This window comes from Pseudomonas sp. FP1742, assembly GCF_030687145.1.
Taxonomy (GTDB): domain Bacteria; phylum Pseudomonadota; class Gammaproteobacteria; order Pseudomonadales; family Pseudomonadaceae; genus Aquipseudomonas; species Aquipseudomonas frederiksbergensis_D.
In genome coordinates this window covers 2,413,604-2,471,274 of sequence record NZ_CP117460.1, presented here as the reverse complement: position 1 = coordinate 2,471,274, position 57,671 = coordinate 2,413,604, and the positions used below count along the sequence as shown (strand labels likewise).

At 59.7% G+C, this 57,671-nt stretch carries 43 protein-coding genes (2 of these 43 running past the window's edge); 19 read left to right on the top strand and 24 right to left on the bottom strand.

What is annotated here, in order from left to right:
* The 12 genes from PSH64_RS11000 to PSH64_RS10945 form a co-directional block, all read right to left on the bottom strand.
* Positions 1-151, bottom strand: partial view of a hypothetical protein gene (locus tag PSH64_RS11000; RefSeq protein ID WP_305480663.1) — the 5' portion only. It extends 44 nt beyond the left edge of the window; only the first 151 of its 195 coding nucleotides appear in the window; it begins with the start codon at positions 149-151; its stop codon lies off the left edge, out of view.
* A 153-nt stretch (positions 152-304) separates the two neighbouring features.
* A complete protein-coding gene (locus PSH64_RS10995) occupies positions 305-1,156 on the bottom strand; it encodes a PoNe immunity protein domain-containing protein (protein WP_305480662.1) in 852 nt (283 codons plus the stop codon).
* Positions 1,153-1,509 carry a hypothetical protein gene (locus tag PSH64_RS10990; RefSeq protein WP_305480661.1) on the bottom strand — a complete coding sequence of 119 codons (357 nt, stop codon included), beginning with the start codon at positions 1,507-1,509 and terminating at the stop codon, positions 1,153-1,155. The genes PSH64_RS10995 and PSH64_RS10990 overlap by 4 nt, the downstream gene beginning before the upstream one ends.
* Positions 1,510-1,642: 133 nt before the next feature.
* Entirely contained in the window at positions 1,643-1,963 is a 321-nt protein-coding gene (locus PSH64_RS10985) for a hypothetical protein (RefSeq protein WP_305480660.1), read from the bottom strand.
* Positions 1,960-2,325 (bottom strand): hypothetical protein, encoded by a 366-nt coding sequence (locus PSH64_RS10980; protein ID WP_305480659.1) that lies wholly within the window; start codon positions 2,323-2,325, stop codon positions 1,960-1,962. Before PSH64_RS10980 ends, PSH64_RS10985 begins: the two co-directional genes overlap by 4 nt.
* 9 nt (positions 2,326-2,334) lie before the next feature.
* A complete protein-coding gene (locus PSH64_RS10975; RefSeq protein WP_305480658.1) occupies positions 2,335-2,982 on the bottom strand; it encodes a transposase in 648 nt (215 codons plus the stop codon).
* A gap of 955 nt (positions 2,983-3,937) precedes the next feature.
* Positions 3,938-13,147, bottom strand: coding sequence for a filamentous hemagglutinin N-terminal domain-containing protein (locus PSH64_RS10970; RefSeq protein ID WP_305480657.1), 9,210 nt, complete (start codon positions 13,145-13,147; stop codon positions 3,938-3,940).
* Between the two features lie 25 nt (positions 13,148-13,172).
* Positions 13,173-14,879, bottom strand: coding sequence for a ShlB/FhaC/HecB family hemolysin secretion/activation protein (locus PSH64_RS10965; RefSeq protein WP_305480656.1), 1,707 nt, complete (start codon positions 14,877-14,879; stop codon positions 13,173-13,175).
* A gap of 335 nt (positions 14,880-15,214) precedes the next feature.
* The gene (locus PSH64_RS10960; RefSeq protein WP_008011722.1) at positions 15,215-15,763 is read right to left on the bottom strand and encodes a cupin domain-containing protein; all 549 of its coding nucleotides are present in this window, start codon (positions 15,761-15,763) and stop codon (positions 15,215-15,217) included.
* Positions 15,764-16,173: 410 nt separating this feature from the next.
* The gene (locus PSH64_RS10955; RefSeq protein WP_305480655.1) at positions 16,174-17,457 is read right to left on the bottom strand and encodes an FAD-binding oxidoreductase; all 1,284 of its coding nucleotides are present in this window, start codon (positions 17,455-17,457) and stop codon (positions 16,174-16,176) included.
* Between the two features lie 52 nt (positions 17,458-17,509).
* The gene (locus PSH64_RS10950) at positions 17,510-19,000 is read right to left on the bottom strand and encodes an aldehyde dehydrogenase (RefSeq protein WP_305480654.1); all 1,491 of its coding nucleotides are present in this window, start codon (positions 18,998-19,000) and stop codon (positions 17,510-17,512) included.
* Positions 19,001-19,207: 207 nt separating this feature from the next.
* On the bottom strand, positions 19,208-20,584 hold the full coding sequence (locus tag PSH64_RS10945) for a glutamine synthetase family protein (protein ID WP_105348557.1): 1,377 nt from the start codon (positions 20,582-20,584) through the stop codon (positions 19,208-19,210).
* A gap of 279 nt (positions 20,585-20,863) precedes the next feature.
* Here PSH64_RS10945 and PSH64_RS10940 point away from each other — a divergent pair, with 279 nt between their 5' ends.
* From PSH64_RS10940 to PSH64_RS10915, 5 genes are all read left to right on the top strand, one after another.
* Complete coding sequence (locus tag PSH64_RS10940; protein ID WP_305480653.1) at positions 20,864-21,625, top strand: gamma-glutamyl-gamma-aminobutyrate hydrolase family protein; 762 nt, start codon at positions 20,864-20,866, stop codon at positions 21,623-21,625.
* 369 nt (positions 21,626-21,994) lie between these two features.
* Positions 21,995-23,137 carry a polyamine ABC transporter ATP-binding protein gene (potA, locus tag PSH64_RS10930; protein WP_018930104.1) on the top strand — a complete coding sequence of 381 codons (1,143 nt, stop codon included), beginning with the start codon at positions 21,995-21,997 and terminating at the stop codon, positions 23,135-23,137.
* 29 nt (positions 23,138-23,166) lie between these two features.
* Positions 23,167-24,048, top strand: coding sequence for an ABC transporter permease subunit (locus tag PSH64_RS10925; protein ID WP_305481139.1), 882 nt, complete (start codon positions 23,167-23,169; stop codon positions 24,046-24,048).
* Entirely contained in the window at positions 24,045-24,929 is an 885-nt protein-coding gene (locus PSH64_RS10920) for an ABC transporter permease subunit (protein WP_105348564.1), read from the top strand. Before PSH64_RS10925 ends, PSH64_RS10920 begins: the two co-directional genes overlap by 4 nt.
* Positions 24,930-25,167: 238 nt before the next feature.
* Positions 25,168-26,265, top strand: a complete 1,098-nt coding sequence (locus PSH64_RS10915; RefSeq protein ID WP_305480652.1) for a polyamine ABC transporter substrate-binding protein — start codon at positions 25,168-25,170, stop codon at positions 26,263-26,265.
* 317 nt (positions 26,266-26,582) lie between these two features.
* On the opposite strand, the gene thpR is transcribed toward PSH64_RS10915, so the two are convergent.
* On the bottom strand, positions 26,583-27,122 hold the full coding sequence (thpR, locus tag PSH64_RS10910) for an RNA 2',3'-cyclic phosphodiesterase (RefSeq protein ID WP_305480651.1): 540 nt from the start codon (positions 27,120-27,122) through the stop codon (positions 26,583-26,585).
* A gap of 125 nt (positions 27,123-27,247) precedes the next feature.
* On the opposite strand from thpR, the gene PSH64_RS10905 reads away from it, so the two are divergent.
* Entirely contained in the window at positions 27,248-27,442 is a 195-nt protein-coding gene (locus PSH64_RS10905; protein ID WP_007938782.1) for a hypothetical protein, read from the top strand.
* Between the two features lie 13 nt (positions 27,443-27,455).
* Here the strand turns inward: PSH64_RS10905 and PSH64_RS10900 are convergent, their stop codons facing one another.
* Together PSH64_RS10900 and PSH64_RS10895 are read right to left on the bottom strand one after the other, a co-directional pair.
* The gene (locus PSH64_RS10900) at positions 27,456-27,809 is read right to left on the bottom strand and encodes a DUF1428 domain-containing protein (RefSeq protein ID WP_305480650.1); all 354 of its coding nucleotides are present in this window, start codon (positions 27,807-27,809) and stop codon (positions 27,456-27,458) included.
* Positions 27,810-27,825: 16 nt separating this feature from the next.
* A complete protein-coding gene (locus tag PSH64_RS10895; protein WP_305480649.1) occupies positions 27,826-28,914 on the bottom strand; it encodes a hypothetical protein in 1,089 nt (362 codons plus the stop codon).
* Positions 28,915-29,369: 455 nt separating this feature from the next.
* Here PSH64_RS10895 and PSH64_RS10890 point away from each other — a divergent pair, with 455 nt between their 5' ends.
* Positions 29,370-29,639 (top strand): hypothetical protein, encoded by a 270-nt coding sequence (locus PSH64_RS10890; RefSeq protein WP_305480648.1) that lies wholly within the window; start codon positions 29,370-29,372, stop codon positions 29,637-29,639.
* Positions 29,640-29,657: 18 nt separating this feature from the next.
* On the opposite strand, the gene PSH64_RS10885 is transcribed toward PSH64_RS10890, so the two are convergent.
* The 9 genes from PSH64_RS10885 to PSH64_RS10840 all read right to left on the bottom strand — a co-directional run bounded on the left by PSH64_RS10885 (position 29,658) and on the right by PSH64_RS10840 (position 43,038).
* Positions 29,658-29,873, bottom strand: coding sequence for a hypothetical protein (locus PSH64_RS10885; protein ID WP_305480647.1), 216 nt, complete (start codon positions 29,871-29,873; stop codon positions 29,658-29,660).
* Between the two features lie 255 nt (positions 29,874-30,128).
* Positions 30,129-33,329 (bottom strand): glycogen debranching N-terminal domain-containing protein, encoded by a 3,201-nt coding sequence (locus PSH64_RS30415; RefSeq protein ID WP_370694464.1) that lies wholly within the window; start codon positions 33,327-33,329, stop codon positions 30,129-30,131.
* 228 nt (positions 33,330-33,557) lie between these two features.
* On the bottom strand, positions 33,558-34,214 hold the full coding sequence (locus PSH64_RS10870; RefSeq protein ID WP_305480646.1) for a DUF2238 domain-containing protein: 657 nt from the start codon (positions 34,212-34,214) through the stop codon (positions 33,558-33,560).
* 90 nt (positions 34,215-34,304) lie between these two features.
* A complete protein-coding gene (locus PSH64_RS10865; RefSeq protein ID WP_305480645.1) occupies positions 34,305-34,937 on the bottom strand; it encodes a glutamine cyclotransferase in 633 nt (210 codons plus the stop codon).
* A gap of 50 nt (positions 34,938-34,987) precedes the next feature.
* Positions 34,988-36,208: a helix-turn-helix domain-containing protein gene (locus PSH64_RS10860; protein WP_305480644.1), complete on the bottom strand. Its 1,221-nt coding sequence runs from the start codon at positions 36,206-36,208 to the stop codon at positions 34,988-34,990.
* Between the two features lie 772 nt (positions 36,209-36,980).
* A complete protein-coding gene (locus tag PSH64_RS10855; RefSeq protein ID WP_305480643.1) occupies positions 36,981-38,054 on the bottom strand; it encodes a lipocalin-like domain-containing protein in 1,074 nt (357 codons plus the stop codon).
* Entirely contained in the window at positions 38,044-40,515 is a 2,472-nt protein-coding gene (locus tag PSH64_RS10850; protein ID WP_305480642.1) for an FtsX-like permease family protein, read from the bottom strand. Before PSH64_RS10850 ends, PSH64_RS10855 begins: the two co-directional genes overlap by 11 nt.
* Position 40,516: 1 nt before the next feature.
* Entirely contained in the window at positions 40,517-41,185 is a 669-nt protein-coding gene (locus tag PSH64_RS10845) for an ABC transporter ATP-binding protein (RefSeq protein ID WP_305480641.1), read from the bottom strand.
* Between the two features lie 155 nt (positions 41,186-41,340).
* Positions 41,341-43,038, bottom strand: coding sequence for a sulfatase-like hydrolase/transferase (locus tag PSH64_RS10840; protein WP_305481137.1), 1,698 nt, complete (start codon positions 43,036-43,038; stop codon positions 41,341-41,343).
* Positions 43,039-43,437: 399 nt separating this feature from the next.
* Here PSH64_RS10840 and PSH64_RS10835 point away from each other — a divergent pair, with 399 nt between their 5' ends.
* The 12 genes from PSH64_RS10835 to PSH64_RS10780 all read left to right on the top strand — a co-directional run.
* On the top strand, positions 43,438-44,790 hold the full coding sequence (locus tag PSH64_RS10835; RefSeq protein ID WP_105348609.1) for a UDP-glucose/GDP-mannose dehydrogenase family protein: 1,353 nt from the start codon (positions 43,438-43,440) through the stop codon (positions 44,788-44,790).
* Between the two features lie 70 nt (positions 44,791-44,860).
* On the top strand, positions 44,861-45,607 hold the full coding sequence (locus PSH64_RS10830) for a sugar transferase (RefSeq protein ID WP_105348611.1): 747 nt from the start codon (positions 44,861-44,863) through the stop codon (positions 45,605-45,607).
* Entirely contained in the window at positions 45,608-46,252 is a 645-nt protein-coding gene (locus PSH64_RS10825) for a CpsD/CapB family tyrosine-protein kinase (RefSeq protein ID WP_305480640.1), read from the top strand. It abuts the gene before it with no gap.
* A 23-nt stretch (positions 46,253-46,275) separates the two neighbouring features.
* Entirely contained in the window at positions 46,276-47,298 is a 1,023-nt protein-coding gene (locus tag PSH64_RS10820; RefSeq protein WP_105348616.1) for a polysaccharide biosynthesis/export family protein, read from the top strand.
* A gap of 17 nt (positions 47,299-47,315) precedes the next feature.
* Positions 47,316-48,911 carry a Wzz/FepE/Etk N-terminal domain-containing protein gene (locus PSH64_RS10815; RefSeq protein WP_305480639.1) on the top strand — a complete coding sequence of 532 codons (1,596 nt, stop codon included), beginning with the start codon at positions 47,316-47,318 and terminating at the stop codon, positions 48,909-48,911.
* Positions 48,896-49,999 carry a glycosyltransferase family 4 protein gene (locus PSH64_RS10810; protein WP_370694463.1) on the top strand — a complete coding sequence of 368 codons (1,104 nt, stop codon included), beginning with the start codon at positions 48,896-48,898 and terminating at the stop codon, positions 49,997-49,999. The genes PSH64_RS10815 and PSH64_RS10810 overlap by 16 nt, the downstream gene beginning before the upstream one ends.
* Positions 49,996-51,363: an O-antigen ligase gene (locus PSH64_RS10805; RefSeq protein WP_105348620.1), complete on the top strand. Its 1,368-nt coding sequence runs from the start codon at positions 49,996-49,998 to the stop codon at positions 51,361-51,363. Before PSH64_RS10810 ends, PSH64_RS10805 begins: the two co-directional genes overlap by 4 nt.
* Positions 51,360-52,328, top strand: a complete 969-nt coding sequence (locus tag PSH64_RS10800; protein ID WP_305480638.1) for a glycosyltransferase family 2 protein — start codon at positions 51,360-51,362, stop codon at positions 52,326-52,328. Before PSH64_RS10805 ends, PSH64_RS10800 begins: the two co-directional genes overlap by 4 nt.
* On the top strand, positions 52,321-53,457 hold the full coding sequence (locus tag PSH64_RS10795) for a glycosyltransferase (protein WP_305480637.1): 1,137 nt from the start codon (positions 52,321-52,323) through the stop codon (positions 53,455-53,457). Before PSH64_RS10800 ends, PSH64_RS10795 begins: the two co-directional genes overlap by 8 nt.
* A gap of 12 nt (positions 53,458-53,469) precedes the next feature.
* A complete protein-coding gene (locus tag PSH64_RS10790; RefSeq protein ID WP_305480636.1) occupies positions 53,470-54,471 on the top strand; it encodes a polysaccharide deacetylase family protein in 1,002 nt (333 codons plus the stop codon).
* Positions 54,468-55,772 carry an oligosaccharide flippase family protein gene (locus tag PSH64_RS10785; RefSeq protein ID WP_305480635.1) on the top strand — a complete coding sequence of 435 codons (1,305 nt, stop codon included), beginning with the start codon at positions 54,468-54,470 and terminating at the stop codon, positions 55,770-55,772. Before PSH64_RS10790 ends, PSH64_RS10785 begins: the two co-directional genes overlap by 4 nt.
* On the top strand, positions 55,769-57,671 hold the 5' portion of the coding sequence (locus PSH64_RS10780) for a hypothetical protein (RefSeq protein ID WP_305480634.1). 17 nt of this gene lie beyond the right edge of the window; 1,903 of the gene's 1,920 nt are visible here — the first part of the coding sequence; its start codon is at positions 55,769-55,771; its stop codon lies beyond the right edge, outside the window. The genes PSH64_RS10785 and PSH64_RS10780 overlap by 4 nt, the downstream gene beginning before the upstream one ends.

Genomic DNA, 57,671 nt, shown 5'->3' with positions numbered 1-57,671 from the left:
GTCCCCGCTTTCTTGCATCGCCGCGACTTGCTGCGAGGTAAGGCTGACTCCCAACGACAGATTGAGGGCCTCCTTGCTGGCGATGGCGTTGTTCATACAAACCATCGCCGAGGCGTTTGAAGTCGGGGTCGTAGCCGAGGTTGGCCAGCAATCCCGCTCGTTCACCAATAGCTGCAGCTGGACAAATACCAAAGGGATAGTAACCACTCCGCACCCGAGGTAGAAATCCCTCCTCCTGAGACGAAGGGTGAGACGAAGGGATCTGTCCTTTCCTTATCTCGAGTCATCTACACCTAGCTTACTTTTAAATACCAAAGAATCTAAGCCAACTCCGTGCCTTTGTTTCTTGCGAATGCAAATGTGTGCTCGGGCCGTTGGGGCGCAGTAAATCGCCTGGATAATGCGGATGTCCCAAGCATTGGCTGTCATCCAATCTAAAAGCCGCGACTGCCGCTACAGCTTCAATGCACCAACGTCCAAAATAGCTGCCCTTTTCTAGCGGGTGCTTTTCAGGATCACCATACTGGTACCACCACGGCTGCTGCTTGCCGCGTCGGTTGAGTTCTGGATACCAACCATTGATAAACTCTCGCAGCAATATCGCCTGTTGCTCCTTGGGTGCATCGATGGCCTTGAGCAACCGGGCATAAGGTTTGTCATGCAGCAGAACATCTCCAACAACGCGTGAAGGCTGGCGACTAACGATTACCCGATCCAGCAAAATGTCTTTACCTTCTTCACCAACGAGAGCCAATAGTCGGCCCCACTGACCGTCGGGAATTTGCAATACGAGAGCCAGTCCAACCAGCCAAAAACACCAGATATAGTGGTTGAGATCGGATAGATCGAATACCCAGTCGCGGCAGGTTTTCAGATGATTTTCCGCACAAATTCCATCCGCTAAGGAGTTCGACAACTCCCAAGTATCAAGCAGCTTTGGAAACAACTGCTTTATCTCGGGAACAGGATCGCCTTGGGAATACCGCCGAAGCATAAGACGCAAAATATCTCTTGAAAGATCAAATGAAAACTGAGGGTCATACACTGGATTTTGTGATGGTTCAGATAGAAGTTTTTCTGCTTTTTTAATCCAGACAACATCTTTAGCTACTCGCTCACGCCAGTAGCTTATGTTCGCCATCGAGTCCCGGATCATGGCTGTGCTCCTGAAAGATTTGTTTTTAAAGCTAATATTTTGGACGTATCAATGGGCTTTGGTTTGCCTAAAGAATCGAGCACTTGGATCTCGGTTGCCCCATCCACCCCCGTCCGCACAACCCATGTCTCAGTACGGTCTGTCTTGACGGCGGTAGCGATATCACGAGCTGAATCAACGCCCACGGCCTTTTCCAACCGCCCGGACCCCAGCGTCCAGCTTTCACTCCCCTGTTTACCATCGTTCGTGTTTATCAGGCTCGTGTTGCCACCTTTTTTGGGGTCCCCGACAAACTTGTATTCGATAACCACATACGAAAACGGGGACAGACCACGATTAAATTGAAGGAGCATTATCCAGCCCCTCGATAAATGTGGTCTGTCCCCGCTTTCGCGTCCCCTTTACGTTTCACTGGGACAGATCACATTTAAATCGAGCCTGCCAAAAAACGTGTTCTGCCCCGTTTATCCATCTACCATAAACGCATCAAAAATCCTCGTGCCTCAGCAAGCTAAATCCGCCTTCTACTTTTAACATACCCATTAATTCAAGAGAGCGATTTGTCGCATTTACATAGAACAGAATTGGGTATTCGGCAAACGCTTGTTCTACAGCTTCACCATCGAAAGGATCAATGTTATTTTTCAGAACAAAATGCTCAGAACCACTGTCACCCTGAAAATAATAAACACCGCCGTGATAAGTGCTATATCTTTCCTCAAGCAGGATTCCAGCAAGATCTTTTATCTGCGCCCTTGCCAAAGCCAGACTCAAATATTTCATTCCATACAAATCATAAGTTTTCATTTTGGTAGTACTACGCTCGGTGCTCGGCTCGTAGCTGCAGCCGAAGAGTCATAAATCATAAAGTTAACTTCACGACCTGCTTGTGAACTCAACTTGCTAGCGAGATCTTGCAATCCAAGAGCTTTTAGATCTCTTGCACTCAGTGGACCAGTGCGCGTTCCTCCGCTTCTAACCCCTATACCTAAAGCTTGAGCACGCTGCAACAGCTCTGGACTTGCCAACGCCACATCGAAATCACTGACTCTTCCAGCATCAAATGCTTGCCCCGTTTTAAAGCTTTGCCCGGTTACGGAGCTTCCTTGAAGAATGGGCTCAACATCCCCATAACCCGCATATAAACGGGGACAGACCACGTTTTCCATCTAAAAAATCTAGTGCTTTTTCGGTCTGCCCGGGCATCCCCGCCGAGCTCGTCGCCCAATCATAGCTTCAATTTCGGCTACAAATCGCGAACCACCAAGTACATAGTTGCCATTGGTGGCAGCCCGAATCTGGTCAACCAATCCTATCTCCAACTCGCTTCTAAAAAGCTCGCGATAGACTTCAGCAGTCGATACATCTGTGTCCCCAAGCGATAGGTACTGAGCATGCGGGGTAATGAGATGCGAAAACTCTGATTGTGCGTTAGCACGATAACTCGACCAACGATATTCCGCAGGATGCGTCACCATTTTGGCTCTGACAGGATTCATCTCAATGTAGCGATAACAGGCCAATACATAACTATCACTTTGAACAAGGCACGAACGGAAGCGTCCTTCCCATAAAGTCCCACTACGTCCATATGTACGATTTATGTATTGCACATATCGTTGCCCTATTCCTTTCATAAGCAAACTGGTACTGCTGTGCTCATGAGGGCTAATCAACAAATGGACATGATTAGTCATAAGACACCATGCGTGAATTTCACACGAATTTTTGTTGGCCTGTTCAGCAAGCAGCTCTAAATAAAAAAGGTAATCATCCTCTGAAAAAAAGCAAACTGATCTATTATTTCCTCGTTGAATCAGATGCAAGGGGACACCTGGCATCAAGAGACGTGCTCTGCGTGGCATATGGTGAATCCGCTCACAATTAATGATGCCAATAGCTTAGTCAATTCTATGAAAAACAATCTCCCTATCTATTTCACACTATTTCAGATCGCTAAAGTGCGACACAGAAAAACGTAGTCTGCCCCCCATTCTCTGCCATTCTCAGGATAAACGTGGTCTGTCCCCGTTTTTCCTGTCCAACACATCAATGTTTTCAGACGACGAGAATGGACAGATGGAAGTGCTTGGGCGAGCGCGCTGTGTAAGAATCGGATGGCCTGCATGGGTTCGTGATCTAGTTTTTGTGTGGTGCAATACAAGCTGCCGCCCCATGCAGGTCTCTACAATTCCCAACTTCTTGATTTCTCGTAGGAAAAAGCGGGGATTTCTCAGGGTCTGTCCCCGCTTTCGCCCGCTTTCGTTTTTAAAGCAGCTTGAGCATTAACACTTGCTGCCTCACTTGTTATGATGGTTCCTTTTGCACCAACTAAACTCTCACTTCAAGAAGCGAAATCTTACTATCATAAAATTGAACCACATCATCTGCAACTGATAGACATTCATTAGTCTCGATCACACTAAGCCCGCAGCCTCCAAAATCCAAATACACTCCAACGCAACCTTCATCGATATCACTAATCCTGTACTCATATACCGACAAAACTTTCAATCCTAGATACTTATCCAACCCGCTTAACGACTTAATCGGGTACGCAAACTCATCATTTATTTCAGACAACTCCAACAATTCCGGATCTGAATCTAACTTTAAAAACCTTGACGTACCCTCGCTAATGGTTAGTGACACCCACCCAGAGTTAGATAACTTAAAAAACAATACCAAAAACTCACAAACCAAATTTCCGTTCATAAAAAATGAGCGAAATCTGACATCGCGCAATACCTCATTGATCAGCACAGCTTTTCGCCCTCCACATTAAAATTTAGATGACTTCTCTGGAATCAACGTATCAAACTCGTATCTCCCATCTGGCAATACTCGCAGACTCACGGTGCTATTAGTCTTGGAGCTATACACATGAATGAGGTCATAATTTCCTCGCACAGTTGAGCTGGGGATCAATGGACTCACAGACGTAACGTTCTCTAAGGTTTCTTTAACCGTCGCTTTAGCCTGCTCTACACCGGCCCTGCTTGTTTCATAGGGTAGGCGACCCTCACCAATTTTTGTTCCCAGCTTTTTGTTGAGGTTAGCCGACTGTGATGCAAAGAAGTCATCTACCTCTCCAAAACCAGGAACCTTCTGAATACCTTTTGCACCAATCGCAGTCCAATCAAATACCTCTCCCACCTCTTTTACAAGGGTATTGCCTGTGTTCGAATTCACCACAGGAAGCTCGCCGATGCCCGAAGCATTCGGCAAACGCGTGCTCGGAACCTTGACGCTGGCTACGCCCAGAGCCCCCACCACTATGTTTCCAGCAGCGTTCCAGAGATCACCATTAAACGCCTGATTCGCACCATAAGCCGCCTGGAGGGCACCATTGGCCGCTGCCGCGATTCGTATGCCAGCCCCCAATGGACCAGTAAGGCCGTACAACGCCGGACTACCGAGGTTCGAAAGGCCCTGTTGCTCGTTGTTAATCTGCAAATAGCCTTGGGCGTCTTTATAGACCAGCTCGTTTTCACTTTTTGGTCTGGTCCAAGCCAACTGCTCGCCCCAGCCTCCCAACTGTGCTCGCAACGCGTCGGCGTAGGCGTTTTTTGCCTCGGTGGTCCCGGCATAGGGGTAAATGCCAACGGAATCAGGACCATTCTGGATCAAAGCATTCGCAAGGGTACGAGCTACATCTTCACCGTACTTGAGCGCCATATCGTATGTGTAAACCTGCACATACGCATTTAGCTCCGCGAGTTCCGCAGCTGAGAGCGAGCTTTTGTCCAGTCGATACTTCGCAAGAAGGTTGTCGCTTCGTTGATCAGCGCCCTCCAGTTCCACCAGTTGTCTGGCAGCGCCAATGCGATTTGTTTCCTTGAACTCTTCACGTGCTCGATCACGTTTGGCTTCGGCGTGATCGCCCAGGAAGTTGTATTGCGTTGCATTCGCCGCCACCGCAGCACCAACCCCGACATCCCCACCCGAAGCCGCCGCCCCTAGCACACCGACAATTTGCGATAACGCGAGAATGTTGGCCTGAGCCTGGTTGTACTCCGCAGAACCCGGAACGAGATTTGAAGGTAAAAGTTTGTCGCCCAGCAATCCGACCAATACTTCGTTGGCGCCACCTGCCAGTGCTCCGGTGCGGAAATCACCGCCCATCGCTTCAGCCAGCAAGCCACCCAAACCCGCATGCAGCAGGATTTTTGCCAAACCGCCCTCTGGCAGGGACAGATCGCCAATTTTCCCCGCGCCGATAGCGCCACCGATACTTGCGGCTACGCCGACAGCCGAACTGGCCAGATTGTCCTTGAAGCTTCCGCCGTAGACAGCCGTCTTGATCACCGCGTCGGCGGTCACCTTGATCGCCACAATCTTCAGGCTATTGGCATCGAAGCCAATCTTTCCCGGGTTGTAATTGAGCCCGTCCATTACGCCGGCCGTGGCAGCAGCCACAACGTAACCTTTGATACTGTCCTTCGAGGTAACGTCTTTGATGACCTTGCCAAGGTTGCCGCGGTTGTCGATGGTGCTGACAGTGGCCTTGGTCGCGGCACTCACCGCGACCGCCTGCATCATCGTGTTCATGCCGGCCATCATTGGCCCCATGACGGCAGCCAACGCAATCGCAATGATCAACTGTGAGGCTGGCCCCAGTCCCGAGTTGCTGTACTTGAACGACTCATGAATCTCCTTGACCTGCCTCCAGTCCACATCGCCCCGTGCTTCGGCTTGCTTCAGCCAGGCCAGTTGCGGGTCTGCTTTGACCATCGCATCAATGGTCTGACTGACGCTTTGCTGATTCACCTCTTTGAGGTCGATTCGCAGACCTTCGACGGCCTTGATCGTGATGTTGCCTTTGGCAATCATCTGGGTCTGGCGCAGTGTCTCGTCGGTATTGCCCTTGCCTTTCGATGAGGTCCAGAAGGCGTCGCCATCGCTCTTGGTGTGGCTCTCGTCATGCAGGTCTTTCACCCCTTCAAAAACAATCGCTCCACCACTGTCCAGCGTGATGTCCTTGCCACTCTCCAGCTTCGCCACCTGATAGCGCTGATCCCCACCGCTGACCAAGGTCAGGTTGCCCCCGGTGGTAATTTCACTGCCGATGTATTTCACATCGGTAACTTCATCGCGTTTGGTTTTCTTCGCGCCGAAGGAGCCCTTTTTCTTCATGTCATACAGCGAGTAGTCGCTGTCTTTCGCCGCAAGAATATCGAGGTTGTCACCCGCCACCAGGTACGCCTCATCCCCTGCGCTAATGCGGCTGGAGATAACCGCGAGATCCTTACCGGCATCCAACTTCAGGTTGCCACCCGCCGTGACACCCGACATGACCTGGCTGACGTGGTCTTCCTGCCTGGTGAGTTTTTTGCTCTTGGACAGGGAGTGCTCTTCATCCGCTGCCGAGCTGATGGTCAGGTTGTCGGTCGCCGTCATGGAGATGTCGCGCTTGGCATCGATCTGGCTGGCGACCGCCGCGATATCCCGGCCGGCCTCCACTGCCAAATCCCGCCCGGCACTCACACTCGCGCCCAGCTGCTTGGTGCTGCTGGTACTGATGCGGCTGTTGGTCGTGTCGTTGGTGGCCACCACCGCTGAGGTCACGGCCACGTCGCGCCCGGCACTCAAGGCCATATCACGGCCACTGCTCAGCACACCGCCAGCGTTGGCAATGTCGCGACCCGCCGACACACTCAGGTCGTTGGCCGCTTCGATGCGCGCCGCGCTGTCGGCGTAGTCGATGTGCTTGTTGCCAAAACGGGTGTTGCTGTCCATCGCGGTGACGGTCCGCTCGTTGAGCACATCACCTCGGGTCGCCGTCACGCTCACATCGCGACCCGCAAGAATGCCGCCCGACTTGTTGACAACGTCATTACCCGCCAGCACATCCAGGCGATTACCCGCCTGAATCAGACCGCTGCTGACCAAGTCCTTGCCCGCCGTCGCCGACAGGTTATGGGTGGCGCGCAGCGTGCCGACGTTGTCCAGGTTCTGACCGGCAATCAGCGTCACGTCGTTGCCGGCAATCAGCGCACCGGTCGGGCCGAGGCGGCCTTCGGCCTGGGCCAGATAGAGCACCGGCACCAGCACTTTTTCGCCGTTCACTTCGTGCTCTTCGAGCCAGACGATGTCGTGGGTCAGGGCCGCGACTTGTTGCGAGGTCAGGCTGACACCCACCGATAGATTGAGGGCGTCCTTGCTGGCGATGGCGTTGTTCATCAGGTACTTGAACAGGCCTTCGTCGCTGGTTTGGCCGTCGATGTAGCGCTGGCCGGTGCGGGCGACGACCGCTTGCTGGATCAGACGCTGTTCGTAGAGGCCGTCACCCAGGCGTTTGGCGCTGGTGTCCGGGTTGTAGCCGAGGTTGCTCAGCAGGTAATCCGAACTCATGAATTGCTTGAGGTCGGTGAGTACCGGGTTGGTTTCGATCAGGTATTTGTGCGGTTGGGATTTGCCGGCGCTATTTGGCAGGCCTTGCACGCGGTTGAGGGTGACTGGCGCACTGGTGGACGCGGTGACTGTGGCGCCGGTGAGGCTCCAGCTTTGTGGGCCAGTGCCGGTCGGGTTGGTGCTGCCTTCCTGACTCAGACGGAACAGGCCGTTCTGGCCCACCGGCAGGCTGAAGCCGGGCAAGGTGAGCGGGTTGACTTGCTGCTGCGCGAGGTCGGGGGCGAGTTGCGCGTTCAGGTGCAACGCGACGGTATTGCCCGTGCCGCTGGCCTGGGTGTTGGCGACTTTGTTGGCACCACCGTTGGTGGCGTAGTCTTCGTGGATGACGCTGTTTTGCAGATCTTGGGTGGCAGTGATGGTGACCTTGCCACCGGCCTGGATCACGGCGTTGCGGCCAGCGGCGGCTGAGGTGCCGTCGATGGCCACTTCGGTGTCGCTGATCAGGGTGTATTGTTCAAGGCTGGTGGGGACTTGCACCAGGTTGTTCGGGTCGTATTGCGAGTTGGGTATGTTGTCGGGGTCGTACCCTGTTTGCGTAATCGGCCAACGACCGTAGCTCACCAGCGCGTCGGTAAGCGCGTCTTTGACGTTGACCACACCGGTAGCATTGCCATCGCCATCCCAGGCCCTGGCCACGACCGGTATCCCGACCCGGAATTCACCGTTGGAGTCCACATACATGACGTTCGGGAAAATAGGGTTGTTGCGCTGGTTGTAAGCGACCACCTGCGGCAGGTAATCGTAGATGTAATGGTTGTCGCGCCATGGCGTCTCGTAAATACGCGTGCGCTCGACGGCCCCTCCCACTGCCCCCACGTTTTTGAGGGTGTCGGCATGAATGGCGATGTTGCCCGCAGCCGTTACCGTGCTTTTACTGTTGAGGAAGGTGCCACCGTTGAATGTCAGGTCTCGGCCTGCGCTCAGCAATGCGGAAGGTGTAGTGTCCGTATCCTGGCCAGCGTCGAAGAACTCGCGGGCGACATAGTCCACCTGAAAGTGCGGACCATCGCAGTCCAGGCAGTGGACAGCAATGTAGCCAGACACCAACTTGCGCCCTACCGCAAAGTTCTGGGTGCCATCATCGCCCAGGGTACGGTTCTGAAAGTCACCGGCATTGAGGGTGAAAGTCCCGCCACTTTCCATCGAACCAGACAGGTTGGCCACTTGGCTGGCCTGCGCCGCGCCGTTGAGGCCCTTGATCAACACATCACCCAAGCCGTACAGATCACCCGCCTGGTTGGTGAAGCGGGTCACTGCCAGGCTCATATCGGCGCCGCTGAACAGCAACCCGCCGTTATTCATCAGAGACGGAGTATTCAGCTCGACCTTCTGCGCAGCGCCCAGGGTGCCCTGGTTGACGATGCTGTTCGCGTTGATCAGCAAATCAGCCGCCGAGGTAATTCGCCCTGCGCTGCTCAGTGCTCCACTGATAGCGAACTCGGTGTGCGCGCCACCGGCAATGCTGCCCGCTGCGCCGAGGTTCAGCTGGTTGGCTGCAAGTTTCAACGCTCCCAGGCTGGTGGTCCGGCCGGTGCCGTTATAGGCACCGGACAAGTTCAGGTTGAAGGTGCCATCGCTGGCGATCAACCCATCGTTCTGCCAGGTGCCGCCTGTACCGCTGAACGCCGTGGACGCCAGTAACTGCCCGCTAGCCGTTTGGGTAAATGAGCCGACGTTGACGCTCAACTGCCCCGCTTGAATCACGCTGCTATTGGTCCAGCTGTCGGCAGTGAGAGTCAGACCGCCACGGGTGACGAAGTTGCCGCCAGCGCTGCCCAGTTGTCCGGTGGCGATATCGAAAATACCGGTACCGACGTGCAGCACATTACCGCCGACGTTGAGCAATCCTCCAGCGCCAAGGCTCAGGTCACTGTTGGCGCTTTCAACGGTCCCGTTGCGGTTGTCGAATACGCCGCTAATGGCGAAGGCGGTTTTGCCGGTGTTGCCCAATGCACGCAGTTGGCCGGTCTGGTTGTCGAGGCTGGCGGCGGTGATGCTCAGAGTGCTTTCACTTTCGATGATGCCCAGGCGATTGTTCAATGCGCCGCGCAGGCTCAGGTCGATCTGTTGCCCGCCGATCTGCCCGTCGTTGTCGCCGCTGTTGTCGAAGTTATTGCCGGTGACGCTGACCCGGCCCTTGGCGTAGAGGCCGCCATTGCGGTTGTCGAAGTTGCCGTTGGTGCCGGTGTCGACGATGGCGTCACCGGTTTGCGCGGTGATCCGCCCGCCGTAGTTGTCGAGGCCGGCCAGTGCCTTGAGGTTCAGGCTCTGGGCCTGAATGATCCCGCCCTGACGATTGTTGTTCAGGTCATAGCCATTGCGCAGTACACCAGTGATATGGCTGCTGAAGGCGCCTTTCAGGCTGGAGAGCACACCGCCACGACTGTCGAGGCTGGCGGCGGTGATGTCGAGGTTGCCGTCCTTGGCGACGATGCGTCCGCTCTGGTTATCGATGGCGCCGCTGGTTTTCACCGTCAGGTCGCCCTGGCTTTGCAGGGTGCCTTTGGCGTTATCGAGGCTGGCGGCGTTGAGCGTCAGGCCGGCGTTGCTGCTGAAGATCTGACCGTTGGCGCTGTTCTGTACGACGCCATTGGCCGTGAGCGTCAACCAATCATTGGCCGCGACAGTGCCGCCATTGCGGTTATCGAGGCCACCGGTCAACAGGTTCAGCAAACCCTGGCTTGCAAGCTGGCCGCCCTGGTTGTCGATCTGCCGCGCGCGCTGAATCACCAGCGGGCCGTTGCTCGCCAGTTTGCCGCTGGTATTGGTCAGGGTGCCGAGCAGATCGAGGGTGATCGCGCCCTTGCCCGCGAAGGTACCGGCGCTGTTGTTCAGATCGGTACCGGTGAAGCGGATGTCCTGCTGGGCATTGATGGTTGCATTGGCGTTGCTGAGGGTTTGGGCCTGAATATCCAGAGCGGCGCCGCTGTCGATCAAACCGCCCTGGGCGTTATTCAGTGTTCCGGCAATGACCAAGGTTTGCGCACCGGCACTGGAAAGAATGCCGTTGTCGCTGTTGTCGAGGCTGGCCGCCGTGACCTTCAACGTGCCGTGACTGACCAGAGCGCCGGCGTTGCTGTTACGCACGGCACCGGTGAGGTCCACCAGCACGTCACCGTCGCGGCTCGACAAGGTGCCCTGATTGCGGTTGTCGAGGCTGCCGCCCAGAAGGCTCAAACTCTGCCAGCCGGAAATCAGTCCATTGAGGTTAGTGGTGGCATCGGCGGTGAGGTCCAGTTGCTGACGACTGATGAGTTTGCCGTCGCTGTTGTCCAGGTTACGGCCCGTCAGGGTGTAGCTTTGGCTGCTGGAGAGTTCACCGCCACGGTTGTTCAAATCCCGCAGGTTGCGGATGCTCAGTTGACCGGTGGTGGTGATCAGGCCGTTGGCGTTGTTCAGGTCGCCCATGGCGCCGCTGAAGTCGATGGCAATGGCGCTGCCGAGCAACGAGCCGCCGTTCTGGTTGTTCAAACTCGCCGCGTTAATGTTCAGGTTTTGGCTGGCGTTGATCAGTCCTTGGTCCTGATTGTCGAGCTGGCCGGTAACCCGAAGTTCGAGGCCGGTGCGACTGGTCAGGGTGCCACCGTTGTTGTTCAGGCTACCGGCCTGTACATCGACGCTTGCCGCCGCGATCAAGCCTTTGATGTTGGTCAGCGCCTGCTGCACGCGCAGGGTCACGGCCTGATTGCCGAGCAGTTTGCCGTCGCTATTGTCGAGGCTGTCGGCCGCCAGCGTGAACGCCTGGGCACTGGATATTTCGCCGTTGCGGTTGTTCACCTGGGCGAGGTTTTTCAGCACCAGTGCCGGGGCATTGATCAAACCGTTCTGGTTATTCAGCTCGCCGTGATTCAGGTCCAGGGTCAGCGACGTGTTACTGGTGAGCTGCCCGCCATCGTGTTGGTCGAGGCTGCTGACACTGACCGTCAGGGCCTTGTTGCTGGCGATCCGGCCTTTGCTGCTGTTATCGACCTGACCGGCGTTGAGGCTCAGGCTGTCGAGGCTGGTCAGTTTGCCGCCCTGGTTGTTCACCGCCCCCGTGGTGGTGATGCTCAAGGCCTGACCGGCGTTCACCAGCCCCGCCACGTTATCCAGCGTGGCCATGCGCAGCGTCGCGGTGGCCAGGCTCGAGAGCTCGCCAGTGCGGTTGTTCAGGTGACCGAGGGTGGCGTCGAGATGACCGGTACTGGTGATCAGACCGTTGCTGTTGAGGACCTGATTGGCCGTGAGGTTGAGGTTGCCGCTGCTCAGCACCCGACCGCTGTTCTGGTTGTCCAAAGTCCCGACGGTGATGTTGGCGATTTGCCCGGCGCTCAACGTGCCGCCCTGATTGTTCAGGGTCTGGCTGGTATTGACCGTCAGGTTGCGGCTGGCCACCACGCTCTTGCCAGTGTTGGTGAAATTCTGCGCATTCAGGTTCACATCACCGCTGGCATTGCGGCTGGTATCGGCGTTGACCCCGGCTTCGATGATGCCGTTGTTGGTCAGCACACCACCGGCCGTCAGCGCGATGCTGTCCCGGGCGGCGAGGGTTTGCTGGTTGGTCAGGTTGCCTTGGGTTTGCACGTTGACGGCGGTGCCGGCGTAGACCGGGCCACGCGCATCGAGACTGGCGGCTTTGACATTGACGGCGCCTGCGGCCGAGGTTTGCGCCAGGCTGAGATGGCCGTTGGCGTCGAGCTGGATATCACCACCGCTGGCGGCCAGGTTGCCGTCGAGTTTCACCCCGACCCCGGCTTCGGTGCCCACCAGTTTGATCGCCCCGGCGTACATGCCGCCCAACGCTGAAGAGTCGATCGCCAGTTGCGGTTTGGCACTGCCGTCATCGGCACGGGCAGTGGCGTTGAGGCTGTCGGCGTTGACGTCGTTGCGACCGGCAACGATGGTCAGGTTCTTCGCCTGGATCTCGGCGTTGATCTTCGCGCTACGGGTGATGATTTCGAAGCGGTCGACGTTGTTGGCGTTCAGCCCGGCGCCGTCGATGGTGACGCTGCCCTGATCGACCTGGAAGCGATCGAGTCGTCCGTTGTCCAGTACCGGTTTGCCGGTGGTCAACGTCACGCGCGGGGTGTTGATGAAGCCGCAGCCGTTGCAGCTGATGCCGTAGGGGTTGGCCACGATGACCCGCGCCGACTGCCCCGCCACTTCGGTGTAGCCGCGCAACTGACTGGGACTGCCGCCGACCACTTCGTTGAGGATGGTTTGCGCCGCGACCCCGCTGGTCAGGTTCGGATTGCCGACAATGATCCCGCCCAACTGCGTGGCGCCGGTCTGATTGGCGACGTTGTTGAGGATGACGCCCTGGGTGCCGACGTTGTAATCGTGGAACTGGTTATGCGACAGGCCCGTGCCGTTGGGCGTGGCGATCTGGACGATCGGCACGCCATTGCCCGCCTGGCCGAGGCTGGTGCCGGGCGTGGCCACCACGATCCCGTCGGCCTGGGCCCACATCGGCTGCCAGAACATGACGTTGGCCAACAGAAACGCCAATCCGCGCTTGGGCATGCCCCAGAAGTGCTCGCGGTTTTTTACGGCAGCAGAGGGCTGGCCGGCCAGAAAGGCCAGTTGGCGAACGTCCATGATTGGAATCTCGTTAAAACAAAATTTAGAGGAAGAAATCCACGCGGAAATAGATCGGCGCTTCGCGCTCGGTCAGCACGTCAGGGCGTTCCAGGGAATGGGCAAAAGTCACGCTGGCGGCCACATGCTGACCCCGGGCGAACAGCTCCACCGAGTCGCTGGACATGCGCCCGTGCTGATCGCCGTTGTAGCGGTCGCCACGGATCACACCCTGGTCGTAACCCAGGCTGGTGCCGTACTCGGCGAACACCGGGCGCAGCCATTCCAAAGTGATCGGGCGGCTCCAGCGCAGGTCGTTGCGCCAGTAGCCGCCGCTGTCGCCGGACAAGGACTGGTCCTTGTAACCGCGAATCGACGACTGCCCGCCGAGGCTGGTGCGCTGTGGGCTGAACAGCACGTCTTCACTGCGCTGGCCGGTCATCAGGCTGCTGAAACTGAAGGACTCGCCCCACAGCTTGAACGGCTGCAGATAACTCGCGGTGGCGGTGTATTTGCGGTAACGGGCGTTCGGCTCGCCGGGGCCCGGATCACCGTTACCCTGGGCGTCGAACGCGCCGATGCCTTGCTGCATGCCCAGGTCGAGGTTGACGAAGGCCGTGCCGATGCGCCGACCGTGGTTGATGCCGAACTGCGCTTCGCTGATGCGGTTGCTGCTCAACCTGAGCTTGCTGTCTTCGATGAAGTTGTTGGTGCGCAGGTACGAGAGGCCGGTGCTGAGGGAGGTCTTGCTCAGGGCGTCGCGATGGATCACCCGCTCGGCGCGCAACTGATGGTTTTCGCTGTCGCCGGTCTGCTTGAAATTGAAACCGTTGGCCTGGGCTTGCGAGCGGTACTCGCTCTGGCTGTAGGTGTAACTGAAGTTCCACCAGCCCCACGGCAGGCTGTAATTGAGCATGGCGTTGTTGGAGGTGTGCTGGTGATCGGTCATCGCATCGTGACCACCGCGCAGCATCAACTGATCGGCCAGGCCCAGCGGGCTGTCCCAATCGAACGTCGTGCCCCACTGCTGCTCGCCGGTGCTGCGCTGGCCGTCGTTACTGCGGGACAACCCGGCACGCCACGGCTTCTGCGGCGTGTTCTTGACCAGCACTTCGCTGCCACCGACGTTCTTGCCCGGCGACAACTCCATCTGCGCCTGATTCGACGGCAAACGGTTGAGCTGATCCACCATCTGCTCGATTTCCCGCAGATTGACCAGCTCCCCGCTCTTACCGGGGAAAGCCATCGCCAATTCGCGGTCCGACAGCTTGCTATCCTGCGCGCCCTTCAACCCTTCGAGCCGCCCCTCGACCACCAGCACCTTCAGATGCCCAGCGGACAAATCCTGCTGCGGCAAGTAGGCCCGGCTGGTGACCAAGCCCTTCTCGATGTACAGATCGGTGATGACTTTCAGCAGCTCGTTGAGCTGCGTGACGCCCAGGCATTGGCCGATATATGGCTTGAGCAGGCGATTTTTCTCACTGTCCGAGAGACTGTCGGCGCCTTTGAGTTCGATGTCCTGGATGGGGAAACACCGGGCGTCGGCCGGGGCCGTCGGTTGAGTGGGTTTGGCTGCCTTGCCGGGCAGTTCCTTGAGCTCCTCGAGACGCCGACGCTGCTCTTCGAGCAAGCGATCCTGACGTTCGCGGATCAGATCGGTTTCACCGGGGGTGGGGGCGGCGTGAACAGGAGTTAGCGGAGAAAGGCACAGCAAAGCCAGGCACAACCTCGCCGCGAGGGCGGGTGGGTACATGTTCGATCCCTCGAATGGAGAGTGATAGCACAATAGTGGCGCGATATTAGATGGCCACTATTTTGGCGTCAAGAAATGGATCCATTCGAGGAGGTTAAGGGAGGACTTGTAATGGCTAAATCGGGCGCTTCCGACGAGAGCGCAGGACGTTTCCTGATGTGGTGTAGAAAAATGCTCACAACACCAAGGCGCTGTAGTCCACAGAGAAAAAGCCGAGTGCCAAACGGCAAGTTCTTTTTTAAGTAATAAAAAACCCGGACTCTGTCCGGGCTTCATTGATAGCGGCCATGGACGGCTGCTATCGACTGCTAAGGGTTTAATGTCTGCTTTAGGTATCAGAAGTTAGCCGGGGTGTTGGCGCTGATGATTTCAGCCTCATCCGCCCCAATATTGCGAAACCGATGCGGCAGCGTCGTCGGAAAGTAATACCCATCCCCGGCATTCAACACACTAATCTGCCCATCCACCGTCAACTCAACCGTGCCACGGGTTACGAGCCCACACTCCTCCCCTTCAGCATGCACGATTGGCTCTTCCCCAGAGCTCGCCCCAGGCGCGTATTGCTCGCGCAACAGCCGCATCTGCCGACTCGGCACCGAAGCCCCGATCAACAACAACCGCAACCCATGACGCCCGAGATCCGGCTGTTCATTAGCCCGAAACACGTACTGGTGCTCGCGAGGCGGCTGATCAAAGGTGAAGAAGTCCGCCAAGGACATGGGAATGCCTTCGAGCAGTTTTTTCAGGGAGCTGACGGAGGGACTGACGCGATTCTGTTCGATCAGGGAGATGGTGGCATTGGTGACGCCGCTACGCCGGGCCAGCTCGCGCTGGGACAGTTTGTAGCTTTCGCGTACTAATTTGAGTCGTGAGCCCGTGTCCATGACAGCCTTATGTGAGAACGACTTAAGGGGTAATGGGGGTGGGTGGCGGGCGACTGGTGGCCGCGGAGTACGCCGTTTCCCGTCCCGGAACCGTGGAAGGCGGGTATTAAATCACGTTTGCGGGGGTTGCTCAGCAGGTTCGATAAACGGCTGGATAAAACGGCCGTTGCCACGGATAACGGTGCTGAAACTGTGGGAGCGGGCTTGCTCGCGAATGCGGTGTGTCAGGCAGCATCGATGGTGGCTGATACGGCCTCTTCGCGGGCAAGCCCGCTCCCACAGTTTGGTCCTGGTCGCCCGCAGATTTTGTGCCTGCCCCGCTCCCACAGGGATTGCGGTGTTCCATGTCTTGGGTGACTGGCATCAAAAGCCGGCGGCACCTTTTGGGGTGGCCGCCGGTAAGGTTAAAGCTAGATGCCGAAACGATCCCGCAGCGCGTAATACGCCGCGCCCATGGCGGTGAGTGGGGCCTGGAAGGTGCGGCCGCCGAGCATCGGCATGTGCGGCAGGGAGGCGAAGGCGTCGAAGCGTTCGGCGTCGCCGCGGATCATTTCCGAGATCAGTTTGCCGGCCAGGTGCGAGCAGGTGACGCCGTGGCCGCTGTAGCCTTGCATGTAGTAGGCGTTTTTCTCGATGCGGCCGAATTGCGGCATGCGCGACATGGTCAGCAGGAAGTTGCCGGTCCAACGGTAGTCGATTTTCACGTCCTTGAGTTGCGGGAAGGTCTTGAGGATTTTCGGGCGGATCAGTTGTTCGATGTCGTCCGGCTCGCGGGCACCGTAGACCACGCCGCCGCCGTACAGCAGGCGGTTGTCGGCGGTGAGGCGGTAGTAGTCGAGCAGGTAGTTGCAGTCTTCGACGCAGTAATTATTGGTAATCAGGCTGCGGGCGACTTTCTCGGACAGCGGCTCGGTGACGACAATTTGCGAACCGCAGGGCATGCTTTTGCGGGTGACGCGGTTGTCGAGATCTTGCGGCAGATAGGCGTTGCCGGCGATCAGCAGGTACTTGGCCCGCACCACGCCTTTGGCGGTGCGCACAGTGATCGGCTCGCCGTAGGAGATGTCCACGGCGGCGGATTGTTCGTAGATTTTGCCGCCCAGGCGAATGATCGCGGCAGCTTCGCCGAGGGCCAGGTTCAGCGGGTGGATATGGCCGCCCTGCATGTCCAGCAGGCCGCCGACGTAGTTGTCGCAACCGACTTCGCGCTGGATGTCCGAGGCGTCGAGCATTTTCAGGTTGTTGTTGCCGTAACGTTCCCAGTTGCGCTTCTGCTCGGCCAGGCCGTTGAGTTGCTTCTTGTTCAGCGCTGCGAAGATGCCGCCGGGGCGGTAATCGCATTTGATGTCGTATTCCTTGATGCGCGAACGGATGATGTCGGCGCCTTCGAAGATCATGCTGCCGAGCACTTCGGCGGTCTTGTCGCCGTAGCGCTCTTCGATCACATCGACGTCGCGGCTGTAGGAGTTGACCAGTTGGCCACCGTTGCGACCGCTGGCGCCGAAGCCGACTTTCGCCGCTTCCAGCACCGTAACCTTATAGCCGGCTTCGGTCAGGAACAGCGCCGAGGACAGGCCGGTGTAGCCGGCGCCGATGATGCAGACATCGCAATCCACCGCTTCTTCCAGGGTCGGGAAATCGATGGCTTCGTTGCGGGTGGCGGCGTAGTAGCTGTTGACGTGCTGTTGTTTCATAACGTTCTCCGAGGGCCGCCGGCATATACCGGCGACCGCCGCTGCAAAAGTGTTAGAGCTTGATCCAGGTCGCTTTGAGTTCGGTGTATTTGTCGAACGCGTGCAGCGATTTGTCCCGACCGTTACCCGACTGCTTGAACCCGCCGAACGGCGCGGTCATGTCGCCGCCGTCGTACTGGTTGACCCAGACGCTGCCGGCGCGCAAGCCACGAGCGAAGGTGTGGGCCTTGCTGAGATTGCTGGTCCACACACCAGCGGCGAGGCCGAAGATGCTGTCGTTGGCAATCGCCAGCGCTTCTTCAGTGGTGTCAAAGGTGATCAGCGACAGCACCGGGCCGAAGATTTCTTCCCGGGCGATGGTCATGGCGTTGGTCACGCCGTCGAAAATCGCCGGTTCCACGTAAAGGCCACCGGTGCCTTCGAGGGCACGATTGCCGCCAGCAATCAGTTGCGCGCCCTGGTCTTTGCCGACCTGGATGTAGCGCAGCACATTGTCCAATTGGCGCTGATCGACGACGGCGCCGACGGTGGTTTCCGGGTCGAGCGCATGTCCTGGTTTCCAGGCTTGCAGTGCCTCCACCAGCAGTGGAATGAACTGTTCGCGAATCGAACGCTCCACCAGCAGGCGCGAGCCGGCGGTGCAGACTTCGCCCTGGTTGAAGGCAATTGCGCTGACCGCTGCCTGTGCTGCCGCGCGCAAGTCCGGCGCGTCGGCGAACACCACGTTGGGGCTCTTGCCACCCGCCTCCAGCCACACCCGTTTCATGTTGCTTTGCCCGGCGTAGATCAGCAGTTGCTTGGCAATCGCGGTGGAGCCCGTGAAGGCCAGCACGTCGACGTCCATGTGCAACGCCAGCGCCTTGCCGACGGTATGACCGAAGCCCGGCAAGACGTTGAACACGCCTTTGGGAATGCCGGCGTCGAGGGCCAGTTGCGCGATGCGGATCGCCGTCAGCGGTGATTTTTCCGAAGGCTTGAGGATGAACGAGTTGCCTGCCGCCAGGGCCGGGGCGAATTTCCAGCTGGCCATGATCAGCGGGAAGTTCCACGGCACGATGGCGGCAACCACGCCTGCTGGCTCACGAGTGACGAGGCCCAATTGGTCGTGCGGAGTGGCGGCGACTTCGTCGTAGATTTTGTCGATCGCTTCGGCGCTCCAGCGGATCGCGTTGGCGGCCGCTGGAATGTCGATGGCCATGGAATCGCTGATCGGTTTACCCATGTCGAGGGTTTCCAGCAGCGCCAGTTCTTCCTGGTTGGCCAGGATCAAGTCCGCGAAGCGAATCAAGATGCGCTTGCGTTCCGCGGGTGCCAGTCGCGCCCAGATGCCGGATTCAAATGTGCGGCGCGCGACGGCGACTGCCGCATTGGCGTCGGCTTCGTCGGTGCTGGCGATGTTCGCCAGAAAGCGGCCGTCGACCGGGCTGATGCACTCGAAGGTATCGCCGCTGAGTGCCGGGCGGTATTGGCCGTCGATGAATGCGCGGCCTTCGAGTGTTAGGGACTGGAAGCGTTGTTCCCAGTCGCTGCGAGTGTTTGTCATGGTTGTGACTCGACGCAGAGGAATAAGTAGTCGTCGGACTGAAGCCGACTGATTAACGATCAGAAACCACGATTCCCTGTGGGAGCGGGCTTGCTCGCGAAAGCGGTGTATCAGGCGACATCAGCATTGACTGATCCGCCGCTTTCGCGAGCAAGCCCGCTCCCACAGTTGATCGATGTTGTTCGCAAAGCCTGCGCATGCAGCCCATCAAACCGTGTGCAGGTACCAGTTGTACTCAAGGTCCGAAATGGAGTTCTCGAACTCGGCCAGCTCGCTTTCCTTGCACGCCACGAACACGTCGATGTACAGCGGGTCGATGTAGCGCGCCATGACTTCGCTGTCGTCCAGTTCGCGCAATGCATCGCGCAGGTTGTTCGGCAGGCTTTGCTCGTTCTGCTCGTAGCTGTTGCCTTCCACCGGGGCGCCCGGTTCGATTTCGTTGGTCAGGCCGTGGTGAATACCGGCCAGGACTGAGGCCATCAGCAGGTACGGGTTGGCATCGGCGCCGGCGACGCGGTGCTCGATGCGCACGGCATCCGCCGAACCGGTGGGCACGCGTACCGCCACGGTACGGTTGTCGATGCCCCAGCTTGGCGAGTTCGGCACATAGAACTGAGCGCCGAAACGCCGGTACGAGTTGACGTTCGGGCACAGGAAGGCCATCTGCGCCGGCAGGGTCTCGAGCACACCGCCGATCGCGTGTCGCAGCGCGGCGTTCTGCTCGGGATCCTCGCTGGCGAAGATGTTGTTGCCTTGCTTGTCGAGGATCGAAATGTGCACGTGCAAACCATTACCCGCCTGGCCCGGATACGGCTTGGCCATGAAGGTGGTGTCCATCTCGTGGTCGTAGGCGATGTTCTTCACCAGACGCTTGAGCAGCACCGCGTAGTCGCAAGCCTTTATAGGGTCGGCCACGTGATGCAGGTTGACTTCGAATTGCGCCGGGGCACTTTCCTTGACGATCGCGTCCGCCGGGATGCCCTGCTCTTTCGCGCCTTCGAGGATGTCTTGCAGGCAGTCGACGTATTCGTCCAGATCGTCGATCAGGTACACCTGAGTCGACATCGGACGCTTGCCTGAAACTGGCGAGCGTGGCGACTGCGGACGACCGTTCACGTTGTCCTGGTCGATCAGGTAGAACTCCAGCTCGAACGCCGCGCAGATGGTCAGGCCCATGTCATCGAACTTGCTCACCACCTGACGCAGCACTTCGCGCGGGTCGGCGAAGAACGGCTGGCCTTCGAGTTCGTGCATGGTCATCAGCAGCTGCGCGGTCGGACGCTTCTGCCAGGGTTCGATGCTGAGGGTATCGGGAATGGGATAGCAGATGCGATCCGAGTCGCCGATGTCCAGACCCAGGCCGGTGCTTTCCACCGTCGAGCCATTGATATCCAGAGCAAATAAAGAGGCCGGCAGGTTGATGCCTTTTTCGTAGACCTTGTGAAGACTGGTGCGCTCGATGCGCTTGCCGCGCACCACACCGTTCATATCCGCAATCAGAAGGTCGACGTACAAAACCTCAGGATGTTGCTTAAGGAATGCGTTTGCTTCGTTGAGTTGAACGGCACGCAGAGGGACCGACATGATGCACCTATTAGCTGTTAATTATTATGTTCACTTCGCTTGCGAGAGCCAGTCAACCCGAACGGCAAAGTGAAGTCAATAGCGAACACCAGCCCCTTCAGCCTTTATTTTCTGGCCTTTTTTGGGCGCCTTGGTGCCATATCAGGCTTGCGCACCGCGTAGATCCTCGACATCAGACGTTCGGCGTTTAGAATTTTTTACATGAGAGTTGTTAATTAAAATCAACAAGGCTAAGCTCCGGAAAAGCTCGTTCAAGTGTGAAACTTCGAGGTGATAAAAATGGCATTCAAGCCATTGATCGGCGTTACTGCGTGCGTCAAACAGATTGGCCTGCACCCCTACCACGTCAGCGGCGACAAGTACTTGCGTGCTGTCAGCGTCGCGGCATTGGGGTTGCCAGTAGTCATTCCTTCCTTAGGCGACCTGACCGAAACCGATGCGCTGCTCGCGCAGCTCGACGGTCTGTTGCTGACCGGCTCGCCATCGAATGTGGAGCCCTTCCACTATCAAGGCCCGGCCAGCGCTCCCGGTACGGATCACGATCCGCAACGGGACGCCACCACCCTGCCCTTATTGCGCGCAGCCATCGCCGCCGGTGTTCCGGTGCTCGGCATCTGCCGGGGCTTTCAGGAAATGAACGTGGCGTTCGGTGGCAGCCTGCATCAGAAGGTGCATGAGCTACCCGGCATGCTCGATCACCGGGAAGCGGACAGTCCCGATCTGGCCGTGCAGTACGCAGCGGCCCATGCGGTGACTGTACAACCGGGCGGTGTGTTCGAAGCACTGGACCTGCCGCAGGTATTCCAGGTCAATTCGATTCACAGCCAGGGCATTGACCGACTGGCTCCCGGCCTGCGCGCTGAGGCGATCGCGCCGGATGGTTTGATCGAGGCGATTTCTGTCGAGCACAGCAAGGCCTTCGCCGTCGGCGTGCAATGGCACCCGGAATGGCAGGTGCTTTCGAATCCCCCCTATTTGAGTATTTTCCAGGCGTTTGGCGAAGCGTGCCGGCAACGGGCGGCGCTGCGTAATACGCGCTGACTTCAAAAAGCATTCAACGATTTAACTGCCCCCGCGGGTCTGGCGGGCGTGCCTTTGCGCGCCGGTGGCCCACGTAATAGATGAACCGCAATAACAACAAGTACGACCAGGCAGCCAGGATGGCGGTGCCGAATAAGCCCGAGCGGTATGGGCCAGTGATTCAAATGCAAATCCCTGTGGGAGCGGGCTTGCTCGCGAAGAGGGAGTGTCAGTCGACATTAATGTTGCCTGATACACAGCCTTCGCGAGCAAGCCCGCTCCCACAGGGGATCTTCGCTGAATTGACTGGCATCGCCCGCCCCGGGTTTGCAATCCACTCTTAAGTCAGGCCGTGTTGGCCCGACGACTGAAACCTGTTGGGAGTTTCATATGGCAAACGCCTCCAGCATCTACAGGAAGGCTCTTGATGGTCACCAGGCACCGAAAAAGGTGCTGGTGAAAGTCGACCGCGTCACCAAGAAATTCGACGAAACCACCGCCGTGGACGATGTGTCCCTGGAGATCCATCAAGGCGAAATCTTCGCTCTGCTCGGTGGCTCCGGCTCGGGAAAATCGACGCTGCTGCGCATGCTCGCCGGCTTCGAGCGCCCGACCGAAGGGCGGATTCTGCTCGACGGTGTCGACATCACCGACATGCCGCCCTACGAACGGCCGATCAACATGATGTTCCAGTCCTATGCGCTGTTCCCGCATATGACGGTGGCGCAGAACATCGCCTTCGGCCTCAAGCAGGACCGTTTGCCCGCCAGCGAAATCGACGCCCGTGTCGAAGAAATGCTGCGCCTGGTGCACATGACCCAATACGCCAAACGCAAGCCGCATCAGTTGTCCGGCGGTCAGCGTCAGCGTGTGGCACTGGCGCGTTCGTTGGCCAAGCGACCGAAGCTGTTGTTGCTCGATGAACCGATGGGCGCACTGGATAAAAAGTTGCGCTCACAGATGCAACTGGAACTGGTGGAAATCATCGAGCGCGTCGGCGTGACCTGCGTGATGGTGACCCACGACCAGGAAGAAGCCATGACCATGGCCGAGCGCATCGCGATCATGCACCTGGGCTGGATCGCCCAGATCGGCAGCCCGGTGGACATTTATGAAGCACCGGTCAGCCGCATGGTCTGCGAGTTCATCGGCAACGTGAACGCCTTCGACGGCACCGTCGTGGAAGACCTGGAAGGTCACGCGATCATTCACAGCCCCGACCTTGCCCAGAAGATTTACGTCGGCCACGGCGTGAGCACCTCGGTGCAGGACAAGTCGATCACCTACGCCATCCGCCCGGAAAAAATGCTGGTCAGCACCCTCAAGCCCGAAACCCGCTACAACTGGTCCGAAGGCAAGGTGCACGACATCGCCTACCTCGGTGGCCACTCGGTGTTTTATGTGGAGCTGCCTGGCGGCAAGATCGTCCAGTCGTTCATGGCCAACGCCGAACGCCGTGGCGCGCGCCCGACCTGGGACGATCAGGTCTACGTGTGGTGGGAAGACGACAGCGGCGTGGTACTGCGCTCATGAGAACCTTCAATCAGCAATTCCTGCGCCTGGTGCCCAGCGGCCGCAAACTGGTCATCGGCATTCCGTTCCTGTGGCTGTGTCTGTTTTTCCTGCTGCCGTTCTTCCTGGTGATGAAGATCAGCTTCTCGGAAGCGGCCCTGGCCATTCCTCCTTACTCAGAGATCTACACCTTCGCCGAGCAGAAATTCCAGCTGCTGCTGAACCTCGGCAACTACGGGTTGCTGACCGAAGATGAGTTGTACATCTCGGCCTACTTCGGCTCGTTGAAGGTCGCGTTTTTAAGCACGCTGATGTGCCTGGTGATCGGTTTCCCGATGGCTTACGCGATCACCAAGGCCAGCAAGGAAACGCAAAACGTCTTGTTGCTGTTGATCATGATGCCGACCTGGACCGCGATCCTGATCCGCGTGTATGCGTGGATGGGCATTCTCAGCAACAACGGTTTGCTCAACGCGTTCCTGATGTGGAGCGGGCTCACGTCGCAGCCGATCGAGATCCTCAACACCAACACCGCCGTGTACATCGGGGTGGTTTACGCGTACCTGCCGTTCATGGTGCTGCCGCTGTACGCCAACCTGGTCAAGCACGATCACAGCCTGCTGGAAGCCGCGTCGGACCTGGGTTCGAGCAACTTCAACAACTTCTGGAAAATCACGGTGCCGCTGGCCAAGAACGGGATCATCGCCGGCTGCATGCTGGTGTTCATTCCGGTGGTCGGTGAGTTCGTGATTCCGGAACTGTTGGGTGGCCCGGAAACCCTGATGATCGGCCGCGTGCTGTGGCAGGAGTTCTTCAACAACCGCGACTGGCCGGTGGCGTCCGCCCTGGCGGTGGTGATGCTGGCGATCCTGATTGTGCCGATTCTGCTGTTCAACCGTAGCCAGGCCAAAGAGATGGAGGGACGGGGATGAACCGTTTCGGATTTTCACGATTGATGCTGGTGCTCGGCCTGTCGTTTATCTACCTGCCGATGCTGATTCTGGTGATCTACTCGTTCAACGCCTCGAAGCTGGTGACGGTGTGGGGCGGCTGGTCGGTGAAGTGGTACGTCGGCCTGCTCGACAACACGCAACTGATGGGCTCGGTGGTGCGCTCGCTGGAGATCGCCTGCTACACGGCGATTGCCGCGGTGGCGCTCGGCACATTGGCGGCGTTCGTGCTGACCCGTGTCACGCGCTTCAAGGGCCGTACGCTGTTCGGTGGTTTGGTGACGGCGCCGCTGGTGATGCCGGAAGTGATCACCGGTCTGTCGCTGTTGCTGCTGTTCGTGGCCATGGCGCAGATGATCGGCTGGCCGCAGGAACGCGGCCTGGTGACGATCTGGATCGCTCACACCACGTTCTGTGCAGCGTATGTGGCGGTGGTGGTGTCGGCGCGTTTGCGTGAGCTGGATTTGTCGATCGAAGAAGCGGCCATGGACCTGGGTGCGCGGCCGCTCAAGGTGTTTTTTCTGATCACCATCCCGATGATCGCGCCGTCACTGGCGGCCGGCGGCATGATGTCGTTTGCCTTGTCCCTGGATGATCTGGTGTTGGCGAGTTTCGTGTCGGGGCCAGGTTCGACGACCCTGCCGATGGAAGTGTTCTCGGCGGTGCGCCTGGGCGTGAAACCTGAGATCAATGCGGTGGCCAGTCTGATTCTGCTGGCGGTGTCGATCGTCACGTTCATGGTCTGGTATTTCAGCCGCAGGGCCGAAGCCACCCGCAAACGGGCGATTCAGGAAGCGATGGACCAGACTGCCAGCGAGTCCTGGCAACAACCGAAAAAGCAATTGGTAGAAGCAACGGTCTAGCGCCACTGATTTTCAGTTAAGTGAGCACCATCCTGTGGCGAGCGAGCTTGTTGTGGCGAGGGGGCTTGCCCCCGTTCGGCTGCGAAGCAGTCGTAAACCAGCGAATTCAGTGTGCTTGATACACCTCGTTTACAGGTTTGGGGGCCGCTTCGCGGCCCAACGGGGGCAAGCCCCCTCGCCACAGGTTTGTGTTCACCGCGTTTTATGTGATTTGAATAAAAAGAATGGAGTTGTACCGATGAAAATGTTTGGCAGGACTCTGCTGACACTGTCCTTATTGGGCGCAATCACCGCTGGCGCCCAGGCCAATGACAAGGTTCTGCGCGTCTACAATTGGTCGGATTACATTGCCCCGGACACCGTCAAGAAGTTCGAGGACGAGACCGGCATTCGCGTGACCTACGATGTGTTCGACAGTAACGAAACCCTTGAGGCACGGCTGCTGGCGGGAAAATCCGGCTATGACATCGTGGTGCCGTCCAACAGTTTCCTGGCCAAGCAGATCAAGGCCGGGGTCTATCAGGCACTGGACAAATCGAAACTGCCGAACTGGAAAAACCTCAACCCGGTGCTGCTGAAAAACGCTTCGGCCAGCGACCCGGATAACGGCCACGCTTTCCCGTACATGTGGGGTTCGATCGGCATCGGTTACAACCCGGCCAAGGTCAAGGAAGTGCTGGGCACTGACGCCCCGGTGAATTCCTGGGACTTGCTGTTCAAACCGGAAAACGCCGCCAAGCTCAAAGCTTGTGGCATCAGCTTTCTTGATTCACCGACAGAAATGCTTCCGGCTGCCCTGCACTATCTGGGCTATCCGGTGAACTCCCGGGACAAGGCGCAAATCGCCGAAGCCGAAGCGCTGTTCATGAAGATCCGGCCATCGGTGGCCTACTTCCATTCGTCGAAATACATCTCCGACCTGGCCAACGGCAATATCTGCGTCGCCGTCGGTTACTCCGGCGATGTGCTGCAAGCCAAGGCCCGCGCCCAGGAAGCCGGCGACAAGGTCAAGATCGAGTACAGCATCCCGAAAGAAGGCGCCGGCAGTTTTTACGACATGGTCGCCATCCCACGGGACGCCGCCAACGTCGACAACGCCTACTTGTTCATGAACTTCCTGATGCGCCCGGACATCATCGCCGAAGTCACCAACAGCATCGGCTACAGCAATGCCAACGCAGCGGCCACGCCGTTGGTGGATGAAGCGATTCGCAACGACCCGGGTTCGTATCCGCCGCAGGCGGTGATGGCGACGTTGTATGCCATTCCCGACATGCCGATTGCCACGCAGCGGATCATGACCCGGGGCTGGACGCGGGTGAAGCTCGGTAAGTGATTCAAGATCTGACATAAAAAACCAGAACACCACGGACCCAATGTGGGAGCGGGCTTGCTCGCGAAGAGGCCATCACATTCAACATCAACAGTGACTGACCCACCGCTTTCGCGAGCAAGCCCGCTCCCACAGGAGTAATGGGTCGGGCACACAATAGGTGAACGCCACGGCCCCCTTGCAGGACAGAAGTATTCTTACGTTTTCCGTTCACGCAGCGCCTTACCACCGCTGCACTCCTCTGAAGCAGAACGGCCTCACCTGGCTTCCTCGGTTAAGGTGAGTTTCGGGCGCCCTCGGGCGCCTTTTTTTGTGTTCGTTTATGCGCAGACCAGCGGCCACTCGGCCAGCGCTATGTACCGGCCCTTATGGGATTCGAACAGACTGAAGCGATCGGCGCGCAGGTAAAACTCCGGCGGCGTCGCGGATTCGGGGACCGGCGCCCGGTAGTCGCGCATCAGGGTCAAATGCGGGCGGAATTCCCGGCGGGTGTCTTCAAAGCCGAACGGCAACATCGCCTGTTCCAGTGCATACACCAGACGCAGCAACTCCGGCGCTGCCTGCGCGGGGGCCAGCAACAACACCCCGGAGCGACGCCAGACGTCCAGCCGATCCAGCACCACCGTCAACGGCACGCCAGACGTGCGGACATTGGCGGCGGCCTTGCAGACACCCGCTATCTGCGCCAGGCCCACCGCGCCGAGAAACAGCAGCGTCAGGTGAAAGTTTTCCGCCGGCACCGGGCGCCCGACGTTGAGCCCCAGCGCGTTGCGCCATTGGGCGATGGCCCGGCGTTGTTCAGGGGCGCAGTTCAGGGCGAAAAACAGCCGTTTGAACGGCTCACGGGTTTCATCGCTCATGTCTGGCACCTCAATGCTTGGGGACCCTCTGAGTTTACAAAGGGATACCACTCCGGCAAGCCCATTTCTGGCGGCTGCCGGCATGCGCGTTATAGTTGAAGCAACCGAATAGACGGGAGGACGCCATGCGTCAGGTCATCAGCAAAGAGCCATGGTGGGCCGTACCACCGAAGCCCGGCCAGGATGAGTCCGAATTGGAATGGGGCTGGCTGGTTCATTACAACGAAGGCGAGCCGCGCTTCGAGTTCATCAAGGAGCGGCCGTCGGACAGCGAGATTCGTAACCGCAAAAGCTGCAGGACCACCCCGACGCCGGAGTGATCCTGCCGCCCCTTCAGGCTTTGACGAGCATCTCGAAACCACCAAAAATCGCCCGCTGGCCGTCGAACGGCATCGGATTGACGTCCGGTTGCATCCGCGGATCGCTCATCAGTTTCGCCATGCCGGCGTCGCGGGTGGCCTTGTCCGGCCAGACGATCCAGGAAAACACCACGGTTTCGTCTTCCTTGAGCTTTACCGCCATGGGAAACGAGGTCAATTTGCCATCAGGCACGTCGTCGCCCCAGCATTCGGCGAGGCTGAGCGCGCCGTTCTCCTTGAAAATCGCGGCGGCGGACTCCGCGTGTTTCTTGAATTTTTCGCGGTTGGCCTTGGGCACCGCTGCAACAAAACCATCAACGTAAGCCATGATCATTCTCCTCGGGTTATGGGTTGATCTGCTGGGTAGTCGATCCAGCGTGGCTCCAATCGACAGTTCCCGCACCCAAGCCGACCGACGGTTCGACGGGCTGAGCGACAGGTTGTGCAACAGGCTGGGCCAAGCCGCCTTCGATTTGCCCGGCCATGTACAGCGTTCCGGCCATGACACCGGTGGTAGGGTTTTGCACCAGTTTCAGCCACGCCTTGTCGAATGAGTCGCCCAGGCTGCTGCGGATCAGCGCCTCGCTATCGGGTCGGTCGTTGGCTTGAATAACCGCACGCACTCCCGCCACTCCCAGGGAAATCAACGCCCCGGCCAGTTTCCCCGCCGCTGCCGCCACGGCACCGGCCGCGCCTCGTGGGGCCATTTCGGCTTCCATCCGCTTGCTTGCGCGTTTGGCCACCGGCGTCATGCCGGCGTCCGTCGAGGCAATACCCTTCTCACCGCCTGCCGCGTGGATCTTGTCGATCAACGCCGCGTAGGCCGGCAACTTAGTCAGCGGTTCACTGTGCACCACCTGATACAGCGACGCGTCACGGGCAGGCGGCGGGCCCAGCGAAATCGCCGGAATTTTCTGGATACGCTCGTTGAGCTGCGCCATCGGCACGCTATGACGCTGGGAAATGACCTGAAGTTGCTGGCCGAGAGATTGCACATAAAACGCCGTCGCCTGCCCGAGGATCTCGTCGGGATCGATCTCCACCGCCACAGGGTCCAGCACTTTGCGGTGATATTGCTCCAGCAGATAGGCCGCCAGGCGTTTGGCCGAGGCATCCTGCTCGCCCCCGGCACTGATGGTGTACCAGCTGACCTTCATTGACAGCCATTCCTGGGTCCAGTAGCTACTGAACCACGGAATGAAGACTTCTTCAGTCTGTTCGTAAACCCGCGTGCGCCAATGTTCCATGGACCCGCGGGCATACACCCTGGCCTGTTCGGTGGCCTGCTGCGAAGCGGCGACAATTTCCTGGTCCACCTGCTGCCAGGTGCTCTGGGAAACCACGACCGGCGCCACGGCTACCGGGGCACGCGCAGACGTGACGCATCCCGCCAGTACCACCAACACAGCGACGATCAGCGAACGCAGGTTCAAGATCGCAGAGTCCTACAGTCTGCGTCGAACGGAGTGTCCGACGCGAAGGAGCATGTTGATTTGAGTATAGGTCGGGGGCGGTGGCCGTCCGTCAGGAAGCCGGGTGGCGCCTTCAAAAATGCCATCGCGAGCAAGCCCGCTCCCACATTGGATCACTGCGAACACAAGATTCGTGCACACAGCAGATCCAGTGTGGGAGCGGGCTTGCTCGCGAACAGGCCCTCAAGATCAGCGCAAATCACCACCATCATCCACGTCGATATTCACCATCGCCACGAATGCCTTCCGCAAAAAAAACGCCAGGCGCAGGATCAACTCATCCCCAGTGAAAACCCCGCATCGGAGGGGCCCACCATGTTGATCCACCTTCTGACCTGCCTGGCCCTGACGGCCATCACTCTGACCCTGTTCTCCCGCTTCGTGCTGGATATCGGCCAAGCCGAGGAGCCGACATCATGATTTATTCCATCAGCCTTGCCGTGAGCTTTCCGGTGTTCGGCAGCAACTACTATTCACAACAGGTCGTCTCTCGCAAAACCGTCGCGCTGGTGTTCGACAGGCAATTCGAATCCTTGCTGATGCCGGCAGCCACCAACCACTTCAGTAACGAAGTGGTCGGGCTCAACGATCAGTTCCGCTTTTTGAATGATGTGCTGGTCGAGCATCTACTGGAAACCGAGGTGAGTCAGCGTTCGTCACGCTCGGCGCAAGCATTCACCTTTTGACACGTTGGGTGATGCTGGTCAGCGCGGGCCGCCACCGGGACCACCACCAAATCCTCCGTGATGGCCACCACCACCACCACCACCACCACCACCACCACCACCACCACCACCACCACCACCACCACCACCACCACCACCACCACCACCACCTGGTGGGAAGAACATCCAGCAACCCGACAGGGACGATAACAAGGCGAAGACCACCGCCGCTTTTACAACTCTGTTCAACTTCATTTACTTCACTCTCTGTTTAGGCGAGAAAAACAACCTTTCTCGCCCTTTCAGACAGTGTTTGCGGGGCTTTCAGCACTGTTCCAACGTAAAGAATGGGTAATGGTTGTATCGTAAACGACTCATATTCCACAGCGTTTTCAGGACCAGGCGCCATTGGTTGTCGCCGACCTGCACCCTTGCGGCACGGCCCCAAGCCCTCCTCGAACATTGAGGGTTACCCTCCTCGACTCTGCAAGCCCCCTGATACAGAGCGCGTTAATTGGTGCTCAGGATCCGCACCGGCCCGTGGCGATTGAGCACCTCGATCATGACGTTTTCCCCCGAACGCCTGAGCATCAAATCCACCGATTCAGTACCCAGTGCCAGACGCCGCAAGGCCACGGTATCGAGAAAGGCCGGGAGCACCGGTTCGTCGAACAGAATGTTGAGTTTTTTCGGCTGAAAGCTCAGCCCCAGACACGACTGAATCATCGACAACGGTGCAGCGGCAGCCCAAGCCTGGGGCATACAGGCGACGGGATAGAACGTCGGCCCTTGGGTGCGTTGCCGGGCAAAGCCGCAGAACAGTTCGGGCAGGCGCCGAAGATCGATGTAGGTAGAGGCCGCAAACAGACCTTCGAAAACCCGTGCCGCATCCCGGCGAAAACCGTAACGAGCGAAGCCGGCGGCGATCAGCGCATTGTCATGGGGCCAGACAGAACCGTTGTGATAACTCATCGGGTTATAGCGAGCCTGGGAAGACGCAACGGTGCGTATGCCCCAGCCGGAGAAAGATGAGCGGTCCATCAGCGCGTCCACGACCGATGCCGCGCGTTCCGGATAAGCAATGCCGGCGAACAGCGCGTGCCCGGCATTGGAGGTACGGATTCGACAAGGCTTCTTGTGGCCGTCCAGCGCCAGCACATAAGTGCCCAGCTCTTCGTCGAAGAACCGGGTATCGAACTCTTCGCGCAAGCGTTGAGCCCTGTATTTCAGACGCTGGGCCCGGTCCGAATCACCCAGTCGGCGGGCGATTTTGGCGGCGCCGATCCAGGCGCCATACACATAGGCCTGAACTTCGACAATCGCAATCGGGCCCGCGGCCAGTTGCCCATCTTCATGAAAAACCGAATCATGACTGTCCTTCCACCCCTGATTGATCAGACCCTCGGCAGACTGGCGGCCATATTCGACAAAACCATCGCCATCCCGATCACCGTATTCTTCGATCCAGCTCAGCGCCGCTTCGATATTGGGCCAAAGTTGACGCAGCGTGCCCAGGTCATTGGTGCGCTCCAGGTACGCGGCGGCCAGCATGACGAACAGCGGCGTGGAATCGATGCTGCCGTAGTAGCGGCGGAACGGCACTTCGCCCAGCTCGGCCATTTCCCCCAGCCTTATTTCATGCAGGATTTTGCCCGGCTCGGCATCGGCGTGAGGGTCGACGACGGTGGCCTGGTTGGCGGCCAGATGCCCGAGCACGCCTTTGGCAATCCCGGGATCGAGCCACAGCATCTGCCATGCCGTGATCAGGGCATCTCGTCCGAAAACGGTGCTGAACCACGGAATGCCAGCATAGGGATACAGCCCCTGGGGCGTTTTGGTCATGAGCATGTAGAGATCGGAAATGCTACGGCTGACCGCCTCGTTGAACACATCGTGGGACGTCACCACAGAAGCTGTCCGCGAGGAGAACGTTCGTAGCTCGCGCCGCGAATCGCGCAATGAAACAAAGAACCCGTGGCGCACCGTAAACGGCGGGTTTTGCACGCCACAGTTGATGTCCATGAACAGCGACTGGCTCTCCCCCGGAGCCAAACGAATCTCGAACAATGCCGAATCACAGGTCAGGCTGGACGGCACCGGGGCAAAACGCAATCGGGTCATTCGCCGCTTGTGGTCAAGGCCGGTATAGGAAAGTACGACTTCTTCATCGGTAATCTCTGCCCGGTGCCCTTCTCCGCGCTGCGGGCGCCGGGCACCGCGAACTTCAAACAGGTCTTTGAAGTCGGCCGCGAACTGGATCCTCAATTGCAGATTTTGGGGAGAATCGTCGAAATTACGCAGGGTCAGCCGTTCATAGCAGGAACCATTCCACAAGAACCGCGAGCGGCGCAGATGGATCAAGTCGTGGTGCAGGATCTTTTCACCATGGGCGTCGAACAGGTCTGGGTTGCTCAAGTCGCAGGTAAGCATCGCGTTATCGTCACGCAGGGTGGAGCTGAGCAACAGCGGTCGCGCGCCGTTAAGCGTCAGATAGAGCCCGGAAAGGTGTCGGGTGTCGGTATGGAAAATCCCCTGCGGGCTGTCGTCTGCAAACAGCACGTCGCCATTGGGATCGAACACTGCGAAGGTGTCGTTGTTTTTCAGGTTGCGTAAACGCAACTCTTGCAACGACGCGGTGGCCGGAATATCGAAGGGCGTAGTGGGCTGGCCATAGGTATTGCCCGCCGTGAGATGGCGATACAACTCCAGATAGTGATCGGTCATGCGCTCGACCGTGAAGCGTTCCTCGAACGTGGCCCGCACCCTGCGCCGGTCCAGTGCGGCCAATCGATGCACCGCCGCAACCGCCCCCGCGATGTCATCGACGATGTAGCCGGATACACCCTCATCGATCACTTCCGGCACCGAGCCGTGACGAAACGCAATCACTGGCGTGCCGCAGGCCATGGCTTCGATCATGGCCAGGCCGAACGGCTCGGGCCAGTCGATGGGAAAGATCAACGCACGAGCATTGCCCAGCAGGTCGGCCTTTTGGGCCTCATCGATTTCGCCGAGGAACTCGACATTCGGATGGATCGCGATCATCGGTGCGATGACTTCTTCCCAATACACCTGATCAGCCTTGTCGACCTTGGCCGCGATCTTCAATGGCAACCCGGCCTTCAATGCAATTTCGATGGCACGGTCCGGGCGTTTTTCGGGGGATATGCGCCCGAGAAATGCCAGATAGTCGCCCATCGGTTCAGGGTTGAACGTCATCAGATCGCCCGGAATGCCGTGATAGACATTGCCCACCCAATTGACGTCCCCCTTCACCGGGGTGCGTTGCGCCTTGGACACCGAGACCAGCGGCACTTCGGGAAAGTGCGGATAGAAGGATTGGTAGTCCGCGATATCCAGGCGCCCATGAAGCGTGGTCACGCTGCGGCCGGCCAGGTGCCGAATCAAGGGGAAATGGTAGATATCGATATGAAAATGCATCACGTCGAATTGATCCGCCTGCCGCAGGACCTGATCGAGCATCAGGATGTGATGAGGCATTGCGTCCTTGATTCTCGAATCGAGCCGCAGGGCCGCCCGCGAACCTGGCTCCAGGCGCGCCGAGGTTTGCGAATCGCCGCTGGCGAAGAGCGTGACATCGTGTCCCTGGCGCACCAGTTCTTCGGTCAGGTAGGACACGATCCGCTCAGTGCCACCGTACAAACGGGGCGGACAGCGTTCGGTAAGCGGCGCGATCTGAGCGATCCTCATGGAGAGGCCCTCCGTCATTCGGTCGAAGAATCAAGGCCTCCCGTGCTTAATGCCAGTGAAGCGAAATCCCCTGTGGGAGCGGGCTTGCTCGCGAAAGCGGTGTGTCAGGCAACATCAATGTTGACGGTGACGCCGTCTTCGCGAGCAAGCCCGCTCCCACAGGTTATCTGCGGGTCTGACGGCCTTGTCCTCGATTGACGGTGCGGCTGTGGTAACAGTTCCATCCGGTTATACGCCCTGGGTGCTCAGCGGTCGGCGATAAAAGAAATGTCGCCACAACCGGATGATCAATAGCGTGAAGAACGCCCCCACCACGGCCAGCGCCATGTCGACCTGAGAATCCCATGGATCGTTTTGAGTGGCGACAAAAGCCTTTGCTGTGTCCTTTCCCAGGTACTGCCCACCGATCCATTCGATGATTTCGTAGACCGCCGAGGTCGACAGAATGATATTCAGCGCGATAAAACCGACCCAGAAACCCCGCAACGGCGTGATTCGCACGAGCACTTCACGAATCGGGTACACCATAAACACCCCATATGTCAGATGGACCAGCCGATCGTAATGGTTGCGTTCAAATCCAAAGGTCTTGTTGAAGCTGACTCCGGTCAAGGCCGAGCACCAGCGGTCATAGGGCACCAGTGCATAGGTGTAGTGCGAACCCAGTTCATGGATGCAGAGAAAAACGAACACCAGGCTGATGGAAACGGCAGACAGACGGAACCGTCGGGAGACCGCCACCAAGACCGTCACCAGCACCAACGCCAGCAGATTTTCCAGGGCCCAATCCACCCGGCTATGGGGTGAAATCCCCAGCGCTGCGACGATAAAAAGAAACACCATCAACAGCGCCAGGTCGTATCGCGGGTGTTCCCTCGGTTCCATGGCTTGAGCCCCTCAAAGGTCTCGCTCGGCCACTGTAGGTTAGTTCGATTTACGCACCGCAGAGACGACCCGACACCTCGTCCGAAAAGCTCATTCAGGCCGGCGCACGGCCCTCACCTTCCCGCTGTTGCCGCCGCCGCAGAAAAACCGATCGTGGCCATCGAACTCCAGTCCCGACACACCAACGCCAGCCGGCATCCGGACACTCTCCAACACCTCGCCCGTGCCCGGATCGAGTCGTCTCAACTCGCTCTCTTCACCTTCCCAAGTGCCGTGCCACAGATCGCCCTCGACCCAAGTCACTCCGGTGACGAAGCGATTGGACTCCAGGGTGCGCAGCACCGCCCCGGTCTGGGGGTCGACCTGATGGATCTTGCGCTCGCGATACTCACCGACCCAGAGTGTCCCTTCAGCCCATGCCAGCCCCGAGTCGCCACCGCCACCGGGCGCCGGGATGGTGGAGAGGACGCGGCCGGTCTGCGGGTCGATTTTCTGGATACGATCCTCGGCGATCTGAAACAGGTACTGGCCATCGAAGGCCGTACCGGCATGGGCGGCGACGTCGATCGATCGCAGGGTCTTGCCACTGGCCGGGTCCAGGGCGTTGAGTTTGTCGCCGGAGGCAAACCAGACGCGCTGACCGTCATGGGTGACGCCATGCACATGGTCGATGCCTGGGAAAGGCCCGTATTCGCGGATAATTTCTGCCGTTGAATGTTTCATGTCTTGCTCCTCGTTTGCTGGCTGCGTTCACTGGGGTAGTGAAGAGGATGCTAATCACTGGGCAGCAACGCCGTGAGTAACAATCCCGTCGCGAATCCGGGTACCGGCGGGAACATCCAGCGACGAGCCCGGCCGTGACCGAACGACTGCACCTTGCCGGTCGCCGCCAGCGTGTCGAGGGCCCGTTGAACGGTGCGCTGACTGGCGCCAAGGGCCAACGCCAGGGCCGAGCTCGACCACGACTCACCATCAGCAAGGAAGGCGAGCAGCGTTGCATGCTGTTCTTCGACAGGCCGCGCCAGCACCACGACGTCAGGCGCAACACGCGGCACCAGCGCAAACCCTCGCGCAGTCGCAACCACATCGGCGATCAAACGTAGCTCCCCGCGCAGCCGCCCGAGTTCGACGCGCAACCGTGCGCGATGGGATTCGTCGGCGAACTTCATCCGAAAGGCTTGTGCAATCAGTGTTTCCCTCGGTACGTCGGCGGGCCACGCTTCGCCCAGGACCCGGGCGAGCGCGAACAATACCGGACGTCGGGCCAGCGAAACCGACGAGCCTGCGTCGCGCACGACATACCGGCAGGCGTCGATGACCAGCGTGGGGGACGCCAATAGCGCTTCAATCTCTTCGAGCAACAGTGGCCGTTCCTGGCCACCGATAATCAGCCGCGCCGCCGGCGCGTCGAGAAGGCGCGAGGCGCTTTCGACCTCGGCGGTGAGTGCCGGGATACCCGCGTGCTGCGCGGCATGCCCGGCCCTTTCAAGTGCCACGCGCGCCACCTTCGTTTGCAGGCGACGCATGGCGATGCCCGCCAGTACCAGTTCGTAGGCGGCCCTCGATGCGGGCGGTAATGGCGTCGGATCGAACTCGGCAAGCCGGTCCTCTGCCACGTCGAGGTGACCGATCAGGAGCAAGCGGCGAATCTCGAGGTATCGCGCATGGGCGGCGTTGACCCAATCACCGTGCGCCTGAAGCGTTGCCCGCGCGGCGTCGAGCGCCTTCACCGGCCAGTTCAGGTCACGGGAGGCGAGCGCAATCTCGGCCTCGGCGACGACACACCGCGCCCGGGCCATGGCCTCCTTCGCACCGAAGGCCCGAGCGGCACGGCGCACCAGCGCCTTTGCTCGCACAAGATCTCCCAGCTGCGCCATCGCGATACCGCGCAGCGCAAGCGCAGGCGCATCGTCGCGCAAGGCGATGCGATTCAGCGCGCCGAGAGGATCACCCGCCGCGAGCGCACGCGCCGCTGCGGTGATCAGCGAGTCCATGTGAATCGCGCCACCTGGCACCCCCACCGTCCGATGTTCGCTGATCAGTCTATCTCACGGCCGCTCAGCCGCACGCCGATCCGTGACGGGTGCCGTTTACTGGGTCTCGTTGTGAAAGGTGTCATCGCCGGACGGTGCAACGAAGTTCAAGCTTTCGCTGCAGATTGATGTACCTGAAAGTGTTTAGTTGGATCGCTGCAGTATTGCCACAGGCTAATCTCATCACAGAGCCGATCACCCTCTTCCCTGCGAATCAAAAACCTGTACTGCTCGGGCGGTTGGCTCGAAGTAATAAAAAATGGGCGACCCCAAGGTCGCCCATTTATATATCCGAAACTTTTAAACACCGCCTCCCAAAGAAGGTGTTCGCCCAGTGTAATGGCCTGGCAATCCATGCACCGGTAAAGAGCCCTGACACCGGGCGAACGGGAAGGATTTTAATAGAAATTGGCCAATATGTCCTAGTGTATAAACATGAAATTTATGCACGTAATATTTTGTATGCATTAGGTAACAGAAAACCTACAAACTACTTAAACCCACCAGTTCGACCATTAAAACTGATTATTCTTGTCCAACAATCTGCATACGAACAATCAATACGTACAAGTAATGATCAACTTTTATGCTGATAGTCATATTCAGGACATCGGTATCGGTCACCGACACTCTGCCCAACGCTAGGATCTTTCAATTTCATCGCAGTGTTGCCCGTCTCGGTCGATCGGGCGTTCATTGTGTTGGAAAATGGCATGGCGCCGAGCGCGCCGGGTCAGTACCCGGTCATCTCCAGATACCCCTGCCCGCCATGACTCCCGCTCAACCGCACCGGCCCTTCCCAATAGGGAATGCGCAAGTTCATCCAGGCCTTGGGGTTGAGGGCGTCGAGGGTGATATCGAGGTGCCTGGCGGGGATTTTTATCGACCAGCGCACGGGCATTGAACGCCCGGCAACGGTGGTGGTGTCTTGTGGTGTGAGGTTGATGTCGTCGGCCTGCAATAACTGCGTCTGGCCTTGGGCGTCGATCCAGGTGCCGGTGAGGTATGGCGCGCCGTCCTTTTGCCGCATGCGGTAAAGCATCACCTGTTCGCCGCTGTCCAGGTGCAGGGAGAACCAGTCCCAACCGGTCTGGTTGGCGGTCAGCGGTTGGCTGCTCCACTCGCGATCGAGCCAGGCCGGACCGCTGACGGTGTAGGTTTTGCCGTCGATTTCCAGGGTGCCGCTGGCCTGGAAAAACGGCTGGCTGTAGTAGTACGACGCCTGGCCTTGTTCGGATTTCTGGCTGAAGCCTTTGTCTCCCTGAAGCACCAGTGGCCGGGTTGCGGTCAGTCGAAGCTGATAACTGAACGCCTTGTCGCGGGCGCTGAGTTGCAGGTCTGCCAACGGGTCTGCATCGGCGGTTTGACTGCTGAAACGCCAGTCGTCGATCCATGCATTGAACGGTGCCAGACTCACTCCGGCCTGGCCGACGCCACCGCGGGCATAGCGTTCGGCGGCATGGTGCGCCGTGGCGGAAGTCACGGCCGCGTGGCCCAGCCAGATGGTCTGATTGCCCCAGCCGGGTTGCTCGGGAACCGCTTTCAAGGCGCTGCGGAACAGCGTCCATTGCGCGCCGAATTCGCGACCCTGAGCGTCCTTGAGGTTGGCGGTGACGTACCACCATTCGATGCGGAAACCATCGTGGGGGCCGTGATCTGCCGGGAAACTGAAGACTCGTCCGGGAACAACAGGCGTAAATGCAGCGGCTTGATGGCCGAGGCCGGCGAAGCCTTTTTCCGGCGCGGGGGTGTTGTCGCAGCCGCTCAGCAACGCCAGTAATAGCAACACGCCGACTTTAATCCTCATGAGCAAACGTCCTCAGCAGATCCGCCGGTTGCGTGCGATACAGCGAGTACAACGGCCACGCCGAGGCGAGCAACGTGGCGAGCAAGGCCAGGCCCATCAACTGCAACAGTTGCAGTGGAAACACCCGTAGCGGCAAGCGCCAGCCGAAGGCTTGAACATTGATCACCGTGTCCAGGCACCACGCCAATGCGATGCCCAGCGGCAGTGCCAGCACCAGGGTGAGCATTGCCAGCAACCAGGTTTGCCCGAGGTTGAGCAGCATCAACTGACGCCGCGTCACGCCCAGCGCCCACAGTGGCGCGAGTTGTCCGAGGCGGCTTTGGCTCTGGGTCAGCAGGCTGATGAACAGCGCCACACCCGCGACACAAAGGGTCAGGCTGTTGAGTGCGGCGGTGGCGGCGAAGGTGCGCTCGAACACTTGCGTGGACCACCCCTTGAGCCGGGCCTGATCGACGATACGGCTGTCGTCCAGGGTGAAGCGGGCTTGCAGCGCCGTCAGGAACGCGGGAATCGCTGCCGGCTCGATGCGCAGGTTGAAACGGCTGGGTGTCAGTTGTGGCCAGCCGCGCAGCAGGTGATTGATGTTGACCAGCAGGTGGCCCTTGGGATTGCCGTAATCGGCGTAGATCCCGACGATCCGTGGCGACCATGGACCGTTGGGCGTGGCAATGCTTATGTGATCACCCAGGCGCACCTTCAATCGCCGGGCCAATTGTTCGCTGAGCATCAGCGCGTCATCCTTGGCCAGCCGCTCCCAGGGGTCGTCGCCCAAGGCTTCCAGCAACGGCCAGTGCTGGCGATAGGTCGGGTGATCGATCACGCCGAAGACGTCCGCCGGCCAGCCCTGCAACTGGATCGATACCTGCCAGTTCGGTAGCACCGCGCTGACTTGGGGTTGCTGCTTGAGCCAGGTGTACAGCTCTCGAGCCTGGGCCGGATTTTGCGGATTGAGGTACAACTCGGCGGTCAGCCGTTGCTCGAGCCAGTTGTTGAAGGTCTGGCGGAAACCGGCGGTCATGCTGCCGGCGCCGATGTTCGCCGCCAGGGCCAGCAACAGCGCCATCAAGGCCAGGCTCAAGGCCGGCAACTGCTGACGGCAATCGGCGACAAACCATTGGCCTAGCACCGAGCGACTGCGCCGCAGGACCCGGTTGAGCACGCTGTTCAACACCACCGGCAAGGCCAGTGCGGCGCCGATCAACAAGGCGGCCATCAGCACGAAACCGCTGCTCAGGCTGTCGCCGAACATCAACGCCGACAACGCGATCAGCGCAGCCAGCGCCGCGACCCACCCCTGGCGTCGCAACCAGCGCGCATGGGCCTGATGCCAGGCTTGCGGATCGGCCAGGGCCAGCAACGGCAAACGTGCCGCTCGCAGCAAACTGTTGGCACCGGCCAGCAACGCGCCGAACAGGCTCAGGCCAATACCGCTGAACCACCACAGCGGACTGAGGCTCAACTGCCCCGGTACTTCGGCACCGTACAAGCCGCGCAAACTAGCGGCGACATCCGGCAACAACACACCGGCCAGCAGGTAGCCGCTGACCACGCCGGCGACACCCCCGATCAGCGCCAGACCACCCAACTCCACGGCGAGGCCGGCAATCAACATGCGCGCACTGACCCCACAGGCGCGCAGGGTTCTGAGCAAACCTCGACGTTGCTCCAGCGCCAGGCCGATCGCCGCGTGCACGATGAACAGGCCAACCACGAACGACAGGAAACCCAAGGCATCGAGGTTCAGGTGGAAGCTCTCGGTCAGGCGCGCAAGATTGTTTTCTTCGCCGCTGCTGATGAGCTGGAGTTGGCCCTTGAACCGATCAGGCAGGGTCGCGGTGAAATCCTTGGGCAGCAACAGACGTGACAGTTGATCGGGCAATTGCAGAATCTGCTGGGCGAATCCGATGTCCACCAGCAACACACCGGGGGCCATGTCGGGTTGGGCGCGCAGTGGCGGCAAGGCGACGCCGCTCTCGGCCATCGGTGTTTCCCCGTCGTGCAAGCCCAACGCCTGCAAGGTTTGCGGCGAGATCCAGGTGCTGCCCGGCGCAGTGAAGAACTCGACGACCTGCTCGATCGGTAACGCCTGCCCGGCCACTGCGGAACCGGCCGGCAACGACACCGGTTCGATACCCATCAGCTGCAAGCGCTGGTCTTCATGGCCCTTGAGGATCACCCGGCCTCGCAACACCGGCGATACCGGCCAACCCGCGCGACGCAGGTCGATAAACAATTGCTGAGAGAACACCCCGCCGCCGGGCGCGCTGAGGCTGGCTTGAGGTTCGCCGCCGATCAACTGACTGGCCCGCGCGTAGCTTTCCCGCGCCTGGCTGTTCAGCGCCTGCACGCCGGTCAGCAGGCTGGTGGCGAGCCAGAGCCCGGTCAGCACACTGAAAAATTGCACCGGGTGTTGTCGCCAATGGCTGAGCAGTGCCCGCAATGTTTCGCGAAAAACCCGCACTTCAGCGCTCGTCCGCGCCAGCCAGGCGGCCACCGTGCAATACGACTTTTTCCGCCAGCCGCGCAGCGACTCTTGGGCTGTGGGTGACCATCAACAACGTCGTCGGGCTGTCGTCGAGCAGCTCCAGCAACAACTTCAACACCTCATCGCTGGTCGCCTCATCCAGGCTGCCGGTGGGCTCGTCGGCCAGCAGCAATTTCGGTTGCGAGGCCAGGGCGCGACCGAGGGCAACCCGTTGCTGTTGCCCGCCGGACAACTGTTCCGGATAGCGCTGCAACAGATCCGCCAATCCAAGACGCTGCACCAGATGCGCCTGCCAACGCGGATCGTGGCGCCCGGCCAGACGCGCCTGAAACGCCAGATTATCCTCGACCCGCAAACTGCCAATCAGGTTGAACTGCTGAAACACCAGGCCGATTTCGGTGCGCCGCCAGTTGGCCAATTGGCCTTCGCTCATCTGCTCCAGCCGATGCTCGCCACTGCGAATGCTGCCGCGATCGACCTTGTCCAGGCCGGCGATCAGGTGCAGCAAGGTACTTTTGCCACTGCCCGACTCGCCCATCAGCGCCAGGCTGCTGCCGGGCTTCAACGTGAGGTCGACGCCTTGCAGCACCGGCAATGGGCCTTGGGGGGTGGCGTAGCTTTTGAAGACGCCCTGGACGTGGAGCATGAAAGGAAACTCTCTTTGATGAGCGTGGGGCAAGGATAGAGAGAGTACACCCGATGAACTTTGGTTGAACGGTCTGACGCCTTCGCGGGCAAGCCCGCTCCCACAGTGGGCGATGGTGTACGCAAAGTTGGGGTACGCCTCAATCACTCAAAATCTCACTGCCCCACCGCCACACTCGGCACCACCTGCCCCGGCGTCACAATGCTGTTGAGGTCAATGTACTTCCACGCAGGCACCGCGCCCAACCGCGCATTGAACCGATAGTTAAAGGTGAAATCGTCCTCTGTCGAAACGCTCAACGGTTTGCCATACACCGCCTCGATCCCCGCCAGGTCATAGCCCATCAACTGCAGCAACGTCGGGAAAATATTGTAGTGACTGGAGCGATCCTTGTTGGCCGGCAATTGCGCCTGCCAGTCCAGAGTCTTCAAATCGCTGCCCGAAATCACCACCAACGGCACCACTCCCTCCTCCTCCACCGGATCACTGCCGCAGTGAGTGTTGAGCCCCGGATTGCCCCGCTCATGCAGATCCTGCCCATGGTCCGAGGTGTAGATCAGCAGCGCATTGTGCAAATCGGCCTGGGTGAAAACCCGTGCGAAGAATTCGCCGACATTCCACAGCACGGTATTTTTGTAGGCATTGCGGTACAGCACCCAGTCATCCGGCTGACCGTTGAAACCATCGCGTTTGCCCGTGTCCGCCACCTCGACAAAATGCCCCCGAGGCAAGGTCGGGCGGTACGCCATGAACGCGTCCGGGTACTTGTCGTGCACCGGAAAATGCGCGCCGACCTTGTTGATCACCACCAGCTCCGGCGTGCCGTCGTTGAGCAGATCGATGAGCTTGGCCGCCGCCGCCATGTCGCGGTCGCGCACGCTGGTCTGGTCGAATTGCACAAACTCATCGATGTCCTGCTTCTCGGCAGCGTTCATCAGGTTCTGCAAGTTGCCGCCAGTACGCTGGGCGTCGATGTAAACCGTACGCAGCCCGGCCTTTTTCGCGTACTGCCAGATCGACGGCAGCGTGGTGTTGATCCGCATGTAGTCGGCGCGGGTGCCGCCATAGCGCAAGGTGACGTTGGTGTCGGCGCTGCAATTGGCGATGGACGCGGCGTAGCCGTAATTGAAGATGTCCACGCCCGGGTGCGCGTCCTTGAGGTTGCTGTGCACACCGAACGGCGTGTTGATGTCCAGGTAGTTGCCGGAAATGCTCTCGTCGATGATCAGCACAATGTCGTAGCCCACCGGCTGATCGATGCGCGCCAGGGTCACCGATTCGCGCGGGCCGACGGTGTTGTGCAGCGCTTCATAGGTAAACAGGTTCAGATAGGCCAACGGCGTGTACATGATCGGCAAGCCACGGGCGCCTTCGCCGGCCCGCACGAATAGCACGACGCTGAGCAGCAACACGCCAAGCACCGGCGCCATCACTAATAGCGCCCCCGGCAACGGCAGCCGTCGACGCGGCTTGAGGCCGAGACCGAACAACAGCAACAAGCCACTGACCATCGCGCTGATGATCGTATCGCGGTACTGGGAAGCCGCTTCCTGGACGAAGCCGCCGGAATACACCAGCGACACAAAACTGCTGTAGGTCAGGTAACTGGCGGTCACGTGCGTATACACGTCGAAGAAAACCGCCGAGCCAAACATTGCCAACGCGAACAAATGACGGACCAGGGTCTGACGGATGTACGCGGTCATGAACAGCGCGATCGTCAGCACCACGAACATCCCGCCATACAGCAGCATCGGGAAGCCGATGCCCAGCGCGTCGAGACGTTCGAGGTAATAGTCGTAGCTCTTGAATAAATACAGAACCAGCAACAGTTCCTTGAGGTATTGGATCATGGCGGTTGCAGTGACCTCCATGGCTGCCATTGGCCAATAGAAACCAATGATTGTCAGCCATTTTCTGACACTAGCACTAAGCCATGGAAGCGCAAGAAATGCCGGTTTTTTGCCAAAAGCGTCAAAAAAACGTTGACTCAAATCTGACACGCTAAAGTGCCTGTAACCCTTGTAATACAAGCCTTACGACCGTTTATCGATTTCTTGAAATCGCCCGCAACCCGTCAAAATCGCGGCAAATCCAGCAGCGGCAAGCACTTGATAGCAAATAGCCCGTGAAATCGGGGGTTTCAACCCGAGCTATCCGTCATTTTGCTGACACGCTTTCCCAAGGCTGGGCTATACCCCTTTTGACAGTCTCATTTCAGTTACATCCACCGTTTTACGAGGCACGCCAGTATGGACGTGAGCGTATTTGGTACGGGCTACGTCGGCCTTATTCAAGCTGCGGCATTGGCCGATGTCGGGCATCGCGTACTGTGCGTGGATGTTGACTGCAACAAGATCAAACAACTGCAGCATGCCGTGCCTCCGATCAGCGAACCAGGACTGTCCAGCACCCTGGAAGACAACATCAAGACCGGTCGCCTGCTCTTCTCCACTCAGGCCAGCGACGCGGTCGAACACGCCGAGCTGATTTTCATCGCGGTGGGTACACCCGCCGATGAAGACGGTTCCGCCGACCTCAGCCATGTACTGACTGTAGCCCGGCAGATCGCCAGTTTCATGGAAGCCGATCGCACCCTGATCATCAAGTCCACCGTGCCTGTCGGCACCGCCGACCAGGTAGCGAGCGCTGCCGGCCAAGAGCTGCAACGCCGGGGCAAAGGTGCGCTGAAGGTGCGGGTGGTGTCCAACCCGGAGTTTCTCAAGGAAGGCAGTGCCCTGGCCGATTGCATGCGTCCGGACCGGATCATCGTCGGTACCGATGACGAGCAGGCGCGCAGCCAATTGAGCGAGCTCTATGCACCGTTCTGCCGCAACCGCGAAAAGCTCATGTTCATGGATAACCGCAGCGCCGAACTGACCAAGTACGCCGCCAACGCAATGCTCGCCACCCGCATCAGCTTCATGAACGAGCTGGCCAATCTCACCGAGTTGCTGGGGGCTGACATCGAAGCGGTGCGCAAAGGTATCGGCTCGGACCCGCGCATCGGTTACCACTTCATCTACCCCGGCTGCGGCTTCGGCGGCTCGTGTTTCCCCAAGGATCTGCGCGCCCTGCTGCACACCGCCGAACACAACGGCATGCCCTTGCGCCTGCTGCGCAGCGTCACCGACGTGAACGACAGCCAGCGGCACATCCTGTTCAGCAAACTGCGGGCGCAATTTCCCGATGGCCTGGCCGGCAAGTCCATTGCGATCTGGGGGCTGGCCTTCAAGCCCAATACCGATGACATGCGCGAAGCACCCAGCCGTTATCTGATGGAGGCGCTATGGGCCGAAGGCGCGAGCGTGCAGGCATACGACCCGGAAGCCATGGCCGAATGCCGACGCATTTACGGTTTCCGCAATGACCTGCACCTGTGCGCCACACGCGACGACACTCTGGAAGATGCCGACGCGCTGGTGATCTGCACCGAGTGGAAAAACTTCCGTGTGGTCGACTTCGACCTGCTGGCGAGCAAATTGCGCGCCCGGGTGATCGTCGACGGACGCAACCTGTACCACCCGGAGCATGTGGCGGCAGCCGGTTTGCACTACAGCAGCATCGGCCTTCGGCACATCGCTCCCGAAACGCCACGATCATGAAGATCCGTGACGACTACCCACTGCGCAGTGCCCACTCGCCATCCGTGGCCGGGCTTCAGCGGAGGACTCTATGACTGGACATGAAAAAGGCGTGTTGCTTAATCACATGCTGCGGGACAAACGCCTGGATCCCGAGCATCGAATGCGCCTCGACAGAGCGATCCACATGCAGGGGCGCGGCTGGGTGACCGGCCGCGATGGCGGTCGGCCCTGGACCCTGTCGCGAACCAATCGGGTACTCGCCTGCCTCGGTGCACTGGTGATTTTACTGGTGATCTCCCCTGTGCTGCTGGGCCTGGCGCTGGTGATCAAGTTCAGCAGCCCGGGGCCCGTGATGTTCGTGCAGCAACGCACCGGTTACCGCGGCCGCATGTTCGGCATGTACAAGTTCCGCACCATGGTAGCCAACGCCGAGGAGCTCAAGGAGTCCCTGCGCCACCTCAACAAGCACGGTGCCGATGCCATCGATTTCAAGATCGACGACGACCCGCGGATTACTCCTATCGGTGGCTTTCTGCGGCGCAGCAGCCTCGATGAATTGCCCAACCTGATCAATGTGGTCAGCGGCGACATGCGTTTGGTCGGTCCGCGACCGACCTCGTTCAACGCCTATCGCTACAAGGACAATCACCTTGCACGCCTGAGCATCTATCCCGGCATGACCGGCCTGTGGCAGATCTCCGGGCGCAGCAATATCGACTTCGACCAGCGCGTTGAGTTGGACCTCAGCTATATCGCCGAGCAGAGCTTCTTGCTTGATCTGAAGATTCTATTGAAAACCCCCTTCAAAGTATTCAGCGGCCACGGAGCGAGTTAAATGGACGGTTCATCGAATAAAAGCCTGACCATCGCCAGCCCGAGCGAGTCCAACCTGACCTCGACCGTGCTCGACCTGGATCTGCGGATCCTCTTCCTGACCTCCGCCAATGCAGGCGCGGGCACCACCACCAGCGCCGTGGCGCTGGCCAGCCAACTGGCGTCCATGAGCGGCGGCCCGGTGTTGCTGGTAGACGCCAGTCAGTCGGAGAGCAACCTCACGCAACAGCTTGGGTTGACCAAAGAGCGCGGCTTTCGCGACCTGCTGTTCAACGCCTCCCCGCCGCTGCTGCAGGACTGCCTGGTGAACGTCTCCAGCCTGCCCTTCCACATCCTGCCGAACGGGCGGCACATCCGCGGCGCCGAGCACCTGACAGCCGAACAACTGAGCCCGCTGCTCAAGCAACTGGGTGATCTGTATCGCTTTGTGGTGATCGACGGCGACGCGGTGTATTCGGCCGTCGACACCCTGGTCATCAGCACCCTGGTAGACGGCGTGATCATGGTGGTGTGCGCCGAAGACACTCGCTGGGAAGTGGCCCAGGCCGCGGCCAAGCGCTTGACCCAGGCCGGCGCGAAACTGGTGGGCAGCGTCTTCAACCGGCGCAAGTACTACATGCCCAAATGGCTCTACAAAAACCTGTAAGTAACCGCAGAAAGGATGACGCCATGAACGCCAAAATGCTTGTCCTGCTGTTGCTGCCGCTCGCAGGTTGCTCCAGCACCAATGAAACACAGAACATGCCGGTGCAGATCCTCACGGCCGAACCGGCCAATGCCCAGGCCACCGATATGCCCAAGGTCGAACAGACCTTGCGGCCCAAGGACGTGCTGGACGTGATCTTCCATGTCAGCACCAGTGGCTCGGAGGCTTACCGCATTCAGTCCGGTGACCAGGTTGCCCTGAACTTCACCGCCGCCAGCCAGCTCAACGGCACTCAACTGGTGCTGCCCGACGGCACCATCGAACTGCCGGGGGCCAATACATCGGTGAAAATCGCCGGGCTGACCTCGGTCGAAGCACGGCAGGAAATCCAGCGCGCCTATGAGCGCAAAGCCCTGTTCCAGCCCAATCGTAATCAGCTGACGGTGCTGGTCACCAGCCCGCTGAGCAACGAGCAGAACCTCAAGAGTGCCCTGAATCACCCCGCCACCGGCATGAGCCGGGAGATCACCGTGGGCAACGACGGCTATGCGAGTTTTCCGGAAATCGGCTCCGTACCGCTGCAAGGCATGACCGTGAACCAACTGGAAACATTCCTCAATCAGCGTTACGCAAAATTGCCGGGGCGGATGAGCGTCGACGTCATGCTCAAGTCCACATCAGGCAACGAAATCTATGTGCTGGGTGAAGTCGCGCAACCGGGCTCCTACCCGATTCGCCGGCCGGTCTCGGTGCTCGAAGCGTTGACCCTGGCCCGTGGCACCAACGTCAAGGCCCGGCTCGATTCGGTGGTGATCATGCGCCGCAACGGCAACCAGGTGCAGGCCGTGCACTACGACGTGGAGAAAGCCTTGTCCGGTGACGCGTCGCAAATTGCTTACCTGCAACCGGACGACATGCTCTACGTGCCCAAGACCAAACTGGCCAGCGCCGGTGAACTGGCACGGCAACTGGCGGACGTGGTGTTGTTTCAGGGGGTGGGCTTCAGTTTCGCCTACCGCGTCGACAACAAAGGCAGCAGCAACTAACTCTCAGGTGACCGATCATGAATCCAAAGGAAAACTACCTGCATGAGTTCTTCAGGATCTTCTTCGCCAACAAGCAGTTGGTGAAGCGAGTCTTCCTGGTCTTTGCAGTGATTGCCCTGCTCCTGCCGATGATGCTCAAACAGAGCTTCGATATCACCGCGCAGGTGATCGTGCAGTCCAAAAAACTCTCCCAGGGAGACGCCACCACGTCCCTGACCCAAGGTGATGCCTCGTTCATTCCGCCGTCACTGGCCGACATGGAAACCGAGAGCAATATCCTGCGCTCGCCGGCCCTGATCCGTCAGACCATCAGTGACCTGCAGGCCAAAGGCGAGTACACGCCCAATGCCGGGGTCTTCAGTAAACTGGTGGCCGAACCGGTCAAACGTTTCGTGAGCACCCCCTTGCGCCAGTACGTGATCAATCCGGTGCGCGATGCGTTCGGGCTTGCAACCGATCCGGTGCGGGACACCTCCCTGGATACCTTCACCCAGGACGCCATCGATAACCTGAAGATCGAGACCTTGCCCGGTTCCAACGTGATCTCCATTGTCTACAGCTTTGGCGATCCGACCCAGGGCACCCGGTTTGTCGCCACACTGCTGCAAAACTACCTGGCCAGCCGCCAGGAATTGCAATCGATCGACCTGCCACAGAGCTTCTACGAAACCAAGAAGAAGCAGTATCAGGTGCGTCTCGATGGCCTGGAAGGCACCCGGTTGGCATTGCTTGAAGGCGTCGGCTCATCCGATCCGAAGGAAGAGATCACCTTCCGCCTCAACGCCATCAATACCGAGGAGCAGGCCCTGACGCTGTATCAGGATCGCCTGCTGCAAAGCCAACGTTGGCTCGACTACCTGAAAACCGCCCTGGCGGCAGCCACCAATACCTCTCGGCTCAACGACTACACCTTCCCCTTCACCTTCACCACCACGGTGGACAACATTGCCTTCGAAGACCGGGAGATCCGGCAACTGGGTGAACAACTGACGACGCAGGTCAGCCGCTACATGAACGACCTGGCGGTCTTCCAGCCGGGCAGCGAACCGATGCTGCTGGCCCGCGAGCAAATCACCCGCACCCGCCAGCAGTTCCTGAAGATCGTCAGCAACCGGATTCAGGAGCGTACCAACGACCTGGCGATTGTCACCTCGGTGATCAAGCAGAAAACCGCGCGCATCGCCGACTTCAAGGACCGCATCCACCAGTTGCAAGTAGCCCAGAGCAAGCTGGCGCAGATGGACACCGAGATCAATGCCTTGCACGCGGCGTTCTCCACCTACGCCCAGCGCTTTGCCGAAAGCAGCACCGCCCGCGCGCTGGACAGCGACTTGTCCAACGCCAAGGTGCTCAGCCCACCGTTCGAACCGACCGAGGCGGCATTTCCCAAACCGCTGCTGATCATTCCGTTCGGGATGCTGACCGGTCTGCTGCTGGCGATTGCCTTCGTCTACGTGCGTGAGTTCTTCGATCACCGCTTCAAGCATCCAGCGCAAATCAGCCACGAACTGGGCTTGCCGGTGCTGTTGGTGATCAACGATCAGAACGCCCTGCCGAACAATCCGCACAAGAACTGGACCGTGCCCAGCTTCGTATATTGGGTGCAGCATTGAACGCGCCGCTCAACGCCAGCGCGCTGCCGATCATGCATTTGATCAGCAGCGGCGGCTTTTATGGCGCTGAGCGGATGTTGCTCGACCATTGCCTGGCAACGCCGGGCAAGCACCAGGTGCTGTTTCTGGATGCACCGCCAGACCTGATCGATCGGTTTCGCGACGCCGGGATCGACTGCCGCGCTTTCGCGGGACTGGGGCAATTACTGGGTCATTTACGTCAGCGGCGGGCTGAACAGCCGCTGATCAATACGCACAACTTCAAGGGGCTGTTGTTCGGCTGGATCGGCGCGACGTTGCTGGGCTTGCCGTTGGTGATTACCCAGCACGGCTTCACGCCACGCAGTCGCAAGCAACGCTTCTACGGCTGGCTGAGCCTGCAACTGTGCCGCACGGCATCAGTGAATCGGGTGGTTTGCGTGGCCGAAAGCATCGCGGTGCTGCACCGCCAGGCCAGTGTTCGGACGGAGAAACTGCAAGTGATTCCCAATGGTCTGCCACCGGTCAACGGCCTGCTGCCCCACGATGCCAGACACCCGCGCTGGCTGGCGGGCTACGTCGGGCGGCTGAGCCATGAAAAAGGCCCGGACCTGTTTCTCGATGCGCTGATTCCGCTGTGTCAGCGACACCCGCAACTGGACGCCGTGATGCTCGGCGACGGCCCGGAACGGGAAAGCCTGCTGGCGCGAATTACCGCTGCCGGCCTACACAACCGCATCACCCTGCCGGGTTACCAGACCGACATGAACCGCTGGTGGCCGCAACTCGATGCGCTGGTGATCAGCTCGCGCACCGAGGGCTCGCCGATGATTTTGCTCGAGGCGATGCAGGCCGGAGTGCCTGTGGTGGCATTCAGTGTCGGCGGGATTCCCGATGTGCTGGAGCACCGGCACAACGGCCTGCTGGCGACACCCACCAACAGCGCCGCCCTCGCCCGGCAGCTCGACACGCTGCTGAGTGAGCCGGCACTGGCCCGCGAACTGATCGACAACGCAAGACATACGCAATTGGAACGTTACGACCTGAAGGCTTTGGCCGAACGCTGGTCGCAGCTTTATATCCGTACTGCACGGGAGGCACGCGCGTGATCTTTCCGCTCTCGATCGTCAGTCTGCTCGCCCTGGTCTGCCTCGGTTTGCTGGCCAGTCCTTACCCCTATCTGGCACCCGGTGCGGTGCTGGGCCTGGTGGCCGTCGCGGTGCTGTACCGAAAACCCGCCTGGGGTTTGTTGGGTATCGCGGCGCTGGTGCCGTTCGAAGGTTTCTTCAAGGGCAACGCGCTGTCGGGCACCAAGTTCATCGGTGCTTCGCTGGCACTGATCCTGATGCTGCAACTGGCCATTCACCAGATTCCGTCCGAACGCCTGCGCAGCAACATCTGGCGCTACCTGATCGGGTTCATGGTGTTGTACGGGTTGAGCATGATCAATACCGACAGCATGGACATGTCCCAGTCTCATCTGCGGGATCTGAGCGTCGGCCTGATTCTGTTTGTGATCACCTTGCTGATCGGCCGCGAGTTGAACCTCGACCTGTTCGCCCGGTTGGTGACCCTCAGCGTCAGTACGACCAGCGCGCTGGCCATGTTCTCCACCAAGTATCAGGACCAGGGCCGCGCGGCCGGGCTGCTGGAAGACGCGAACTCGTTTGCCCTGCTGATCGCCTTCGCCGTGCCGTTGGCCCTGCTGCTGGTGATCCGCAGCCAGAACCTGTGGCACCGATTATTCTGGGGCGGTTGCTGCATTATGCTGCTGGGCGGCATGACCAAAACCGACTCCCGCTCCGGGCTGGTGGTGCTGTTCCTCAGCTTGATGATCGGCGCCTGGCACTACCGCGCGCAGCTGCCACGCATCCGTCCGCGCCACTTGGGTTTTGCCATGCTCGGCCTTGCGCTCGTGATCCCGGTGGGGATCTATTCGATGCCGGCCGGTTACCTCAAGCGCATCCAGTCCTTGAGCGTCTTGAAAGAAGGCGCCAAAAGCCAGGACGAATCCCTCGGCCGCCGCGCGTCATACCTTGTGGTCGGCAGCCAGATCATTCGTGAGCACCCGTTACTCGGTTCCGGCCCCGGCACCTTCCCGCTGCACTACGCCACCTCCGGTTACGCCAAGGTGTTTTCCGCCAACCGCAAGCCCGGTGACTTGTACCGTCGCGCTCACAACACCTACATGGAAATCTTCAGTGAAGTTGGGATTCCCGCCGGGTTGTTGTTCGTCGGCATGCTCGGCCTTGGGGTGTACAACCTGGTCCGTGCCCGTCACGCCTGGATGCTGCGACGGGATTGGGAACAGGCCGACCTGATCACGCACCTGGGCATCAGTTATCTGTCGTTGACCCTGTTTTTGATGTTCCTCAGCGCACCGAATCATAAATACCTGTGGATCATGCTCGCCCTGACCTGGGTGCTGCGCCTCAAGGCTGAAGAACGCCCGCCGACGGAGGCCAGGGCATGAGCCGCATCAGCATCGCGATCCCGATGTACAACGAAGCCCGACACATCGGTCGCACCTTGCTCGCCGCAAAGAAAGCCGCCGACGCCGCCGGGCTGGAATGCGAGTTGATCGTGGTCGATAACGGCTCCGATGACCAGGGACCGCATATAGCCCGCCAGCTCGGCGCACAGGTGCTGGTGCTGCCCGGCCTGCTGATCGGAGCCCTGCGCAATCGTGGGGCGGCGATGGCGACTGGCCAATGGCTGGGCTTCCTCGATGCCGATATCGAGATGCCCGAAGACTGGCTGACACGGCTGTGCGAACTCGAGTCCGGCGGCCACGCCGATGTCCTCGCCCTGGACTTGCACACGCCCGTCCAGGCGCCATGGTTCGCCACGGCCTGGCAACGCCGCACGGCCCGCCCGACCACCTGCGCCTTGCACCCGGTGCAGTGGCTGCCCAGCGCCAACTTGCTGATGCGCCGCCGCTGGTTCGACAAGGTCGGCGGCTTCGACGAAACCCTGCGCACCGGCGAAGACAAAGCGTTCACCCTGCGCCTTAGCGAAGCCGGCGCACGGTTGCTCGCGGTCAACCAAAGCGTCGCCTTGCATTGGGGTTACGAAGGCAGCTGGCGTGAGTGGATGGGCAAGGAGTTATGGCGCCAGGGCAGTCTCCTGCAACTGCTGCGCACCCACGGTGTGAGTTTGCGCTTGCTGCGCTTCCCGGCCTTTTCGATCGGCATCTGGGGGCTGGATTTCATCGCGCTGTCTGTCCTGCTCAATGGTTTCCCCCAAGTGGCGTTATTCATTCTGTTCGTCACCAGCCTGCCGGCGCTGGTCCTGAGCCTGCGCCAGAGCCTGAAACACCGTGACCTGCGCCTGATGCTGCAACTGTGGGGTCTGCATTGGGTGCGTCTGCACCTGGTCGGTGCGGCGCTCATCCTGAGCCTTTGTCATTGGAATGCCAGGAGACCCGCCCGTGGCTGAGTTCATTTTCTGGTGGTGCCTGTTATTGCCGGTGTATGCCTGGCTCGGCTACCCGCTGCTGCTGACGCTGCTCGCGCCGTGGTTTCCCGCGCGGCGCCATGGGCCGGCACAACCCATGAACGTGAGCATCGTCATCGCCGCGCACAACGAGGCCCAATACATCGAAGAGAAGCTGCGCATTCTGCTGGCCCAGGATTATCAGGCGCGTTCGCTACAGATCATTCTGGCCAGCGACGGCTCCACCGACGACACCGTGGCCTGCGCCCACAAGGTCAGCGACCCGCGCATCAGCGTGCTCGACCTGCCTCGTCAAGGCAAGGCGGCCACGTTGAATGCCGGCGTCGCCCTGAGCACCGGCGAGATTCTGGTGTTCACCGATGCCGACAACCAATGGTCGACCGACACCCTCGGCCAGTTGCTCGCGCCCTTGGCCGATCCACAGGTCGGGGCCTGCGCAGGGCACATGTTGATCCCAGTGGCGGGCCAGGGCCTGAGCCTGGGCGACAGCCTGTATCGGCACTACGAAGGCTGGCTGCGCATGGTGGAAAATCGCACCGGCTGCATGGTCTCCGCCGACGGCGCCCTGCTCGCCCTGCGCCGCGAGTTGTTCCAGAACGTGCCGGCGGAGGTCAACGACGACTTCTTCATCAGTACCTGCGCGCCGGTGGCGTTCAAACGCATTGTCTATGTGCCCACAGCCCGGGTGATCGACCAGGGCGTCGATGAGATCGACAAACAATGGCGCCGGCGCCTGCGCGTCACTGTCGGCGGTCTGCAAAGCCTGGCCCAGCGCCGGGAACTGCTGAACCCTTGGCGCCATGGCCTGTATGCGATTGCGCTGATCAGCCACAAACTGATTCGACGCCTGGTACCGATCCTGTTGCTGCCGTTGTTGCTGAGCAACCTCTGGCTGTGGAATGTCCATGGCTTCTATCGCCTGAGCCTGATCGCGCAACTGCTCGGTTATGCGGTGGCCGTCGCCGGCCTGCTGGATGTGCAACACCGCTTGCCCAAACCCTTCCGCCTCGCTGGGTTCTTTCTGGTGACCCTTGCCGGGATGAGTATCGGTCTGTGGCAGTTCTTGCGCGGCCAGCGGTACGCGCAGTGGAACCCCGAGCAAAATCGTTGAAAGGACCGCGCCATGGCAATCAAACAATTATTAAAACGCACCAGTGGCTGGCTTTATCTCAACTCGCCGGTAGGCCGTCACCAACTGCACGGTGCCGGGGTGATCCTGATGCTGCACCGGGTGCTGGCCAATGACCGCGCCGCCGACCTGCCCCATCGCAATGAACTGTGCGTCGGGCCGAAGGCCTTTGCCCATCTGCTGCTCTGGTTGAAAAAACACTTCGATTGCGTGCCACTGATGGAAATCCTGCAACCCGGCACCGTCATATCGGAGCGTCCCAAAGTCGCGCTGACCTTCGACGATGGCTGGCGCGACAACGCGCTGAATGCCTTCCCGTTGCTGAAAAAACATCAGATGCCGGCGAGCATTTTTCTCTCCACCGACTATATCGGCAGCCGGCAACGCTTCTGGTGGGAAAGCCTGGGGGAAACCCTGTGGCACAGCCACGGTGAAAAAGCCCGGGCGCACTTGATTGAATGCCTGCAACAGATCGGGCGACCGTTACCGGTGCTGCTCGATGACCTGGATGTGCAGCGCCGTAGCCTGGCGCTTTTGCATTTCCTGCAGACCTTGAAAAGCCTGCCGCCGAGCGAGCTGAACCGGCTCACCGATCAATGCCCTGAAGAGTCGCTGCCCCAGGCCCTGGACTGGCATCAAGTACGTGCGCTGGAAGCCAGCGGGTTGATCCGCTTCGGTCCTCATGGCGCCAGCCACACGCTCCTTACCAGCCTCGACGATCGACGCCTGGATGAAGAACTGAGCCGCAGTCGCGATGCCCTGCAAAACGGTTGTATCCGACCGCTGCCGGTGTATTGCTACCCCAACGGCAACCATGATGCGCGGGTACGCGAACATGTGGCCGACCACGACTTTCCGTTTGCCCTGGGCACCGTCGCCGGGATCTATCGTGGTATCAGCGACCCATTGGCCTTGCCGCGAATCGGCATCAGCCAGCGCACGGCACGCAATCCGCAATTGCTGTCGTGGCGCATCTACCGCGGAGCCCGGCCATGAGTCGCAGCCATTACTTCAAACACCTGGCCCTGAGCATGGGCACCAAACTGGCGATGATCGGCCTGCGGCTGCTGCGCAATGTATTACTGGCACGGATTCTGGGCCCCAGCGAGCGCGGTCTGTTCGCGCTGCTCAGCACCCTGCCCGATTTGATCAGCGCCGCCACCAGCGGCGGGCTGAATTCGGCGGTGGGTTATCAGGCGGCCAAGCAACGGCCCATGGGTTTGCTGTTGAGCCAGGTGCTGGTGTTCGGTTGCCTGCTGGCAGGTTTGCTGACGTTGCTGGTGGTGGCGCTGGTGCGCGAGTTCGGCAGCGAACTCGACATCACCACGCAACTGGGGCTGCTTGCCTGGCTGTTGCTGCTGGCGGTGCCGTTGACCGTGCTCAAGAGCGGCCTGTTGACCTTGCACAACGCGTCGGGCGGTGTGGTGGCGTTCAATGCCTTGCGCCTGGTGGAATCCCTGGCGCCGTTGCTGCTGTTCATCGCCCTGTTCTGGATGTGGAAAGACGCCGCGCTGGAAGCGGCGCTGATCAGTTGGCTGGCCGGCATCAGCCTGGTGGTGCTGGCCGGCTGGTTCTGGCTCAATCGCGCTCAACCCCTGACATTGCAATGGGACCGCGCCAGCCAGAAGGAACTGTTGCGCTACAGCGCCCGCAGCCATCCGGACCTGCTGTTCCAGCAAGTGATTCTGCGCTCCGATTATCTATTCATCGGTGCCCTGCTCGGCAGCACGGCGTTGGGTCATTACGCCATGGCCAGCGCTGCCGCCGAATTGCTGCTGATCGTCCCGGAAGCGGTGACCACGCCGCTGATGAAACGCCTGCTGCAACAAGACGAAGGCATGGAGCGCCTGACGCCGTTGGCCCTGCGCCTGACCGCCACGGTGATGCTCGGTGCCTGCCTGGCCATGGCGGTGATCGGGCAATGGCTGATCGTCACGCTGTTCGGCATTGCCTATCAGCCGGCCTACCCGGCCTTGCTCGCGCTGCTGCCGGGCCTGCTGGGTCTTTGCTATGCGAGCATCCTGCGCCTGGACTTGCTGGGCAAAAATCGTCCCGGCACGGTGTCACTGCTGGTGGGCCTCGGCGCGCTGCTGAACCTGGCCCTGAACCTGGTGTTGATCCCGATGTATGGCATCGTCGGCGCCGCGGCGGCATCGTCCATCGCCTACCTGGCAGTGACCGTCGCGCTGCTGGTGATGTACTGCCGGTTGAGCGGCGTACCCCTCTGGCAAACCCTGATCATCCTGCCCAGCGATGTGGCACCGATGCTTCAGATGCTGCAACGGAAATCGGCATGAAACCCCTGGTGCTGCTGTTGAGCCTGGGCCTGTGTTTGAGTGCCCATGCGGCGCCCATGCGCTGGACCGATATTCGCGACGGCAGCCTGTACCTGCAAGCGGATCGCCCCGACACGCTGACCATCCAGTGGGTCCCGGCGTGGCAGGCCGACGCCAACGAAGAACACCTGTACCTGCTCGACGGCAACGGCAACCTGAAGGGCGAACGCCTGATCGCCGCCAGTGAAACCCGCGGCAAGCAGAGCTGGCCGCTGGCACCGGGTGCCGCCAGTTATCGACTGGAGATTCCGGGCTACAGCTTCCGCCGCTACACCATTGAACACGACGAACACACCGTGGCGTTATTCGCCCCGGCCAAGGTGCATTTCAGCGCCGAAACCCGTGGCGGCGATGAGCTGTATTTCAAAGTCGCACCGGGGGAACACGCGGTGCTGGCCGGCAAGTTTCACGGTGGCGTCGGCGCCCTGCAGGCACAGCGTATGGGCGATAACAAACAAGTGTCGTTGATGCTGAAGCCGTATCGCGCCTATTGGCAATTCGATCAGCTGGAACTGCCCGTTTCCCAGGACGAACAAATCTGGCGCCTGCGCCTGCAAGGCAGCGGCAAAGTCGCGTTCTGGCTCGATGGCACGGCAAACCTGTTCGCCCAGAACCCACAGCAACTCAAACCGCTGCGCGAGGACGATGGCCAGACTCGCCTGACCCTGTACAAAGAGTTGCTCGGCCCGACCCCGAACCTGGGCATTTACTTGCCCTACGTGCTGCCCCCTCAATCCAGCTTTGCAGCGCTCGACGCCCTCAAGCCTCAGGCGGGCACCTATTACAGTTTCGTCGACGTCACCGCGCAAAATCCGCACCACGAAGATGCGTTCCGCCAGCTCTATCAGAACCGCTTCGGTATTACGCAGGACCTCACGTTGCTGGCCGGCAGCCAGCGCCAGGCCGATCTGCGGGCCGATCCCCTGAGCAACGCCGGCCTCGACGCCTGGCTCACCGCGACCCGCGCCCTCGGTGGCAGTGGTACTCACTACATCGCGTTCGCCGATGAGCCAAACCTCAACTACTCGAGCTACGCCGACTATCAGGCGATCTTCACCAGCATGGCCCGGCAGGTGCGCAACAATCCGGCCAATGCCAAGGCCGGCATACGCATTGCCATGCCCGCCAGTTCGCGCTTCGTCAACGGCCCGTTCGCCGATGATGCCGCCGACAAGCGCGGTATCGACTGGGCACGGCGCCTGCTGGCCGAATCCGGCGAGCAGATCGATGCCCTTGCCTGGCATGAATGGATGGTGCGCGACTTGCTGGCGACCCGGGTCTACCGCGACAGCGTGCGCCGCGCCGCCGAGCTGGTGGGCCTCGATGCTAAGGGCCGGCCGCGCAAGGCCTTGTTGCTGGACCAGACCAACCTGTCCAGCGGCTCAAGCCTGAGCCCCTACGATCAGGAAACCCATTTCGCTTCACTGTGGTGGACCTCGGTGGTCATCAACTCGGCGCAGGACGGGTTGCTGGACATGCTCAACTGGTTCCAGGCCGCCGACGAACCGAATTACCCCAAAGGCATGGTACGGGTGCTGGGCGGCGATCGTTTCGAACTCAAACCGGTGGGCCTGGCCCAGCAGTTCATCCGCCAGCACTGGCTGAAAAACGTCATGCGCCTGGACAACGACGCCTTCGAAGTCGACGTGCTGGCAATGGCCACCGAACGTCAGCGCAGCCTGTTGGGTGTCAACAAGGGCGAGCGCTTGCAACGGGTCGATCTGGGCGGGACCGCATGCCCACTGGCCAAGGGAGCGCTGGTGTATTTCGGTGCCGACAGCCGCCGTCGCGAGGGCACATTCAACTGTCGGGATGGTCGCGTCAGCTTCGACCTGCCAGGGCAAACCCTGTTCGCCTTGA

Excerpts from the sequence above, each read along its gene's own strand:
- PSH64_RS10890 (WP_305480648.1), top strand. The coding sequence starts at position 29,370 with ATGATTTATTCCATCAGCCTTGCCGTGAGCTTTCCGGTGTTCGGCAGC.
- PSH64_RS10830 (WP_105348611.1), top strand. The coding sequence starts at position 44,861 with ATGACTGGACATGAAAAAGGCGTGTTGCTTAATCACATGCTGCGGGAC.
- PSH64_RS10815 (WP_305480639.1), top strand. The coding sequence starts at position 47,316 with ATGAATCCAAAGGAAAACTACCTGCATGAGTTCTTCAGGATCTTCTTC.
- PSH64_RS10785 (WP_305480635.1), top strand. The coding sequence starts at position 54,468 with ATGAGTCGCAGCCATTACTTCAAACACCTGGCCCTGAGCATGGGCACC.
- PSH64_RS10845 (WP_305480641.1), bottom strand. The coding sequence starts at position 41,185 with ATGCTCCACGTCCAGGGCGTCTTCAAAAGCTACGCCACCCCCCAAGGC.
- potA (WP_018930104.1), top strand. The coding sequence starts at position 21,995 with ATGGCAAACGCCTCCAGCATCTACAGGAAGGCTCTTGATGGTCACCAG.
- PSH64_RS10945 (WP_105348557.1), bottom strand. The coding sequence starts at position 20,584 with ATGTCGGTCCCTCTGCGTGCCGTTCAACTCAACGAAGCAAACGCATTC.
- PSH64_RS10855 (WP_305480643.1), bottom strand. The coding sequence starts at position 38,054 with ATGAGGATTAAAGTCGGCGTGTTGCTATTACTGGCGTTGCTGAGCGGC.
- PSH64_RS10995 (WP_305480662.1), bottom strand. The coding sequence starts at position 1,156 with ATGATCCGGGACTCGATGGCGAACATAAGCTACTGGCGTGAGCGAGTA.
- PSH64_RS10825 (WP_305480640.1), top strand. The coding sequence starts at position 45,608 with ATGGACGGTTCATCGAATAAAAGCCTGACCATCGCCAGCCCGAGCGAG.
- PSH64_RS10790 (WP_305480636.1), top strand. The coding sequence starts at position 53,470 with ATGGCAATCAAACAATTATTAAAACGCACCAGTGGCTGGCTTTATCTC.
- PSH64_RS10920 (WP_105348564.1), top strand. The coding sequence starts at position 24,045 with ATGAACCGTTTCGGATTTTCACGATTGATGCTGGTGCTCGGCCTGTCG.
- PSH64_RS10980 (WP_305480659.1), bottom strand. The coding sequence starts at position 2,325 with ATGGAAAACGTGGTCTGTCCCCGTTTATATGCGGGTTATGGGGATGTT.
- PSH64_RS10985 (WP_305480660.1), bottom strand. The coding sequence starts at position 1,963 with ATGAAAACTTATGATTTGTATGGAATGAAATATTTGAGTCTGGCTTTG.
- PSH64_RS10970 (WP_305480657.1), bottom strand. The coding sequence starts at position 13,147 with ATGGACGTTCGCCAACTGGCCTTTCTGGCCGGCCAGCCCTCTGCTGCC.
- PSH64_RS10840 (WP_305481137.1), bottom strand. The coding sequence starts at position 43,038 with ATGATCCAATACCTCAAGGAACTGTTGCTGGTTCTGTATTTATTCAAG.
- PSH64_RS10960 (WP_008011722.1), bottom strand. The coding sequence starts at position 15,763 with ATGGACACGGGCTCACGACTCAAATTAGTACGCGAAAGCTACAAACTG.
- PSH64_RS10800 (WP_305480638.1), top strand. The coding sequence starts at position 51,360 with ATGAGCCGCATCAGCATCGCGATCCCGATGTACAACGAAGCCCGACAC.
- PSH64_RS10915 (WP_305480652.1), top strand. The coding sequence starts at position 25,168 with ATGAAAATGTTTGGCAGGACTCTGCTGACACTGTCCTTATTGGGCGCA.
- PSH64_RS10965 (WP_305480656.1), bottom strand. The coding sequence starts at position 14,879 with ATGTACCCACCCGCCCTCGCGGCGAGGTTGTGCCTGGCTTTGCTGTGC.
- PSH64_RS10865 (WP_305480645.1), bottom strand. The coding sequence starts at position 34,937 with ATGAAACATTCAACGGCAGAAATTATCCGCGAATACGGGCCTTTCCCA.
- PSH64_RS10950 (WP_305480654.1), bottom strand. The coding sequence starts at position 19,000 with ATGACAAACACTCGCAGCGACTGGGAACAACGCTTCCAGTCCCTAACA.
- PSH64_RS10955 (WP_305480655.1), bottom strand. The coding sequence starts at position 17,457 with ATGAAACAACAGCACGTCAACAGCTACTACGCCGCCACCCGCAACGAA.
- PSH64_RS10835 (WP_105348609.1), top strand. The coding sequence starts at position 43,438 with ATGGACGTGAGCGTATTTGGTACGGGCTACGTCGGCCTTATTCAAGCT.
- PSH64_RS10885 (WP_305480647.1), bottom strand. The coding sequence starts at position 29,873 with ATGAAGTTGAACAGAGTTGTAAAAGCGGCGGTGGTCTTCGCCTTGTTA.
- PSH64_RS10905 (WP_007938782.1), top strand. The coding sequence starts at position 27,248 with ATGCGTCAGGTCATCAGCAAAGAGCCATGGTGGGCCGTACCACCGAAG.
- PSH64_RS10860 (WP_305480644.1), bottom strand. The coding sequence starts at position 36,208 with ATGGACTCGCTGATCACCGCAGCGGCGCGTGCGCTCGCGGCGGGTGAT.
- PSH64_RS10900 (WP_305480650.1), bottom strand. The coding sequence starts at position 27,809 with ATGGCTTACGTTGATGGTTTTGTTGCAGCGGTGCCCAAGGCCAACCGC.
- thpR (WP_305480651.1), bottom strand. The coding sequence starts at position 27,122 with ATGAGCGATGAAACCCGTGAGCCGTTCAAACGGCTGTTTTTCGCCCTG.
- PSH64_RS10870 (WP_305480646.1), bottom strand. The coding sequence starts at position 34,214 with ATGGAACCGAGGGAACACCCGCGATACGACCTGGCGCTGTTGATGGTG.
- PSH64_RS10940 (WP_305480653.1), top strand. The coding sequence starts at position 20,864 with ATGGCATTCAAGCCATTGATCGGCGTTACTGCGTGCGTCAAACAGATT.
- PSH64_RS10820 (WP_105348616.1), top strand. The coding sequence starts at position 46,276 with ATGAACGCCAAAATGCTTGTCCTGCTGTTGCTGCCGCTCGCAGGTTGC.
- PSH64_RS30415 (WP_370694464.1), bottom strand. The coding sequence starts at position 33,329 with ATGAGGATCGCTCAGATCGCGCCGCTTACCGAACGCTGTCCGCCCCGT.
- PSH64_RS10990 (WP_305480661.1), bottom strand. The coding sequence starts at position 1,509 with ATGCTCCTTCAATTTAATCGTGGTCTGTCCCCGTTTTCGTATGTGGTT.